General features: G+C 36.9%; 50 protein-coding genes (1 of these 50 running past the window's edge). 34 read left to right on the top strand and 16 right to left on the bottom strand.

From position 1 onward, the window contains the following. The 4 genes from J2Z40_RS14495 to J2Z40_RS14480 form a co-directional block, all read left to right on the top strand. Positions 1–66, top strand: partial view of a flagellar hook-basal body protein gene (locus J2Z40_RS14495; RefSeq protein WP_066398183.1) — the end only. 777 nt of this gene lie to the left of the window's left edge; the window shows 66 of its 843 coding nt (coding positions 778–843); its start codon lies beyond the left edge, outside the window; the stop codon is at positions 64–66. A 77-nt stretch (positions 67–143) separates the two neighbouring features. Beyond that, positions 144–416, top strand: coding sequence for a DNA-directed RNA polymerase subunit beta (locus J2Z40_RS14490; RefSeq protein ID WP_066398182.1), 273 nt, complete (start codon positions 144–146; stop codon positions 414–416). Between the two features lie 407 nt (positions 417–823). Further along, a complete protein-coding gene (gene fabZ / locus J2Z40_RS14485) occupies positions 824–1,246 on the top strand; it encodes a 3-hydroxyacyl-ACP dehydratase FabZ (protein ID WP_066398180.1) in 423 nt (140 codons plus the stop codon). A 153-nt stretch (positions 1,247–1,399) separates the two neighbouring features. Continuing rightward, positions 1,400–1,705 carry a hypothetical protein gene (locus J2Z40_RS14480; RefSeq protein WP_066398175.1) on the top strand — a complete coding sequence of 102 codons (306 nt, stop codon included), beginning with the start codon at positions 1,400–1,402 and terminating at the stop codon, positions 1,703–1,705. A gap of 45 nt (positions 1,706–1,750) precedes the next feature. Here the strand turns inward: J2Z40_RS14480 and J2Z40_RS14475 are convergent, their stop codons facing one another. Together J2Z40_RS14475 and J2Z40_RS14470 are read right to left on the bottom strand one after the other, a co-directional pair. After that, positions 1,751–2,170 (bottom strand): hypothetical protein, encoded by a 420-nt coding sequence (locus J2Z40_RS14475; RefSeq protein WP_066398174.1) that lies wholly within the window; start codon positions 2,168–2,170, stop codon positions 1,751–1,753. 49 nt (positions 2,171–2,219) lie between these two features. Continuing rightward, entirely contained in the window at positions 2,220–2,651 is a 432-nt protein-coding gene (locus J2Z40_RS14470; protein ID WP_066398173.1) for a YwpF family protein, read from the bottom strand. A gap of 270 nt (positions 2,652–2,921) precedes the next feature. Here J2Z40_RS14470 and J2Z40_RS14465 point away from each other — a divergent pair, with 270 nt between their 5' ends. After that, positions 2,922–3,275, top strand: coding sequence for a single-stranded DNA-binding protein (locus J2Z40_RS14465; RefSeq protein ID WP_066398165.1), 354 nt, complete (start codon positions 2,922–2,924; stop codon positions 3,273–3,275). Positions 3,276–3,281: 6 nt separating this feature from the next. Further along, positions 3,282–3,467, top strand: a complete 186-nt coding sequence (locus J2Z40_RS14460; RefSeq protein WP_066398157.1) for a hypothetical protein — start codon at positions 3,282–3,284, stop codon at positions 3,465–3,467. A gap of 498 nt (positions 3,468–3,965) precedes the next feature. Here J2Z40_RS14460 and J2Z40_RS14455 read toward each other — a convergent pair whose 3' ends face one another. Together J2Z40_RS14455 and J2Z40_RS14450 are read right to left on the bottom strand one after the other, a co-directional pair. Beyond that, positions 3,966–6,785, bottom strand: a complete 2,820-nt coding sequence (locus J2Z40_RS14455; RefSeq protein WP_066398154.1) for a DEAD/DEAH box helicase — start codon at positions 6,783–6,785, stop codon at positions 3,966–3,968. Continuing rightward, entirely contained in the window at positions 6,778–8,391 is a 1,614-nt protein-coding gene (locus J2Z40_RS14450) for an SWIM zinc finger family protein (RefSeq protein WP_066398152.1), read from the bottom strand. The genes J2Z40_RS14455 and J2Z40_RS14450 overlap by 8 nt, the downstream gene beginning before the upstream one ends. Before the next feature lie 1,435 nt (positions 8,392–9,826). On the opposite strand from J2Z40_RS14450, the gene J2Z40_RS14445 reads away from it, so the two are divergent. From J2Z40_RS14445 to J2Z40_RS14435, 3 genes are all read left to right on the top strand, one after another. Beyond that, a complete protein-coding gene (locus J2Z40_RS14445) occupies positions 9,827–10,582 on the top strand; it encodes an NUDIX hydrolase (RefSeq protein WP_066398149.1) in 756 nt (251 codons plus the stop codon). Between the two features lie 132 nt (positions 10,583–10,714). Beyond that, positions 10,715–12,091 carry a S41 family peptidase gene (locus J2Z40_RS14440; RefSeq protein ID WP_083953973.1) on the top strand — a complete coding sequence of 459 codons (1,377 nt, stop codon included), beginning with the start codon at positions 10,715–10,717 and terminating at the stop codon, positions 12,089–12,091. A 381-nt stretch (positions 12,092–12,472) separates the two neighbouring features. Then, complete coding sequence (locus J2Z40_RS14435; RefSeq protein ID WP_066398147.1) at positions 12,473–14,488, top strand: hypothetical protein; 2,016 nt, start codon at positions 12,473–12,475, stop codon at positions 14,486–14,488. A 203-nt stretch (positions 14,489–14,691) separates the two neighbouring features. Here J2Z40_RS14435 and J2Z40_RS14430 read toward each other — a convergent pair whose 3' ends face one another. Genes J2Z40_RS14430 through J2Z40_RS14420 form a run of 3 tightly spaced genes read right to left on the bottom strand, consistent with a single transcriptional unit; the run spans position 14,692 to position 16,686 of the window. Continuing rightward, positions 14,692–14,961: a hypothetical protein gene (locus J2Z40_RS14430; protein ID WP_066398145.1), complete on the bottom strand. Its 270-nt coding sequence runs from the start codon at positions 14,959–14,961 to the stop codon at positions 14,692–14,694. Then, positions 14,961–15,701, bottom strand: a complete 741-nt coding sequence (locus tag J2Z40_RS14425; RefSeq protein ID WP_066398141.1) for an Ig-like domain-containing domain — start codon at positions 15,699–15,701, stop codon at positions 14,961–14,963. The genes J2Z40_RS14430 and J2Z40_RS14425 overlap by 1 nt, the downstream gene beginning before the upstream one ends. Before the next feature lies 1 nt (position 15,702). Then, complete coding sequence (locus J2Z40_RS14420) at positions 15,703–16,686, bottom strand: Ig-like domain-containing domain (RefSeq protein ID WP_066398138.1); 984 nt, start codon at positions 16,684–16,686, stop codon at positions 15,703–15,705. Between the two features lie 584 nt (positions 16,687–17,270). Here J2Z40_RS14420 and J2Z40_RS14415 point away from each other — a divergent pair. From J2Z40_RS14415 to J2Z40_RS14410, 3 genes are all read left to right on the top strand, one after another. Then, entirely contained in the window at positions 17,271–19,559 is a 2,289-nt protein-coding gene (locus tag J2Z40_RS14415) for a hypothetical protein (protein WP_066398136.1), read from the top strand. Positions 19,560–20,098: 539 nt separating this feature from the next. Next, positions 20,099–20,230 carry a hypothetical protein gene (locus J2Z40_RS20040; protein WP_281064489.1) on the top strand — a complete coding sequence of 44 codons (132 nt, stop codon included), beginning with the start codon at positions 20,099–20,101 and terminating at the stop codon, positions 20,228–20,230. 32 nt (positions 20,231–20,262) lie between these two features. Then, on the top strand, positions 20,263–20,649 hold the full coding sequence (locus tag J2Z40_RS14410) for an IS3 family transposase (RefSeq protein WP_066398131.1): 387 nt from the start codon (positions 20,263–20,265) through the stop codon (positions 20,647–20,649). A gap of 92 nt (positions 20,650–20,741) precedes the next feature. Here the strand turns inward: J2Z40_RS14410 and J2Z40_RS14405 are convergent, their stop codons facing one another. The 5 genes from J2Z40_RS14405 to J2Z40_RS14385 form a co-directional block, all read right to left on the bottom strand. Continuing rightward, a complete protein-coding gene (locus tag J2Z40_RS14405; RefSeq protein WP_066398124.1) occupies positions 20,742–21,023 on the bottom strand; it encodes a hypothetical protein in 282 nt (93 codons plus the stop codon). 191 nt (positions 21,024–21,214) lie between these two features. After that, on the bottom strand, positions 21,215–21,568 hold the full coding sequence (locus J2Z40_RS14400; protein ID WP_066398122.1) for a hypothetical protein: 354 nt from the start codon (positions 21,566–21,568) through the stop codon (positions 21,215–21,217). A gap of 151 nt (positions 21,569–21,719) precedes the next feature. Further along, a complete protein-coding gene (locus J2Z40_RS14395; protein WP_066398120.1) occupies positions 21,720–23,258 on the bottom strand; it encodes a YifB family Mg chelatase-like AAA ATPase in 1,539 nt (512 codons plus the stop codon). Positions 23,259–23,273: 15 nt separating this feature from the next. Beyond that, the gene (locus J2Z40_RS14390; RefSeq protein WP_066398119.1) at positions 23,274–24,047 is read right to left on the bottom strand and encodes an REP-associated tyrosine transposase; all 774 of its coding nucleotides are present in this window, start codon (positions 24,045–24,047) and stop codon (positions 23,274–23,276) included. Between the two features lie 150 nt (positions 24,048–24,197). After that, positions 24,198–25,418, bottom strand: a complete 1,221-nt coding sequence (locus J2Z40_RS14385; RefSeq protein WP_066398117.1) for a CNNM domain-containing protein — start codon at positions 25,416–25,418, stop codon at positions 24,198–24,200. Between the two features lie 304 nt (positions 25,419–25,722). On the opposite strand from J2Z40_RS14385, the gene J2Z40_RS14380 reads away from it, so the two are divergent. The 3 genes from J2Z40_RS14380 to J2Z40_RS14370 all read left to right on the top strand — a co-directional run bounded on the left by J2Z40_RS14380 (position 25,723) and on the right by J2Z40_RS14370 (position 27,009). Then, positions 25,723–26,328 (top strand): hypothetical protein, encoded by a 606-nt coding sequence (locus J2Z40_RS14380; RefSeq protein WP_066398115.1) that lies wholly within the window; start codon positions 25,723–25,725, stop codon positions 26,326–26,328. Positions 26,329–26,469: 141 nt separating this feature from the next. Next, on the top strand, positions 26,470–26,700 hold the full coding sequence (locus J2Z40_RS14375) for a hypothetical protein (protein WP_066398113.1): 231 nt from the start codon (positions 26,470–26,472) through the stop codon (positions 26,698–26,700). Positions 26,701–26,703: 3 nt separating this feature from the next. Then, entirely contained in the window at positions 26,704–27,009 is a 306-nt protein-coding gene (locus J2Z40_RS14370; RefSeq protein ID WP_066398111.1) for a hypothetical protein, read from the top strand. 186 nt (positions 27,010–27,195) lie between these two features. Here the strand turns inward: J2Z40_RS14370 and J2Z40_RS14365 are convergent, their stop codons facing one another. The 3 genes from J2Z40_RS14365 to J2Z40_RS14355 all read right to left on the bottom strand — a co-directional run bounded on the left by J2Z40_RS14365 (position 27,196) and on the right by J2Z40_RS14355 (position 30,785). Next, positions 27,196–27,723 (bottom strand): hypothetical protein, encoded by a 528-nt coding sequence (locus tag J2Z40_RS14365; RefSeq protein ID WP_066398109.1) that lies wholly within the window; start codon positions 27,721–27,723, stop codon positions 27,196–27,198. Positions 27,724–27,811: 88 nt separating this feature from the next. Next, positions 27,812–28,510: a hypothetical protein gene (locus J2Z40_RS14360; RefSeq protein WP_066398106.1), complete on the bottom strand. Its 699-nt coding sequence runs from the start codon at positions 28,508–28,510 to the stop codon at positions 27,812–27,814. Between the two features lie 583 nt (positions 28,511–29,093). Continuing rightward, the gene (locus J2Z40_RS14355; RefSeq protein WP_066398104.1) at positions 29,094–30,785 is read right to left on the bottom strand and encodes a methyl-accepting chemotaxis protein; all 1,692 of its coding nucleotides are present in this window, start codon (positions 30,783–30,785) and stop codon (positions 29,094–29,096) included. Positions 30,786–31,400: 615 nt separating this feature from the next. Here J2Z40_RS14355 and J2Z40_RS14350 point away from each other — a divergent pair. Both J2Z40_RS14350 and J2Z40_RS14345 read left to right on the top strand, forming a co-directional pair. Then, positions 31,401–31,982 (top strand): competence protein ComK, encoded by a 582-nt coding sequence (locus J2Z40_RS14350; RefSeq protein WP_066398102.1) that lies wholly within the window; start codon positions 31,401–31,403, stop codon positions 31,980–31,982. Positions 31,983–32,060: 78 nt separating this feature from the next. After that, positions 32,061–32,777, top strand: a complete 717-nt coding sequence (locus J2Z40_RS14345) for an N-acetylmuramoyl-L-alanine amidase (RefSeq protein WP_066398100.1) — start codon at positions 32,061–32,063, stop codon at positions 32,775–32,777. A 158-nt stretch (positions 32,778–32,935) separates the two neighbouring features. Here the strand turns inward: J2Z40_RS14345 and J2Z40_RS14340 are convergent, their stop codons facing one another. After that, the gene (locus J2Z40_RS14340) at positions 32,936–35,491 is read right to left on the bottom strand and encodes an Ig-like domain-containing protein (protein WP_066398098.1); all 2,556 of its coding nucleotides are present in this window, start codon (positions 35,489–35,491) and stop codon (positions 32,936–32,938) included. Between the two features lie 195 nt (positions 35,492–35,686). Between J2Z40_RS14340 and J2Z40_RS14335 the strand changes: the two genes are divergently transcribed. The 17 genes from J2Z40_RS14335 (at position 35,687) to J2Z40_RS14255 (ending at position 57,227) form a co-directional block, all read left to right on the top strand. After that, on the top strand, positions 35,687–37,783 hold the full coding sequence (locus J2Z40_RS14335; protein WP_066398097.1) for a ligand-binding sensor domain-containing protein: 2,097 nt from the start codon (positions 35,687–35,689) through the stop codon (positions 37,781–37,783). Positions 37,784–38,028: 245 nt separating this feature from the next. After that, entirely contained in the window at positions 38,029–40,668 is a 2,640-nt protein-coding gene (locus tag J2Z40_RS14330; protein ID WP_162840504.1) for an Ig-like domain-containing protein, read from the top strand. Positions 40,669–40,905: 237 nt separating this feature from the next. Then, entirely contained in the window at positions 40,906–41,385 is a 480-nt protein-coding gene (locus J2Z40_RS14325) for a tetratricopeptide repeat protein (protein WP_066398095.1), read from the top strand. Between the two features lie 10 nt (positions 41,386–41,395). Then, positions 41,396–42,970 (top strand): O-antigen ligase family protein, encoded by a 1,575-nt coding sequence (locus tag J2Z40_RS14320; RefSeq protein WP_066398093.1) that lies wholly within the window; start codon positions 41,396–41,398, stop codon positions 42,968–42,970. 90 nt (positions 42,971–43,060) lie between these two features. Then, positions 43,061–43,933, top strand: coding sequence for a glucose-1-phosphate thymidylyltransferase RfbA (gene rfbA / locus J2Z40_RS14315; protein ID WP_066398088.1), 873 nt, complete (start codon positions 43,061–43,063; stop codon positions 43,931–43,933). Positions 43,934–43,953: 20 nt separating this feature from the next. Then, the gene (gene rfbC / locus J2Z40_RS14310; RefSeq protein ID WP_066398085.1) at positions 43,954–44,505 is read left to right on the top strand and encodes a dTDP-4-dehydrorhamnose 3,5-epimerase; all 552 of its coding nucleotides are present in this window, start codon (positions 43,954–43,956) and stop codon (positions 44,503–44,505) included. A gap of 22 nt (positions 44,506–44,527) precedes the next feature. Further along, entirely contained in the window at positions 44,528–45,589 is a 1,062-nt protein-coding gene (rfbB, locus tag J2Z40_RS14305; protein ID WP_066398083.1) for a dTDP-glucose 4,6-dehydratase, read from the top strand. Between the two features lie 27 nt (positions 45,590–45,616). Beyond that, the gene (gene rfbD, locus J2Z40_RS14300; RefSeq protein WP_066398081.1) at positions 45,617–46,468 is read left to right on the top strand and encodes a dTDP-4-dehydrorhamnose reductase; all 852 of its coding nucleotides are present in this window, start codon (positions 45,617–45,619) and stop codon (positions 46,466–46,468) included. 18 nt (positions 46,469–46,486) lie between these two features. Next, the gene (locus J2Z40_RS14295) at positions 46,487–47,260 is read left to right on the top strand and encodes an ABC transporter permease (protein ID WP_066398079.1); all 774 of its coding nucleotides are present in this window, start codon (positions 46,487–46,489) and stop codon (positions 47,258–47,260) included. A gap of 29 nt (positions 47,261–47,289) precedes the next feature. Further along, positions 47,290–48,021: an ABC transporter ATP-binding protein gene (locus J2Z40_RS14290; protein ID WP_066398078.1), complete on the top strand. Its 732-nt coding sequence runs from the start codon at positions 47,290–47,292 to the stop codon at positions 48,019–48,021. A gap of 39 nt (positions 48,022–48,060) precedes the next feature. Beyond that, positions 48,061–48,927 (top strand): NAD-dependent epimerase/dehydratase family protein, encoded by an 867-nt coding sequence (locus J2Z40_RS14285; RefSeq protein WP_066398077.1) that lies wholly within the window; start codon positions 48,061–48,063, stop codon positions 48,925–48,927. 27 nt (positions 48,928–48,954) lie between these two features. Continuing rightward, complete coding sequence (locus tag J2Z40_RS14280) at positions 48,955–50,847, top strand: rhamnan synthesis F family protein (protein WP_066398070.1); 1,893 nt, start codon at positions 48,955–48,957, stop codon at positions 50,845–50,847. Positions 50,848–50,886: 39 nt separating this feature from the next. After that, on the top strand, positions 50,887–52,308 hold the full coding sequence (locus tag J2Z40_RS14275) for an MBOAT family O-acyltransferase (protein WP_066398069.1): 1,422 nt from the start codon (positions 50,887–50,889) through the stop codon (positions 52,306–52,308). Positions 52,309–52,318: 10 nt separating this feature from the next. Further along, on the top strand, positions 52,319–53,857 hold the full coding sequence (locus J2Z40_RS14270; protein WP_066398068.1) for an alginate O-acetyltransferase AlgX-related protein: 1,539 nt from the start codon (positions 52,319–52,321) through the stop codon (positions 53,855–53,857). Between the two features lie 107 nt (positions 53,858–53,964). Next, positions 53,965–54,942, top strand: a complete 978-nt coding sequence (locus J2Z40_RS14265) for a glycosyltransferase family 2 protein (RefSeq protein ID WP_245350111.1) — start codon at positions 53,965–53,967, stop codon at positions 54,940–54,942. 14 nt (positions 54,943–54,956) lie between these two features. Continuing rightward, entirely contained in the window at positions 54,957–55,817 is an 861-nt protein-coding gene (locus J2Z40_RS14260; protein WP_066399592.1) for a glycosyltransferase family 2 protein, read from the top strand. A gap of 18 nt (positions 55,818–55,835) precedes the next feature. Further along, positions 55,836–57,227 carry an undecaprenyl-phosphate glucose phosphotransferase gene (locus J2Z40_RS14255; RefSeq protein WP_066398061.1) on the top strand — a complete coding sequence of 464 codons (1,392 nt, stop codon included), beginning with the start codon at positions 55,836–55,838 and terminating at the stop codon, positions 57,225–57,227. Positions 57,228–57,671: the final 444 nt, after the last annotated feature.

Here is a 57,671-nt window from a genome sequence, read left to right as displayed (position 1 = left end):
CAATTCCAGTCCAGATCGATTTCAATTGCCGATCAAATGATGGGATTAGTGAACGGAATCCGATAAATCAAACAACTGGCTAAGCATCAGGTTAGATAAGTGATTTATGACTTGTTAATCTGTGATAAAAGGGGAACAGATAGATGTCTATAAACAACAATAATCAAGAAGCAGCGAAATCGCGTGAGCAATTAAAAAAAGAAAACGCAAGCAAGCCAGCTAAGGCGAGACGACGTCGAGTGCGTGTGCGCATGATTCCGATTTGGCTGCGGATTATCATTGTTGCGATGTTAATTGTAATCAGTCTTTCTGCTGGAGCGGCGGTTGGATACGGTATAATCGGCGGCGGCAATGCGAAAGATGTATTTAAGAAAGAAACATGGACGCATATTGTTGATTTAATTGAAAAAGAATAAAGCGGGCAAACTAGCAAGGGGTTAAACCCTTGCTAGTTTGCTTTTTATTGAAGTATGCAAATCCTTTTTCAAATAAGCGGAGAATTTCCGCCTATTGTAAAAATAGAAGCTTAAAAAGAAGAAATAAGCGGAAATATTCCGGTTAACTGCTTTAAATCAGCTAAAAACCATCGATTTTGATCAAATAAGCGGAAAAAATCCGCTTATTTTTATGGAAATAGACGTATTTCCCAATATAGCCGGAGTTTTTCCGCTTATTTTTTATTCTCCAAAAATGGCCCATACAATTTTAATGCTTGCGACTCGTCTTTTTCTTGTTTCCACCTTTTGTGTTATTCAACAATATACATTCACCGGTTTTTTTAGTAAAATAAAGTACAACCTATTATTAGGAGGAGGTACTAAAAATGTTAAATATTAATGAAATCAAAGAAATTATTCCTCATCGCTACCCATTCTTGTTAATTGATAAAATTCTTGAAGTGGAGGAAGGACAAAAAGCAGTTGGAATTAAAAATGTAACCGCCAATGAAGAATTTTTTAACGGCCATTTTCCTGAATACCCAGTTATGCCAGGGGTGCTCATTGTCGAAGCATTAGCACAGGTTGGTGCGGTTGCTCTCCTGAAAAAGGAAGAAAATCGCGGACGTTTAGCCTTTTTCGGTGGCATTGACAAATGCCGATTTAAAAGACAGGTTGTCCCTGGTGACCAGCTTCATCTTACCGTAGAAATTACTCGCGTAAAGGGCCCAATCGGCAAAGGAAAAGGCATCGCGACCGTTGACGGCGAACTCGTTTGTGAAACAGAAATTACGTTTGCATTGAAATAAATCCACTCAGTAGATGAGCCAAATAAAAAATAAAGTCAGCACACAATGTGTTGGCTTTATTTTTTTTGCAAGTTTGTTGTGTATTTTGGGAACATTAACAAAAGACCACTATATAGGGGTCACCCAATACACATTTAGGAAAGGAGTTTTTTTATGAATAAAAAGCTATTATCCATTATTGGAGGTACTTTTCTTACGGCCATGCTGCTAACAGGTTGTGCGGCAAACAACGATCAAGATCCACCGCCAGAAGACAACAATATTGAAGATCCTGGTATAAACGAAAACAATGGCACAGATCAAAATAATAATGGATTAAACGGCACAGATACAAATCTAGATAACAATGACGTGAATCTAGATAACGATGGGGACATGATGGAAGATCACAATGACCCTGGTGAAGATCTAATCGAAGACGATCTTGACCGAAACGATAAAGATAACAACGATCGATAGGAAATGAGGAGGGACAGGTGAATGCCTGTTCCTTTTAAGATTTTTCTAAGGTCTTTCTGCAATCTCAATTCCGTTTTTTACAAATAATGAAAGTAAATCTGGATGATCTTCTACATGACAAACTGTGAAATCCGCTACAGTCAAAAGTAGTTCGCCCTCTTTAAATAACTGAAAATGCCATAAATCAGGCTTGTCGCCAATGAATGACGATTTCACTGATTCATAAATTAAATCCTTACTAATTTTAGTTATATTTCCACGTATACAAACACTGTTATCCATGCCATCCCACGGACTTTTCGAGATGTTCTCTAATTTTTCGAAATCCAATTTCCTCGTCATTAACGGATTCTCTTCATCAAAATCGCCATTAGGGTAAAAAACCTCAAATTGATCACAATGGTTTAGGGCAGCTATGAATATGTTTTTCCACATAGGGAAGGAAGAGATATGATGAATGATCATGTATGATCCCCTTATATAAAAACTTCCGCCTAGATGAGCGGAAGTTTTTTCATTCTTTAGCAGCTGTCATTTGCGGTTTGCTTTTCATCGTTTGATAAAATTCCTTTAATAAATCGTCTCCAGATAAGCCTTGTTCGATGAGTTTCTTTAAAACAACCTCTGCGTAGTCATGATTGGTCTTCTTTAGTTGCCCTTTGAGAAGGATGCTAATGCGTTGATTAATCGGTTTGATTGTGACAATTCTAGTTTGAAAAGCCGCGGGGCTGTTGCCCTTTTTAGTAATTACGACTTGAACGAACAAATCCTTTTCTTGTTCCGCAAGCTTTTGGAAATATGCTTGATAGGAGATATTCACGAAAGCTTCAATCAGCCACGTGCTTTGATCATTTTCCTGACTAATAATTAAGCCGTCATCCAGTTCAATATCGACCAATTGATCTTCTTCAACAACCTGAAGTGAAACGAGTTTAAATGTCTTCAACTTTTCCCCTCCTTGACTGGCAATCTTTATTACCCAAATTATAACATAGGCCAAGTTAGAAGGAAAAAAAGGATCAGTTTGTCGAAAAATATATGCCGATATACCTAAAAGAATACACTATTAGGCATTTTTTGGTGTTTAATCAGGAGTTTTGTATGAAAGTAGTGCTTTTTAGCTATTTTTTCCCCATAAAAACTCTCTTTTCGTTTTTTTACGATGGACATATTCTTGATTATGATTGGGGTGTAAATGGGAAAGGAGTAGAAGAATATGATTAATCAAGTTACACTTGTCGGAAGATTAACGAAGGATCCAGAGTTGAAACGGACATCGGAGGGCACACCCGTTACAAACGTCACCGTGGCGGTCAATCGCCATTATCGCAACCAGCGTGGAGAAATTGATGCTGATTTTGTGCAATGCACGATTTGGAACAAAGTCGCCGAAAATACATCACGCTACTGCCAAAAAGGTTCACTAGTCGGGATCACTGGAAGAATTCAAACAAGATATTATGATAATCAAGTCGGTAAACGCATTTATGTAACTGAAGTATGGGCGGATGATGTGCGATTTCTCGACCAAAGAAAGCCTGACCCTGTGTTCTCAGGAAGGGAGGCATAATGCCCCTTGGAAAGAGAGAAGGAATTAGAATATTTAGTAGAAGCATTAATCAAAATGCTCGGAAAATCAAACGAAAGAGTCAATGACCTAAACAAACGTGTCGTACAACTAGAAGAAATTATCCGTGAATCAGTTTTACAGGAATACAAATCAATGCAGCCAGGGCATGAGATTCCCGTATTCTCGAACTAAGCTTCTCAATGATTTCCTCCGCACATTTCCACTCATAGAAAAATTCAATCAACTCCTCATTTCTCCTCACATTGCCGGCGCTTAATTGTGCCGGATTTTTTGTTGTTGGGAAAATGGGTAGCCAAGGAAGCTTCATGGAGCTCGTAAAAGGGAAAAAGAAGAAAATCCGTAGCCAAGGAGTCTTCATGGAGCCCGCAAAGAAGGAAAAAGGAGAAAATCGGTAGCCATGGAAGCTTCATGGAGCCCGCAAAGAAGGAGAAAGGAGAAAAACGGTAGCCATGGAAGCTTCATGGAGCCCGCAAAGAAGGAGAAAGGAGAAAAACGGTAGCCATGGAAGCTCCATGGCGCCCGCAAAGAAGGGGAAAGGAGAAAATCGGTAGCCAATGATCCCCCCATAGCGCCCCTAAAAATCAAGAACGCCAAAAAACCGCTAGCGACCTTCCGCCACCCCCAATTCAAAAAAAGCAGCCACCCAAATCAGTGGCTACTCTCCCATCCTCAAGTTAAGGAAACAAGGTCCTTCAAATCACTAGTAGATAACTCAGTGATCCAGCTTTCGCTTTGGATGATTTGGTCATTGAGTGATTGCTTTTTCTCGAGCATGGTGTCGATTTTTTCTTCGAGTGTGCCTGTGCAGATCATTTTATGCACGTGGACGAAGCGCTCTTGGCCGATGCGGTAGGCACGGTCGGTTGCTTGGTTTTCGACAGCGGGATTCCACCAGCGATCATAGTGAATGACGTGGTTAGCGGCTGTTAAATTCAATCCGGTTCCGCCTGCCTTCAAGGATAGAAGAAAGACGGGGAACTCGTGCGCCTGGAATTGTTCAATCATGCGGTCGCGTTCGTTTTTCGGGACGCTTCCGTTTAAAAAGGGCACAGTGATTCCGAACTTTTTCTTAATGACCTGTTGGATCATGTGCCCCATTTCAATATATTGGGTAAAAATAAGGCAGCTTTCTCCTTGATCGAGTACGGATTCAACGAGCTCACTTAATTTTTCAAGCTTGGTCGAGCGTTCGATCATATGGACTGGCTTCGCTTCTTTTAAATAAAGCGCAGGATGGTTGCATAGCTGCTTCAAGCGGCTTAGCATTTGCAAAATTAACCCTTTGCGCTCAAAGGCCGATAGCTGTTCGATTTGATCAAACGTATCCTTTAAGAGCTGTTCGTATAAGGATGCTTGTTCCGCGGTTAATGGACAATATTCCTTTTGCTCCAGCTTATCAGGTAAATTCAGTGCGACGTCTTCGTCCTTTTTCGTGCGGCGTAATAAGAAGGGGCGAATATAGGCCTGCAGCTGTTTCACCTTTTCCTCATTGTCTTCCTTTTCAATCGGGAGAACGAAACGCTTCTGGAATTGGCCCATGCTGCCGAGATAGCCGTGATTCGTAAAATCAAAAATTGACCAAAGCTCAGATAGCCGGTTTTCCATTGGCGTGCCTGTCAAAGCAATATGATGCTTGCCTCTCAATTTCCGTACAGCTCTAGATTGCTTCGTCCCGGCATTTTTAATATTCTGTGCTTCATCAATGCTAATCGAGCTCCATTCAATTTGCCCAAAATCCTCTACATCAAGATGGGTTAGGCCATATGAAGTCAGCACGACATCGGCAGCAGAGGCGATCTCGGAAAATGCCTCCCCTTTCGGACGATTTCCGCCATAATGCAAATAGGTGTTCAAATGGGGTGCAAAGCGCTCAATTTCCTTTTGCCAATTGCCTAAGACGGAAGTCGGGCAAATGATCAATGCAGGGCCATCGGTTGTTTCCGCTTCTTTTACTTTTAGAAGATAGCTAATTAATTGAATCGTCTTCCCCAAGCCCATATCATCCGCCAAACAAGCCCCAAATCCATATTTGCGCAAAAACAACAGCCAGCTCATGCCAAGCTGCTGATAGGGACGTAATTCCCCTTGGAATTGTGCGGATGGCTCTTCAAGCGGGATGTCCTTCATATCGCGTAGCTGTTTCACCATTTGCTTCCATTGGCGATTTAATTCGATTTGGATGCGTGCGAATGCTTGTGGATTTTCAAGTTCATCCTCATTGGCATCGTCCCCACCGAGGAGCTCCTGCTCAATTAAATCCCGAACATGCAAGCCTTCCTTTTCTGCTTTTTTCATTAAATCTTGAATTTGACGGACGAAATTCGGGTCCAGCTTAATCCAGCGGCCGCGCACATAGACGAGTCGGCGTTTTTCCTCCACCATGCTGTTGAATTCTTCCTCAGACAGATCGACTCCGTTCATGGAGATCCGCCAATCATAATCAAGCATCGCTTGCAGTCCTACGAAGGATGGCCTGTGGTTGGATTGCCCTTTGACCCGTGCTTTCACTTTCATGCTTGCGTTCTTCATCGCCTGCCACCAAGAAGGCAATAAGATTTCCACACCAAGGGAGAGCAAGGTTTCACTCGCTTCTGTTAAAAAGGTCCATGCTTCATCCTCTGTTAAGCTGCTCGCAAGCTTCTTCTCCCCACCTAGCCACGGGAAAACATTCATCCATCGCTGCTGTTCCTTTTCGATTGCTTCCTCATGCTTTTTCCACCCGCGGGGATAATTCCCGACATCCTCCCGATCGACTAGCAAATCCGGTTGATTTTTTCCGCGTAGAAAAATGCTCAGCTCCCATAAGCCGTCCATATCGGCGGGCTCCTCCAGCTTCAACCCAATTGTAAAAGGCACGTCACTCTCTTTTAAGCCGATCCATTCCTGCCAGCTTTCCTCGTCAAAATAAGCAGCCAAATCACGAGGGGAAAGATGGTCATTTTGCAATGTCTTCCATTTTTCACGGAAGGCTTCCTTCATGACTCCCTTTCGATCCAAATACGTATTTAAGGCATGATGATGCCAATTTTGGATGAATGTTTGGACAGAAGTGTCGTCGACGATTTGCTCCCAAAAGCTCGGATCAAATTCACTCACGACCCGCTCAGGCAATGCCCAGCGAAATGCACCATTCTCCCAAGAGGAGAAATCGGGAATCCACTCTTTTTCCGTTACGGATTCATAAATTGGCAGAGCAGAGGCTAAGCAAATCTGTGCCATCTCATCCCAATCCCATTCAATAAAAGTGTTAAACTGCTCGCGGGCAAATAAGGTAACAAGCTGCCAGCCGTTGATTGGAACTTCGATTCGATTGAGAAATTGCTTTTCATCGAATACCGTTCCGTAAAAGCTTTCCTCATGGCGATGAAAAAGGAGAGGAATCCAGTCGTTTGGCTCAAGTGGAAATCCCTTTTCATCCTCGGCGGAAATATAATAAAGGTCCGTATTTATGTTTCGTACGAGTATTTTTATTAAGTGAGTATTAATCATCAATCAGCTTCCCCCGTTTACATTCTTCCTGAAAGGCACGGAGCCGTTTTGTTTTTTCAAGTATCGCCTCTAAATACAGCTCCCAATCGCTCTGCCGCTTTAGCTTTTTATAAAGGCTGCGCAGCTTCTTCATCTTCCGGACAGCTTGGCGGTAATGATCTCTCCCTTTTTGGCGAATATGACCTTGAACGGATTGATGGTATAGAGGCAGAAGCAGTACAGGGTGATGCTTTTCAAGTGATTTCAAACGTTCTTTTGAAATCATCTCGATGTCATGATCCATATACGCTTGTAAATCGATCCATTTTTCAAAAGCTTGATTGTCAAAAAGCGTGTATTCATATTCGTTATAGCTGAATGGCAATGTTTCGCTCAATGCTTTCTCTAATAAATCCTGGCGGTCAGTGACAGAGCAGTAGGGCTTAATTGCTCGAATAGCAACCCTCGTATAACTCGCCTTTTCATAGTAATCAGTAGATAAGGATAGATAGCCTTTTAATTTTTTAATATAAATTTCAACATAAGGGCCGACCCGCTTCCATTCCCTTTGGGAGGAGAGAAGCTCGATCCAGTAGAGGATATACGGTGTAACGAAATCGTCTCTGCGTGCAATTTCTTCTAGTGCCGCCTCATCCTCTTTTTGAAGAAGATGGAGGTGAATGATCCCGATCGAGACTGGCTCATTTTGGACTTCAAGCGCAAGTAATTTCTGAAGCTCTGCCGCCACCCATTCCTTCTTCTTGAAAAATTTCGTCCAGAGTAATCGGTATAAATGGGTTCGTTCATATTCAAGGGCGAAGGGGATCGTCAATAGCTCTGAAGTATCCTCCTTCAGCTTTTCAATGAATTCATCAAAGGCAAAGGGAAGGGAGCGGACAGACAGCCGATTCACCACTTCATACACATCATCAAGCATTTCGTAAAAAAGCTGGACATAATAACGCTGGATCATCTCTTTTGAATGCCCGTGCTCCATGCTTAATATTCCGAGCCTTTTGAAGGTGAAAACATAGCCGACAAGATGATAGAGCAGCTTCCATTCTTCCTGATAGGGCGCATTTGCCTTCCAGCGTCTCATATACACCTTGTAAAGCTCAGTTACTACGTATGGTTTCGGTGAACCGCTCTCCATAATCGCATGGAAGCTTTCATTGAAGGCGTCCATCCAGCGCTCATAATTAGGTTTCTGCCGTCCTGCGACCTGCAATAAATCCTTCGCCTTCTGAATGCCCAATTGTTTCGCTTGTTTTTTCTCCTGTAGTGGAAGACGCCACTCATCGATCCAGGCACTCACACTTCTTGTCTGTGAGAGAAGCTGAAAAAAGACCGCTAGCTGATGCCGGCAATAGCCTTCTGCTGGGCAGGAGCATTCGCTTAAATGAATGAAATCCAAATTTAGTTGAACTTTCGCAGGCGTCACATCTTGAACAGTTGCATGAAGCATATCATTTATAAATTTCAGCTTATAAACAAGTCCTTGCCGAAACAGCATCAGCCCTATCTGCACAACTTTTGCATCGTCTTCATTCTCTGCCTTCAATTGCTCTAACAAATCTTTCGCAACAAACTGAAGCGGCTCTTGGAAGCGCTCAGGGATTGTCGTCATGGAAAAAAACACCTCACTTTTCGTGTCGCACATCTAGAACATATCCTTTCATTATAGCATTTAATGGAAGGGTTGACAGCTTGGAGGTGTGGAGGGAATGAAGGTTGTGTAAAGATAGGCATGCCAATCTTCAGAGGTAGAAAAGTAAAGAGAACGGGTATTACAGCAAGCGAATGAGCATCCGAGCAAAAAACTTCCGCTTATTTCGTAAATATTCATAAAAAAAGCGGAGAACCCGGAGTTGGCGAAAAAAGTAGCAAAGAGTTTTCAATAGGGGTTATTGAACCCCGAACAAGCGAAAAAAAGCAACAAAGAGTCTTCAATAGAGGCTATAGAAACCTCGAACAAGCGAAAAAAAGTAGCAAAGAGTCTTCAATGAGGGTCATTGAACCCTGAGCGAGCGAAAAAAAGCGTCAAAGAGTCTTCAATAGAGGCCATAGAACCCCGAACAAGCGAAAAAAAGCAACAAAGAGTCTTCAATGAGGGTCATTGAACCCCGAACAAGCGGAAAAAAGCAACAAAGAGTCTTCAATGAGGGTCATTGAACCCCGAACAAGCGAAAAAAAGCAGCAAAGAGTCTTCAATAGAGGCTATTGAACCCCGAACAAGCGAAAAAAAGCAACAAAGAGTCTTCAATAGAGGTTATAGAACCCCGAGCAAGCGAAAAAAAGTAGCAAAGGTTCTTCAATAGAGGTCATAGAACCCCAAGCAAGCAAAAAAAAGCGTCAAAGAGTCTTCAATGGAGGCTATTGAACCCCGAACAAGGGAAAAAAAGCGTCAAAGAGTCTTCAATAGAGGCTATTGAACCCCGATCAAGCGAAAAAAAGCAACAAAGAGTCTTCAATGAGGGTTATTGAACCCTAAACAAACGAAAAAACGCATCAAAGAGTCCTCAATAGGGGCTATTGAACCCCGAACAAGCGAAAAAAAGCAACAAAGAGTCTTCAATAGAGGCTATAGAACCCCGAACAAGCGTAAAAAAGTAGCAAAGAGTCTTCAATGAGGGTCATTGAACCCTGAGCGAGCGAAAAAAAGCGTCAAAGAGTCTTCAATAGAGGCTATAGAACCCCGGACAAGCGAAAAAAAGTAGCAAAGAGTCTTCAATGAGGGTCATTGAACCCTGAGCGAGCGAAAAAAAGCGTCAAAGAGTCTTCAATAGAGGCCATAGAACCCCGAACAAGCGAAAAAAAGCAACAAAGAGTCTTCAATGAGGGTCATTGACTCAAGCAAGCGAAAAAAAGCGTCAAAGAGTCTTCAATGGGAGCCATAGAACCCCGAAAAACTCCGCCTATTCACTCAAAAAACTCAAATATAACTATTTTTCCATCTCCAACCACTCGTTCGCCCACTTCATATTTTACCCAAAATCTAGCAGGGATCATTCCACAATAACAAGAATTCCTACACATACGAATCTAAAAGGAGGAATCACCCCGTGCAGCCAGTCCTCATCGAAAAGGCGCCAGCAAGCATCATGATCAAATTAAGCGCAAATCCATTCCAGCTGCCCAAAGAAATCCGCAATCACCACGATCATTTTTGGAATGAACAAATTAACAACAATCCTACCTTAAGAAACGGAGAGGTCTTCACAATTACGGAAAGTAAACAAACGCCCGAGAAACTAGAAATAACGGTTGCAAGAACCGACTACAAACATTATTTATACACAATGCAGCATCCAGCTTGTGATCATCCTTGTAAAGTCATATATTCCTGTGCATCCATCCTAACAAAGGACAACTATATGGCTTTTGGCAGAATGAGTCAAACGACATCTACCCCGGGGCGTCTACAATTTGCTGGGGGCGGGCTGGAAGAAAGAGATGTAAGAGATTCAATATTTGAGATGGAAGAAAACATGAAGAGAGAATTGCAAGAGGAGATGGGGGTGCTCGTTCATTCACCATCCACCCGTTCTTTCCTTCCGAAATTTATTAAGCGTAAAGGCTCACACGACTTTTGGGCAGTCATCTATGAATTAACAATGGACTATACAGCGAATGAGCTACATGATCATTTCTTACACCATAACCAATCTATACGAGAGAGTGGGAAGCAGCCTGAGTTTGACCAGCTCCTACTTGTCCCACTAGAAAAAGAAGCAGTACAATCCTTTATTCAAAAGGAACAAGCATCGATGGTCGATTATCTCACGCCAATTCTCAAAAAATATACAGAAGGGAACTAAGCGTAGTCTTCTCGTTTAAAAATTCGACAAGAATTCCTTGCTTCTATGAATCTAGCAAAAAGTAGTTTAGAATATAGCTAATGGTGCTTGTCACCACATGGTTTGACTATCTATGGGAGGTGCCTATTAGCTGTGTTAAAAAGGTATTTTAGTATTTTAATCGTATTCTTGCTTTTAACAAATGTGTCAGCTGTTTCTGCAGCGGAGCCGCTTGATGAGATACGTGCATTAATTAAGGAATATTACATAGAGGATGTACCTGCATCTGTGCTGACAAAATCGACAGCAAAGGAAATAACGAAGCATCTGGATCCTTACTCTACTTTTATGACCGCTGAGGAGTTTGCTGCTTTCTCTAATGGAATTGAGCAGCAGCTTGTTGGTGTCGGAATTGTTTTAGAAGAGGATATGAAAGGAATTAAGGTACTATCTGTAATTGCGGGTGGACCTGCGGATCGAGCAGGCATTCAAGCAGGGGATATTATTGTTAGCGCCAATGGCATTAGCCTTGCTGGCAAGTCTGTCCAAAACGCGATTTCACTCATTAGCGGAAAAGAACATACGACCGTCACATTAAATTATATTTCTGTTGAAACGAACACGCTTGTCTCAAAAACAGTAACGAGAGAACTAATTAAGCTGCCAAATGTCGAATATCAAATGCTTGGCGGTGAAATTGGGTATGTTCGTTTGAACAGCTTTGCCCAAGAATCGACGAAGGAAATCATTCAAGCGATTGAAAAACTAGGCGGAGCAAAAGGCTGGATTTTCGATATTCGAAACAATGGCGGGGGCTATGTATCGGCTGCCCAAGAAATTGCTGGCCTCTTTCCAAATGTGAAGCATGCTTTCCAGCTTCGAGATAAAACAGGAAAACCAGAAATCTATGCGGTCATTCCTCAAAAGACAAAGTTTACAGAACCTACTCATATTCTAATCAATGAATATAGTGCAAGTGCATCCGAAATGGTTGCTGTCTCTGTTAAAGAGCAAAAGGGTGCAGCATTATATGGACAAACTTCCTTTGGGAAGGGATCGATGCAGTCGTTGTTCCCACTCAGTGATAACAGCCTGTTGAAGCTGACAACCGCACGCTTCTATTCACCAGCTGGCACACCCGTACATGAAGTAGGGGTGACGCCGACGATCGAAACAGCTGTAGGAGAAGAATTAACAGCGTCTCATAGAGATCAATTACTTACCGCATACAAAGGCTATGAAAAACTACCTGCGCTCAAAGGCGTTCCAGTCACGAAAACCTTCACAGTCGAAATGAATATGAAAATGAACTGGTCAGCACTCAAGCCAGAGGATGTTCAGCTCATTGAACTAGGAGGGAAAGAAGTCCCTGTTGATGTGAAAGTAGCCGATGAGTACAAAATGACGATTACACCAAAAGCAAAGCTACAGGCAAAAGGACAATACATCCTTCTCATCCATCCGAAATGGACGAGCCATCATGCGAAGCAAATGGAAAAGGGCATTTATCTTGAGGTGACAGTGAAGTAAAGAGCACAATTTGTGCTCTTTTTTTATGGTTTGGCGAATAAAATCGATGTGATGGCGAATATAATTCATTCTTGTCCAATATATTGAGAAGAACGGCGAATAAAAGCTCTGTTTTGTCTAATATAAGAGCAACAACGGCGAATAGCTCATTTGGACCCCGTACACTCTCCCATTTATAGGAGTATGAATAAGAGCATGATCAAGAACCATATGTCTATTATCACAAAAAAGTTCTCTATTAAGAAAAAAATCCAATTAAACTATTTCAAATTTCATATGATTCATGTATAATTGGGTATATAATTAAAATATATCTCTTTTTCTATGTATTTTTTTACTGAAAACGTTCTATATAAAGAACTGATAAAGGAGGTCGATATAGTGGGTTCTAAGTCTTTGGAATATAAAAGAAAGCGCTGGAGGCAAAGAAAAAGATTTTTGAAGACATTTACATCAAGTGTGGCGATTTCCTCTCTTTTGTTAGGCGGTGCACGAATCACCGGCCCGACTTATGGGGCATTTACCTCGATACAGGATCAAGGAATAGGCGTTGAGGCTTGTTTCATTTTTCCGAAAGAAGTGGAAAAGCGGCGGGATCTTACATATGAGTGGAAGGAAGAAGCGATCCAACGAATGCAGCAAGTGTTGGACAAAGTAACGGCAGTGGATGTTGCGGGCTTGACTGAGAAAGTAGACCTACTAATCACACCTGAAGATGAGGAGGCAAGTACGGAAGCGCCGCCAGAAGTTTCATTCGATGTAACAACGATTGAGGGGCTGCAGGCACAGCAGGAAAGTTTGCGAGCAGAAATCGCTGCAATACAAGAGACGATTAAAGCCAATGAACAAAAGGGCAAAGAATTTGAAGCAGTAATTGCTGAAATAGTCGAGATGCAAAAAGTGCTACAAGAAATTCTCACGACTGACTTCCCCGAAGCAGAGGAGCTGGCTCTAGAGAAGCTAAAGAAAATTGAAGAAACGCTTGAATTTATTGAAAGCATCGTGGAGCTTGCCATTAAAGAATGCAAGTATGACCCACTATTCTTCGAAGAAATTATTGAGGATATTGAACTTTACAAGAAAGAGCTAACCGATTTTCTTGAATTAGATTTTGCTGAAATGAAAGAAAAAACAGTAGAACAAATCGAACAGTTTACATTGAAAATAGAAGAAGTGAATGCCGCCATGGAAACCCTCCTTACACAAAATGAAGAATTACTCGCTAAAATAGCAAAGCTTGAAGGCATGATTACGGCAATTGATGAACAAATTAGCGTCTTTGAGGAAATTCTGAAGAAAAAGGATGGCTTAATGGAAGTAGCGGCTTTGCTCGCTCAAAAGCTAAATGACTCCGAGAACTTAACAGCAGAACAAATCCAATACTTAATGGATAAATTAGCAGAAATTCATGCAGCCCTTGAAAATCCAGATTTAACAGCAGACATTAGTGGATTAGATCAAGCAATTGCAGATATTGAAGAAGAAATGAGTAAACTTGAAGAAATCCAAGTACAAAAGAACGGCTTGAAGGAAGGCACAAGTCTATTAAGCCAAAAAATACTCGAATCAACGACATTAACAGAGGAACAAAAACAAGCACTTCTAGAAAAATTAGCAGAGCTGAATGCCGCGATAGATGGTGGAGATTTCGCTGAAGGAACGGCTGAGTTCGAAAAGGCGCTTGCTGACATGGAAGAAGAAATTAAGCAAAGGGAAGAAGAAGCAAAGAAAGAACAAGAAAAGCTAGAGGAAGAACAAGAGCTTGAAGATGAAGAAGATGAAGATCCGCAAAATCCAGCGCCAAAACGGGGCATTGATGAACTCATCCAACAAATTACTGATTCGACAACACTGACAGATGAGCAAAAGCAGGAATTGCTTGATAAATTGGCTGAACTTGGAGAAAGCCCGACAGATGGTGATGCTGATTATGAAAAGGCACTTTCTGACATTGAAGAAGAAATGAAGAAAAAGGAAGAGGAAGCAAAGCAAGAGCAGGAAGAGAAAGAGAAAGAAGAGACGGAAGAGGAGGAGCAAGAAGGAGCGGATGAAGAGAAAGAGGACAGCGAAACGCCAGCAGAAGGCGATGAAACAGATCCGCCAAATCCCGGCGAAGAAAAGCCAGTAAATGAAGATGAAAACAATGAAGAGGAAGGTCTAAAAGAAAAGGATAAAGAACAAACGCCGACTCCTCAGCCGAAAGAAGAGCAACCAGCAGAGAAAAGGGACAGCGAGAGCAGCCAATTAAGCTCCTTGCTTATGGGTGACAATATCCAACCACGCATCAATCAGCCTAAAACACCAAACAAAAATCTATCGGTTGAGAATACAAGACTAGATATGAGAACAGAAGAATCGTCAATCATTGATACAATAGGAAGCAAATTAGTAGAGTAAATGAACAACGAAAAATGCCAGCCACCTTCAAATTAAGAAGGTAGCTGGCGTTTTTATATTCATCAAAAAAAGCCAGCACCCAAATCAATGAGTACTGGCAAAATCATTCGGCAGCATTTGCTGCCCAGTTAGGTAAGCACCAGCCATTGGAAAAAATCCATTACTAGTGTCCACCTATTAGACGTTTGTAGGAGAAAAAAGTTTCACTCAATTTGAAGAATTTTAAAGGATGCATCTGAAGAGTCTATATTTTCAGCAGAATCTTCCGTTTTTTCGTCATTAGATGCATCCTTACTGTTTTCAATTGCTTCATCCTCTGATTTTGTTGTGGATTGCCCTGAAGAGTCTTTATTGTCCACACTTGCCTCTTTAGGAGAATCCCCGAAGAAATCAGAAAAAAGGGACGGCCACATAATTAAATTGATGATAATAAGGGTAAAGATGATCGTATTCCGGATGGCCTTCTTTAACATTATGGAATCACGACCTCCTTCGTTTCGAGCACCTTGCCAGACATGCTATATCCTTTAACAGTAACCTTTTCACCGGACTTTAAACCAGGCTGATAAAGCACAAATACATTATTGCCCTTATATTCAAACTCATGACTGCCAGCCTTCACCTTTGTGACATAATCACTTACCTGTACAGTAATCTCATCAAAATGTGAATGCTTTTTCGTTTGAACTTTTACGAGATTCTTTCCAGCTGCTTTTGATGGGGAGCTAGATTCAGAATTGGTGTCTGAGCTTGACTTGTTTTCTGATGGAGAGGTGGGTTTCTTATCGCCACTTCCGGCAGATCCATTCGCATCTTTGCTTCCTTTAGAAGCCTCCCCGATTTTAAATGGCAAGATCGTATGCTCAGTCAAAAACTCATTTTGATCAGACTTCACATTTCCTTTAACAGATAAGTAATACGTAACCCCTTTTTTGTAAGGGGACTCTGGTGTAATCGTTACTTTTCTTTCATCATTCGATAGGCTAAGTGCCGCTTTCACCTGCCGCTTGTTTTCATCTTTAATAAAGAAGTTTTGCTTCTTCAGCGTGCCTTTATTGATTGGCTGTGTAAAAGTTACCGTCCAGCTTTTCAGTGGATCCTGGATTTTACGTTCATCGAGGACAATCTCATCGATTGACGCTTGTCCTTGTAGAATGCCAGGGAACACAATCAAAAATCCAACCATCATGAAGAGAATAATGATTCTTTTCATCTTACCTGTCCTCAACCTGAACCTTAATATCTTGCATCAAGCTTTCAGAAAGCAAGCTAGCGAAGAGGCTTTCCTTTGAAAGCAGCTCGTGGAATGTATAGCCATTTCCTGCTGTTTTGTATTTATATGATTCTTTAAAGGAAGAAATCGCTTTGCCCTCTTCTGCAGCGAATTTAATGATCTTCGAATCGATCGTTTGCTGGGCGCTGTTTAGGACAGTCACCTTCACGTCATAAAAGTCGGGAATCTTTGAGAAGCCAATATCAAACGTAAATTGGTTTTTCGAAGCTTTTGCCCCCGTTACTTTACTTGCATAACCCTTTTGAAGAACTTTGTCATTTTTCATAATATCGACATGCACATTAGCAACATCTTCACTCTTCGTATTGATGTCAATATTCGTGAATCCGTTAAAGGATGTTTGTTCTCCTGTTAAAGCACCTGTTTTCTTGTGGATCACAGAAATGTCATTAATATAGCGTTTCGGTGCGAATGCTTTAATTTGTCTTGGGGCATATTGGGTGAGCATGTTCACAAGTCTGCCTTCATTCACAACCATCAATTCATAGAAATCGATATAGTTTGTTTGGAATGTATAGCTCAAATGTTGATTATATGTCCCATTATGAAGCTCAACTGCTGGGCCATTAACCCTCACCATATACTCCTTATTGAATTCCATCGATCGCTCAGGAAGAATGTGAATCGCTTTTCCATCTTTTTTGATCGTCTTGATCGGGAAGTCATAGTATGTTCCGTTTGTTTTTACAAATAGCTGAATATATTGAGGAGAAATGCTGCGTACCTCGCTGTTGAAATAGATGCGGATATCTGTGTCAATCGGAACATTCTGATCATAGGCTGCTGGATTCAGCTGATCAATACTTGGATCAGAAGCCGCCGAGACCGTTTGATCCAAAGCAGGTATTAATAAGGAAAGGAGTAGAATGAGTGCCACGCCAATCCCTTTCAGTTTGTTCATCATATATAACCACCTTCATCATTATCATTCTTTAATCCTACTATACAACGAAATTCGACATTTCTCTATACCAAAAAAGGAAAAAGCCGCCAATATTGGCGGCTTTTCCTGAACGCTGGAGCGAAGGTTAGTACGATTGTACTATACAAGTTAAAGAAAGCATCTGCTAGGGAGAAAACCTTCTTAATGATAGTGTACCAAATAATAGAGAAAAGTACATGAAAAATTTTCTAATATAGCCAAATTTTTATTGAATAGGCATATTGGCAAAATAATTGAATAGACTGATAAAGTGTGCATCTTTCTAGAAAACAGTAAATATATTACAGAATTAATAAAAATATGATAAAAATTGTAGAAATTTAGCTAGCTTTATATTATCATTAGAAATATAAACCAAAGTTGGGATATCCCTCTCCGTTTACCGTTAAAAATATATATTGGTAACTATTGCATTAAATTTGATAGTTTGGTATACTTTTTAACTAGTTAGGTAAGCGGTGGATATAGAGGAAAATACAACCATTGGTTTATTCATTGCTAACAAAAAAAACGCACTACATAGTACGAAGGGAGAATACAAGTTTATGAAAAAGAAAGCTATTAAAATCGCAGCTTCAACTGCAGTTGCAGCTTCAGCATTCGTTGCTGCAGCACCAGTTAATAAAGCTGATGCAGCTGTGAACGTAGATCAAATCGTGCAAGACGCACAAAATGCAGGTACAGTTCTTAAGTGGGCTATCTCAGTTGAGGGTTCTGCAGATTATGTAACACGTCCTTATGACGCTTATAATGCAGCTAAGAAAGCAATCGACGCTGCTGAAAAAGCTCTTAAAGGCGCAAGCTTCTCTGATCAACTTAAATACGAAGCTCGTTTAACAGATCCAAAGATCCAAGTAAAACGCGCACAAGCATACATTGATGCAATCACTTCAAGTGAGAAAATCAAAGATTTAACTGCTGGCCTAGTTGCAGCTGAAAAAACTGGCGATCTAGATAAAGTTGAAGCAGCATACCACAAAGCTACTGCTGAGTACCGTAAGCAAGCTTCATTACTAGACAAAGTATATGGTCAATCTACTCGTGACGGTATCCGTAACGCAGTTAAGCCAGCTCTTGAAAAAGCTGTTGATGGATTGAAGAACGAAGTAACAGTTCATATGCTTGCTAGAGAAGCTTCTGAATTAGCAAAAGCTGATAAATTAGAAGATGCTGCTAAGAAATTAACTGATGCACAAGCTATTCTTGATGCTAATGTTCTTAAATGGGAAAAAGATTTACAAAAGTCTGTTGATGATGTAGCGGATGCTATGCCATTAAAAGTATTAGCAGTTTCAAGTGATAATAAAAATACTGTAACTGTTAAGTTTTCTAAGAAGATCCAACCTGGTTATGCAGTTCTTCCAGCTGGACAATTTACATTTACTAATGGTTTAATTGTTCAATCTGCAACTGTAGCAGCAGATGGAAAAACAGTTACATTAGTAACAACTGATCAAAAAGCAAATACTGAATATGTATTATCTTATCAAGGTACTGCAACTGGTAAAGCATTTAAGACTCCTGCTAATGCAGTTGATAGCACTTTAACAGTTGTAGAAACTGAAGATGTTAACTTAGATGCTACTGGAGAGCGTTCATATACTGTAAATGTAACTAAAGCAGATGGAACAGCTTATACTGGTAAAGTAGCAATTCAATTATTTGAATCTGATAAAAAGACAGCAGTTCCTGTTGCGAACGTTGCAGTTAAAACTATTAACGGTAGTGTAGTAACTCCTGTTGGTAATGTTTATGAAGTAACTGCTGTAAACGGTAAAGTGACATTTGTAGTTAAAGATAATAATACAGATAATGTTACTACAACAGTAGTTCCAAAAGTTACTCGTCTTGAAGATGATGTGTATAAATTTGCACCTTCTACAAAATTCTGGGTAAATGCTACTGGTGGAGTTGCAACTGCAACAACTGTTGATAGTGTGGTTGTAGATACAACTAATGGTTTCCTATATGTTGGGTTAAATCCAAGTGGTACTGTTAATGAAGTGAAATATACGTTTGATAGTAACGATAAATTCTACTTTAAGAATGTTGAAGTTTCACAAGCTGATTTCTTTAAGGCTCTATCAGTTCAAGATAAAGTTAGAATAAATTATGTAGCACCATATGCAAAATCAAATGTTTCAGAATTTATTCTTGATGTGGATGTTACTGCAGATGCACCATTAAAGGTAACTAATCCAAATGGAGTATTAACTGCAGATACAAATGCAACTCGTTTAGAAGGAACTGGTCAACCTGGACATATCATCGAAGTTTATAAAGGTTCTGTTGCAACTGGAAATGCTGTAGATTCTACAGTAGTAAATTCAAATGGTTCATGGGTAATTAATTCATTGAATTTAGTTGCAGGTCAGCAGAATGACTTTGTTGTTACTTCACGTCCAGTTGGAAGTTCAGTACCAGCTGCTACTGTTAATAATATTCATATTTACCAAGCATACTATGCTACAATTGCAAGTACTGGATTAACAATGACTGAAAAGACTGGTAACACTCTTTTAGATATTGGTGATGAAATTAACTTTACGTTTAGTCATGCTACACTAGCTACAACAAACAACGCATTGAAAGTAGCTGATGGAGCAACTATTAAGTTAAAAGATGGTTTAGGATATACACGTACTTATAAAGTTGCTAAAGTGGACCATGATACTGTAAAGATTACTGACATCATTCAACCAACAGTGGCTGATGGTTATAACAACGCTTATGGTGCAACAACACTTACGTTGATGGAAGTTACTGGAATCACAAACCAAGATAACCTTGTATTTAATGTATCTGAGTCTAAAGACCTTATTGTAAATCCTTAATAAGTGACATTAGACGAAAGAAGCACAGGGACGGTTCTCGTGCTTCCTCAAGGAAGGAAAGTCTTGTAGAGAGTAAAATCTCTATGAGGCTTTTCTTTTTGTATTTTCAGAAAAGGGTTAAGGAGAAGCAAGGGGACGGTTCCCTTGCTTCCTCAACTTTTATTTAATAGAATTGCTGAAAGAGAGAAATTGAGTGAAGCACGGGGACGGTTCTCGTGCTTCCTCAAGGAAGGAAAGTCTTGTAGAGAGTAAAATCTCTATGAGGCTTTCTTTTTTGTATTTTCAGGAAGAAGCACGGGGACGGTTCCCCTGCTTCCTCAAAAAGGAAAGAGGCAGGGACAAAAACTAGCCTCGGGAAACATGGGGACGGTTCTCCTGCTTCCTCAAAGAAGGAAAGTCTTGTAGAGAGTAAAATCCCTATGAGGCTTTCTTTTTTTGTATTTTCAGAAAATTGATATGATAGAATAGAAGTGCAACTGAATATTGTGAGGGTGGTTGGTTGTCGCTCTTCTTTCTTTTTTGGAAAGGAGGTGATAATCATGGAAACATTTCTTGAAATTGTTCGTGAAATTTTGAAGGGTATCGTGCGAGAAGTAGCTGCATTTACCTTTCGAAAAAACGTACTAGATCAAAAGAAAACCACCATCGCTGAACTGCACCCCAATTGTTAGACACAATCTATCAATTGGAGGTGCAGTTTTTTGTGACCAAATTTACTTCTGAAGAGAAAATCCAAGCAATTATTCGTTATGAAATGGGGGCTGAAAGTGTTAAAGCTATTGCGAAATCCATAGGAGTACATCATTCCATTTTATTAAATTGGATTAAGCAGTATGAATACCATGGTGAAAACGCCTTTAATAAACTCTATACATCCTATACAACACAGATTAAACTAGACGTACTGAATTATATAAAAGAGACAGGGACGTCTATAAGGGAAGCTGCTGCTATATTTAACATTGCAACACATAGTACCATACAAAAATGGCAAAAGAGTTTCGAATTACAAGGAATAGACGCCCTAGAGGAAGCGTGGGGACGGTTCCCCTGCTTCCTCAAAAAGGAAAGAGGCAGGGACAAAAACTAGCCTCTATAAATAAAAAAAGTGAAATCACCCTGTCGATTTCACTTTTTTTATTTTACTTTTGGTTGAGAAGCACGGGCGGTTCTGGTGCTTCCCTATTGGTTTTTTAGTATACGTTTAAAGTCTTTTATTTCGCTTTCATGCTTCACAGACCTAGCTGCTAAAGTATCAATAACCCTTTGTTGCTCATCTAATGTATCTTTAAGTTCATCTGTCTTTACATCTATATGTTTCTCGACGCTTTCAAAGTATGGTCCAAGACCATTAATAAGATTATCTTTAATACTCGTAACTTCTTTCTTTATTTCTTGCTGTCCCTCTTTAAGTTCTTTTAATTCATTGAGAATTAATTTTAAAGCTTCTTCCACTGAAATCACTTCGACTTCCTTTTTTATATTATATTATGATTGATTTAGCATGAGGAAGGGTGACTGTCATCACCCGTAGAGAGAGTCGTTGAGATTTTTTTGAGGAAAGGTGTCTGTTTTATCTATGCAATTGAATAAAGTACTTAATTTCAATTATTCACAGATCTTTTGATTGAATCCATTGAAGATTCCTTTTAGAGTTAAAGCTGAAGGTGGATTTTTAGCTTTGCAAGCTCTCTTTCATTCTTTGCTGCCTTCTCCCAAATATGGTCTTGATCTGCTTGCATATCTGCAAGCTTTGTTAGAATTTCATTACGCATGGCGTTTTGGTCATTTTGTAATTTGTCTATTTTTACGTCCATCGTGTCTAATCTTTTATCCATCGCATCAAACCTCTTATCCATCGAGTCTAATCTTGCATCCATTGCATCAAATCTCTTATCCATTGTGTCTAATCTTGCATCCGTTTTGCTTTGTTGCTCATTTAAGTTGCCAACCATAGAAATTAGTGTGGAAAGCATTTCTTCTATTTTATCCAAACGGCTATTATCCATCTTTATCACCTCCTTATTGAAACTAGTATACCTTATTTATCCCTTTTAAGGAAAGATACATTCATTTCCAAATGAAGCACGGGTTGGTTCTTATGCTTCCCAAGTAGACTTGAGAGATACTGAAGAAAGCAGAAGAACCGCTCTGCTATTTTCACCTCTCTTTTATCCCAAAATTCCTCCTCTCCTTACGGTAATGCTCATTCGATCGAATCAAAGACATTGCCTCCCATAAGGATGATTCTGAAATCTGTGCTTCCCCATTTAGATCTGCAGTCGTTCTTGCTAGACGAAAAAGCTTCACTTGCACTCGATTGCTCCACTGCTTTTTGATGGCCATTTGCTGCATGAGCTGCTTCACTTTTTCTGAGGGAGGAGAAGTTTTCATTAAAATGTCATAAGAAACTCTTCCATTACACATGTCCTTTCCATAGCGTTTGGATTGTCGATTACGTGCCTCCCATACTCTTTCTCGGATTATTGCTGATGTATCATTGGATTCGTTTTTCGTTTTTTCCATATTTACAGAGTTTAGAAAAAGAGTGATATCAAATCTGTCTCGAATCGGTCCTGACAGCCGATTTTGATAGGATTGGATTTGCTTCGGTGTACATGTACAGTAGTGGGTATTTGACCCTAAATAGCCACATGGGCAAGGGTTCATCGCACCGACCAATAAAAATGCGGCAGGATAAGTGACAATGGAGCGCGCACGACTTATCGTTACCTTTCCTGTCTCAATCGGTTGGCGCAGCATATCAAGTGTTTTCTTTGAAAACTCAGCCATCTCATCTAGGAATAACACGCCTCTATGGGCTAATGAGATTTCCCCTGGTTTAGGATTTTGCCCTCCACCAATAATTGACACACTTGATGCAGAGTGATGTGGACTTCGAAAGGGCGGCTGATGCGTTAAGCCAAATTCCATGCCTACTAATTGGTATAGGCTCACCTTTTCAAGCTGGGATTCATTTGATAGTGGGGGCAAGATCGTTGGGAAGGTTTCGGCCAATAAACTTTTTCCACAGCCTGGTGGACCAGTCATGAATACATGATGTTCACCTGCAGCAGCAATTTCAAGCGCTCTTTTAGCAAACGGATGACCAATGATATCAGCGAAATCTTTATCAAAGCTTTGCTCACTATCGTTAGAAGCTTTTGGCGTATGAAGAGGGAAAGTGGCTTGTCCAGATAGATGTTGAATAACTTCTTGCAATGAGGAGACGTAGACGATTTCTAGTCCATCCATTTTTAACTCAGGAAGGCTAGCATCATATGGCATATATAGAAGAGAAAATCCAAGTTTCTTTGCAGCAAGTGCGGCTGCTAGTATTCCTTCAAAAGGGAGAATGGTTCCATCTAAGGAAATGGCTCCGATAAAACAGGTTGTTGCAGGAATTGGGGTCTTGATCACTCCGATGCTCTTTAAAAGTGCAATCGCGATTGGAAGGTCAAAAATTGGCCCATTCTTTTTTTGTTCAGCTGGTGATAAGTTGATAATCGTTTTTCGATCACTTATTCGATGACCAAGTGTATGGAGAGCAGAAGTGACACGTTCTCTCGATTCCTTCACAGAGGCATCAGGTAATCCAACAATTAGAAAGGATTCAACCGCAATTAATGTTTGAACTTCTACTTGAACGCGGTAGCCTTCCACTCCTTTTAAACCGATACTCAATATTTTTGAAATCATTGCTAAGCTCCTTTTCTATGCTTTAAAAATAAGGTTAGCAGATACACCTAGAATTCTTGCTGCTTGTCTTTGCGAAACCCCTTCGATTCCTTTTACCTTTTGTAAGAGGCTATTTCGTTCGATTCTCGGTAGACTTTTTACATGGGTAATTTCAATGCCACATAGTAATTTCTTAATCGCTAATCTTGCTTCATCATCTGATAACCTAATTCGATACACATCATCATCTAAACATTGATCATTATTTTGTTGTTCATTAAAATCTCTAAATTTTTCTATAGCGACGGCCATATTTGTTGAATACATTTTTAAGATCATCTCTTTATCTAAGAAATTGGTGGAAGATTGTTGTTCATAATATGCTTGGCAGCTACTCCATCTCCATTGCTCAACTGATTGGACAATACGTGCTTTCACTGGATTTTGATGAATATATCTGACGACCGTTCGCAAATATTGCTCCGTTTCTACATTTTCACTTTTGAATCGATCCTGATAAAGATGTCCCGTTGTTCGATACTTCCAGTTATAATACCTAACATAGCTTACAGCCACTCGTTTCATGGCTGTTGATAACTCTTCATCCTCTTCCTTCAATAGGAGATGTACATGATTGCTCATTAAACACCAAGCATACACCTTCAATTGTGATTTTTTCTTCACCCTTTCTAAAATATCAATATACCTTATCCGATCTTCATCATCGTGAAAGATCTCTTGTCTGTTCGCTCCTCTCCACATAATATGATAAATCCCGCTTTTGCTTTTCTCCCTAGCCCTGCGAGGCATGTGATCACCTCAAATTCGTGATTTTTACTTTGAAGAGAAGCACGGGGACGGTTCTTGTGCTTCCTCCGAAAAGTATTTAAAAGAGGGAGGGAACCATCCCACTGCTCCCCGATTAATTCTTCTAGGAAGCAGGAGAACCGTCCCCCTGCTTCACTTTATAATCTGAACCTTCCTAATCGTTCTGTCTTCCATTGCTACTATTTTAAACGTTAAATTATTTCTCTCGATTACTTGGCCCTCTTTCGGGAAGTCGATCAGTTCCTTCAATAGATAACCCGCAAGAACATCCTCTTCTTCGGGAATTTCGGTATAGAAAATAGTATTTAAACGATGAAGGGGTATTTTGCCATCACAGATGATTTCTGTTTCTGTTAATTTTTCAACAAGTGCTTCGCCTTTGCGATCCGTTTCATCTTCAATTTCGAAACCAAGCATTGCCTCTATGACATCTTCATGCGTTAGAATTCCTTCTGTTCCACCGTACTCTTCTAACACGATGGCCATATGCTTTTTTTCCTTAGTCATTTTATTTAATACCCATTCAATCGAATGAAATTCATAGACGATTAATGGATTCGTATCACTAAATGCTACCAACGGTTTCTCTGGTTCTGTTGACCAAGAGATTAATTGTTTTGAATGAAAGACAGCAATAATATCATCAATATTCTCATTATAAACGGGATATCTTGTATACGGACTTTGCATTACGATATCCCTTACTTCTTCAAAAGTAGCCGTACTTGGAAAAGCAAGAATATTTACTCTTGGTGTTTTCAATGCATCTTTTACATTTAAGCTATAGAAGTCCAAAACTCCTTTAATCCGATGAGATTCCGCCTGATTAAACGTTCCTTCCGAATCGGCAATATCGACCATCGTACGTAGCTCTTCTTTCGATATGGATGCATCATTGGACTGTCCCTTGGATAATGCTCTTGTAATGAATCCAGTCAGCGAATTAAGTACGATTGTTATCGGTTTAAAAATAATAACAAAGAATCGAATGATGGGATAAACAAGAAATGCAATCCGATCGGGAAATGCAGCTGCTACTGATTTGGGAAGTACTTCAGAAAAGATGATAATGATAACCGTTAAAATCGCAGAAGCGAGCCCCACATTAAATCCATACTGAATTGCAAGTGTTGTCACAAGTGTTGGAAGCAATATATTAGCAATATTGTTTCCGATTAAAATCGTCGTAATAAATTCACTAGGCTTCGAAACTAAATTTAGCAGGTTTTCTGCCTTTTTATCATGGTTACTAGCCTTCGTTTGTAGCCTCATCTTATTGGTAGCTGTCAATGCCGTTTCACTTCCTGAAAAGAAAAATGAAACAAATAACAAAAAAATGATCGCAATGATCACTAAAAATTCCTCCCTAAACGATGTAAAAGTTACTTATTAGTATGTATTAATTATAATGGATTATCAACTTTGGAAGCATGGGGACGGTTCTAGTGCTTCCACAAGTATATGAATGGCTTTAAAAGAGTGAGAGAATCATCCACTGCTCCCCGATTAGTTCTTCTAGATTTACTCTGTATCCATATGCTATATTTGCTGAAGAAGGTATGCTCGCATACGTTAATTGCTAAGTCAGAGCCATAGTGCAGCATGCTAGGAAACCTTCATTATAGACAACATAAGATAGAACAATGAGGTGTTTGTTATGGCGAAAAAGGGAATGCTGATCTTCATTTTACTTTCCCTCCTCCCTATTTGCTTTGGTGTGTATTATATGCTTTTTAATGAAGTCCAAAAAAATGAGACAAATTCTATTGAAGAAGAAAGCAAGGAACCTTCAGATAAGGAAGAACATAAAAATAGAGTAGAAGAGGAAAACAAACAAGATATGGTTGAAGCTTCGAATGATCATTTAAAAACAGATAATGGAGAGGAATCCATTGATTCTTTTCTACCGATGGATGACATTGATGATGAGGCCATACGAAAAGAAGAAGAATTAAATGGAATGGATACAGAGGTTCATCTAGCTGAAGAGCCATATGATCTACCAGAGGGAGCAAATATTATTGAACATGGATCAAATCGGCATCTGGAAATACTTGCTGAACAATTTGTAATGATGCACTTTGATCTGACTGATAAACTCTTAAGCTATCATGGAGAATTTATAAGTAGAGACAATCAATATGCAAAGGTAACCGTATTAAAAACGGATTTTCGGAGTCTTGAGAAGGAAAAATTCAATGTCATTCTATCACTACAAGGGCAAATACAAGCTATTTCTTTACAGGTTATTGATAATTACTAGGAAGCGTAGGGGGGGCTTTTTGTTTCCACAAGTTTATGAATGACTTGAGGGAAGTAAGAGAGCCGTCCTTATTTTCTGGGGTTTTAGTTTTTCCGCTTTATGCTTTATAATGGTCTTAAATAAATTTAAGTGGGTGATCTAATGGAACCGATCATAATTGAACAAGATGATATTAAAAATGCAATACAATCTGGTCATTCATATATCCAAGTTGGTAATAAGAAATTCTTACTGTTGGAAGTGGAAGAAATAAATAATTATGGGTACTATGAGGTTACTGATCCTGAAGAAGAAAAACAATTATCTGCAGCCATAAATGAAAATAACCCAATTTTATCTGAAGAAGAAATTGAAAAGATGATAGGAAATTAATTTATGAAAGTATTGTGGAGAAAGTCAGCAATTGAGTCGTTAATAGAGTTAGATTTGTGGAGAAAAGGTATTGAGCTGTCATCAATTGCAGTATACTTAAAAGACACAATACAAGCCTATTTCGAACGTCAAGACTTTTCTATTTATATTCCTGGACGTCAGGTTCTCATCCAATATATGCCTGTTGATCTTCGCGTGGTACTCATATCTGTTGGTAAATCAGATCCTTACAAGGTTTTTTACCGAATTACTTCTAACCAAATTGAAATATTCCTGATTCGCCACCCGCATCAAAGTCCAATAGGTTAGAAAATTAATTGGCCTCTCATCCCCTTGATTTTCATTGAACGACGAGGAAAGCTAGGGGGAGGTTTTTGTGATTTCTAATATGACACGAAAGACAATGAAGGAAGCCGGAGAACTGTCCCCCCTGCTTCTATGAGGGGAGCAGGAGAACTGATTCCCTGCTATTGATAGATTGTATTAAATAGCGCATTAATTATCCCCGTATGGATCGGTCTCACCGGTATATTGTGTAAATCCATTATATCCATCATAGGTATAGAATAAATTTCCTTCATCATCAACTTTAGTAATATCCACTAATACGACAACTTTTCTAGGGCTTTTAATATCCAAGTAAACAAGGCTATCTTTAATGATAGTCTTGCTATCTGCTAATTGATATTGTAAATACATACTTAAATCTGCATTAGTACGTTGAATACTTTTACTTGTTAATTTAAGAGTCTGTCCTGGTTTAATTTGTTTAATTTCACCTAACTCTTGAAAATGAATATTTTCTAAATAGCCAAATGAGAATGTAAGGTTTGTGATATTCTCTTCGCTTGAATTTTTAACCTCGATTGTTACTCCTTTATCGTATTTCTTAAATTTACCCTGATCTCCACCTAATATGAAGTAGATGATTTCATTTAATATGATTAAAAAGAGGAAACCTAACAATGCGATGCCCATTAAAAATATTATTATTTTTTTTATTCTAGTTATTTTAGTTGTCATAAGTACGCACCCTCTATAAACGTCGTTCTACCCATATATATGTCAACACAGCAGGGAGGAGAGTTCTCAAGGTCCTCCCCTTAGAATTTTATTGATTGTATTCTGTGCTTTTATCATCGAGGGTTTCTTTGTGATCTTCCTCTTTATCTACTTCATCTACCTGTTCTCCCAGTTTTTCTTGCACTTGCCCTTGTACAGTTTCAATTTTATCCTCTAATTCATTCAGCAACTCTTGTTTTCTTTCGCTGAATATCCCTCTACTTTTGTCTTGTTTTATTTCACTTTCAAGTGTATTTTTTTTACGTTCTAATTGGTTGGATACTTGATCCAATGTTTTTGCTTGGTCAAAAGTGGTTGCTTGTGTGATTAACTTCTCCTCATCTGATTTAGGTTCAGATGAAGCTTTTTCTTCTTTGCCTTGACCTAATGCTTTATTGCGTTCCTCTAATTGTTGCTTAGCAATTTGTGCGTCTATATCTGCAATTTGTTTGTTAAACTCCTTTAATTGTTCTTCAATGGTTGATAACTCTTTCCCTGAATCAATGGTACGTTCTGTTAAATTATTTTTCATTTCCATTATGGATTCACGTTGCTTCATTAGACTATCAATCATTGAATTTGCCTTGTTGTTCTTCCCCCCATTGAATAATTGATGAGCTTGTACACTAATACTGATATTATCCTTATTATTTGTGTTATTCTGCACTGCATCGGTAGCTATCATTTTTGTTGGAGCAGAGGCTGCCCACTGTCTATGTATGGATTCATTGTTAAATGAGATTTTCACAGCAAATCTCTCCCTTCATTATGTTTATCGGTTGAATATGGGATATTTAAACAGTTGTCGTTGAGGAAGCCGAGTGTGGTGAGGTGGTTTTTACGCTTCCTACACGAAAGGGAGCAGCCGAGCTGATAAATAGACGGAAAAACTCCGCTTATATCATGATTTTTAATAAAAAAAGAGTAAATAAGCGGAAAAACTCCGTCTATTTACTCGAAAAAGTCAAAATTAAGGGATTTTTCATTGAATAAGCGGAAGAATTCCGCTTATTTCTCCTAAAACAAGCTTCTTTCAGCAATTAAGCGGAAAAACTCCGGTTATTTTGCTAGATGCAAAATCACTGTATGTTCCCGTGTAACGTTATCGTCTATAAGCATGTGATTTAGCTTGATATTGATCTTATAGTTTCGGCTTTTCTATTTCAAAACCGAACTATTTCGTTCGTAGTACTTCTCTTTTTTTTATACATAAATAAACCCTCTATATTAGGGGATTTAGTAATGTAAGGGGACATTTCCTGTGCTTCCGAGTACAAAAAATACTGGAAGGAAGCATGAGAACCGTCCCCCTGCTTTCCTTCTGCTTTCCCTTAAATCTTAAACCGTCCAACTAGCTTCTGCAATTCCTCCGCCATATTAGACAAGGCGTCAGCAGAAGATGTAATTTCCTCCATCGATGCTAATTGTTCCTCAATAGAAGCGGATACGCCTTGTGTACCAGATGAAGTAGCTGCGGATACGTCTGTAATGGTCTGCATCGAATGTGACATTTGCTCAGAACCAGCCGCCATTTGCTGCACGGCGGATGATACTTCTTGGATTTGAGTCGTTACTTCAATAATCGTACGCTCGATATGTTTGAAGGATTCCCCAGCGGTGTTCACGATGCCTATACCAGATACAACTTCATTTGTCGTCTCTTCAATGGAATCAACGGCTTTATTCGTTTCTTCTTGAATCGAAGAAATTAACTGAGAAATTTGCTGTGCAGAGTGTGCAGATTGTTCAGCTAGCTTTCGCACTTCATCCGCCACAACAGCAAATCCTCGGCCATTCTCCCCAGCTCTTGCTGCTTCGATAGCTGCATTTAACGCTAATAGATTTGTTTGTGCCGCAATTCCTGTAATAACCTCAATAATTTGATCGATTTCTTTTGAACGTTCGCCTAACCCTTTGATCACGATCGATAGTCCATTAACTGTTTCGTTGATAGAATTCATCTGACCAGTCGCCTTTTCTAATATTTGGCCACCTTCAGAAGCTCTCTCAGTCGCATCAATAGCAGTCGAAGAAACATTTTGCGCATTTTGGGCAATTTGTTGGATGCCAATCGCCATTTCATTAATTGTTTGCGATGTTTCCTCCACACTATGAACTTGTTTATTCACCCCATCCGCAACATCTTGCATCGTCTCGGTGATCTGTTCCGTTGCGTGCGTCGTTTGCTCTGCACTTGCTGTCAATTGTTCAGATGAAGCGGCTACTTGCTCCGCATTTAAGCCTACTTGATGGATGAGTTCACGGAGATTATGAGACATTTGATTAAAGGAATGGGCTAACTCCCCAATTTCATCTTTATTCTTCACCTTCACCTCATCAACAGTAAGATCTCCTTCAGAAATTCTCTTTGCCATTCCTGAAATGTTGACGACTGGCTTGGAAATGATTCGTCCTAAAAAGATCGAAATCATTACACCAATTACTAGTGAAAGGATTCCTAACGTGAGGATGAGGGTCTTAATGCTTTCAACTTTTGCTGTCGCACCTTGATCACCCTCCGCTAGGGCTGTACTTTGATAAGCGGCAAGTTTTTCTATTTTGTCATCAAATTGACCGACAAGTTTGCGACCGTCTTTATCGATTAACCTTGTATACTCATCTATTTTGTTTTGTTGTTTTAATAAAATAGCTTTTTGCGCGAATTGAAAATATTCATTTTCGATCGCATCTACTTCTTTAAGAAGGTCTTTGTTTGTTTGATTCGTTAAACTTTTGAATAGCTCATCACTGCGTTTACGGTACTGTTCACGTGCGTTCGAAAAAGTATCTAAGGCAGTAGCATCTCCAACGATTAAGTACCCTCGTAGACCAACCTGTTCCTGCTTAATTACTACATCCAATTCTCTGATCTCAAGCATCTTTGCCACCCGATCATCGATTAAGTTTGTATACGTATCATCAACATTGGAAATTTGATAATAAGCTACTCCTACGATTACAGCTAATATAGCTAGTACCGCAAAAAATCCCCCGAATAATTTTTTACCAATTGTCATTTTCATAGCTAGATCCCCTCTTTTGCTGTTTTGGTAAATATTCATCCTGTATCTTACATTTGTGAAGACATACTTATTTCTTTATCACCAACAATCTATATATATTAAAAGAAAGCAGTCGAAAAGTGATTTAAAATAAATAGAATCATACATCCCTCGGCTGCTAAAAAGAGAATAGGAAAATCTAATTATAAGATAAAAGAACTAGATGAATTAAGAAAATGCCCAATTGCATAATTTTACCTGTCATACTTTTGAAACCTTTGTTACATAATTTTATGGGGAAGCGAGGGGACGGTTCTGGTGCCTCCATATAGAACACGAAAGAAGCTAATTAAGAGAAACATCTTTTTGTTTTCGAAATATACACAAAATTGTAACACTTATGGACTAGTAGAATTGGTATGGTTAAAATGAGCTATTTTGTCTATAGCTCTTGTACGAGAAATGAATGGTTTGGAGGGGGGAAATGTCAATGAGAAGTACATATAAAAAGCCAAGAGCATAATGATCCTGGAAGACGATGCTCTTGGCTTGGGTGTTGGATATACCAACTATGTTAGTATATCCCTTTTTGGAAAATTTTCAATAGAAAAATTTTTACAAAGGAGAATGCTAGTCATGACAATTTTTAATCATTATATTATTTATCACAAAACAATTTTATTTTTAGGTGAGTATCATACATTTGGAAACCTGTATACAAGAGTTGTTGAAAGCAATCGGACATTTCTTGTAACAATGACACCTTTGCAATTATTGGATTATTCGATTAAACACACAGGGTCTGATTTAAAGGGAGCGATCAATTCGGCACGTTTTCTCCTTGGAAAAAAGTGCATGTACCCAATTATTGTGAATTCACAACAGGGAGTTTGCGTGTTTCCGACTATTTCTACAAAGAGAGCTGAGTGTATCTATTTTAATCCTAAGCACATTTTTGGAATAAAAGACAATAAAGGGAACACAGATGTGAAGTTAAGTAACGAACACACGATTACCGTTGAGAAAGGGTCTCTCTCCTTTTCCAATAAAGTTGACCGAGCTAGAAGATTCCTCGATATGATTAAAAAAAATGGTGAAAAAACAATGGAAATAAGGTTAGAACCTAAAATGGAAAAGCCAATTATTAAAGAGGAAAACGGAAAATACAATTTCAATTGTTTGAATGATGAATGTCCTCAAAAAAGAAATAATGAATAAGTACAAACATAAAAGATGATTTTTTCATAGAATAAGAAGAGATATTCTTAAAAATCCAATTAGACAGGAGGGACAATCTTGGCTAAATTCTTTATTGACCCAGGGCATGGGGGGACAGATGTTGGTGCTGTCGCGAATGGATTACAGGAGAAAAATCTAACATTGGCCATCGCGAAAAAAATACGCGATTTTCTTTTGCAATATGAAAATACAGAAGTGAGATTAAGCCGCGATACAGACAAAACATTATCACTCAAACAGCGTACAGATATGGCTAATGCTTGGGGGGCAGATTATCTCATTTCCGTCCATATTAATGCAGGTGGAGGAACTGGATTTGAAAGCTATATTCATACGAATGCCAGCAAAGCCTCTGTTAATTTCCAGAATATCATCCATCCAGAAATTGTGAAGCAATTGGATTTCACAGATCGTGGGAAAAAGCGGGCGAATTTCCATATGGTAAGGGAATCCAACATGCCAGCGATCCTCACAGAAAATGGGTTTATTGACACTCAAGCAGATGCAAATAAGCTAAAGCAGGATGCTTATATAACTAGAATAGCTCAAGGTCATGTGAACGGTGTAGTTGAAGCATTTCGATTAAAGAAAAAAGGAGGCTCCACTGTGGCAGAACAAAAATTAACAGCAGCACAGGAAAAGGTTAGACAGGAAGCCATTCGTTTAGGCATTACAGATGGAAAGAATCCTTTTCGTGAAGCCAATCAGTTCTATGTATGGGCATGTCTCGTGCCTTTAGCACAGAGGATTGAGGAGTTGGAAAAGAAATTGTAAAAGGTGGAATGAAGAAAGCCCTTCCTATTTGGGAGGGCTTTCTTCATTTTGAAGCTTATGGAAGCTTGGTGGAAGCTTGGGGGCGGTTCTTGTGCTTCCTAGTGAGATGTTGAAGGAAGCAGGAGAACCGTCCCCGTGCTTCTTCCTTTTCAGTTTTATTATTTTATTTCCTTTATAGTTCCCGCTTTTAACGTATTTTTGGATGCATCACTAATTGTAGCTGAAGTAGTTGTTTTAATGATAATTCCAGTTGTTGAGAATGCATCGGAAGTGATAAATAGTTCATTTTGTCTTGGACTAGTTTCAACATCATAAAGATCAATATTCAATGGGGTTCCACCTATTGTGATTGTAAAGTTTTCCTTTTCGTTACTAGGTATAGGTATATAAATACTTTCAGAGAATGTTAGTTGGATCTTATTGCTTGCAACAAGGACAGCATTTGTTAATTCAGGCTTTGTATTGTCTATTAGTGGAACTTTAATAGAATAAGGATTCATCACATTATTTGAAAGATCCATTATTCCTCGAGCTGTTAGTGTGTAATCTTTAGTTGATTTAATTGTACCTTCAGGCAATGTGATTGTGACTAGTTTTTTATCATCGCTCATAGAGAATGTTGTACCCGCAGGTAAGGTTTGACCATCATACGTATAGCTAGCAAGTGAAGTGGCTGTTTGTTCGGTTACAGGCTCACTGAATAGCGCCTTGAATTGCCCGTTCATATTAGAATAAGCAAATGTAACTTGCGGTTTAACCACATCTGATTTTTTCGTAACGGAAGTCGTAAACGCGCGATTATCATTTTGTGAAAGGGTGTTATCCTTCACTGCACCCTCTGCTACAGAAATAAGATAGACGTCATCTGGTAAATTTCTTGCGTCGATAATTAGCTTATTGTTTACGTTTGATTTCACTGTAGGCTTAATTAATTTGTCGTTAGAATCATAAATCGTGATTTGATTAACGACAGGAGATCCAGCTTTCAATGGTTTATTAAAGGTGAACTGGATTTCGTTTTTCTGAATATCAAAGCTTGAGCTGACAAATTGCGGCGGATTCAAATCTTTCGCAAGGCTGACAGAGCGATCAATCGTAGATCCCGTATTATTATCAAGATCTTTGTATGCTTTTACCTGCACATTTAACCAAACGGCATTTTCATTCGTTCCATAAAGGCTAGTAGGAAGCTCAATATCAAACTTGGTTTTCTGCCCATTTGAGACATCTTTTACAGCGGATGGTCTGATCGTTGTGTTGCCTTTCGTAATCACAAGATTAGCTGCAGTAAATGCATCTAATGTTTCAGTGAACTCGATCGTCAATGTTTTTTCATCTTTGACTTGTAAAGATCTCATTCCTGGTGCAGCGGTATCGGCTGCTGGATTATACATAAAGTTGCTGCGATAAGTGTCCATCGTGTTTGGTGTATAAACAACTACATCCTTCGCACCAGATACAACAATGGAATAGGATTTTCCCTTTCGGAGGCTAATTCGATCGAGCTCAGATTTAGGGATAATGACTGTATCTGTATCACTAGTCACTGTGTTCGTTTTTACTGCCTTTCCATCCATTGTGATCGTTAAAGATGAATCCGCATCAATAATCTCAGAGAATTTGATTTCCACATTGCCGTTTATTAGTGTGGAAACTGTAAAAACTGTTGGCTTTTGCTTATCTGAAAAAGTGAATGAAGAAGCATAATCAGCTGTGCCTAGTGACTCATAGTTGGCCGATTGAATATTCTTCTTTAACGTGACTGTGTAGGACGAATTTGTATAGAGCGAATCATATAGTTCAATGATGGCTGTTTTTTTGTCATTTGTCAGCGTCACATTTTTGATCGATCTTCCTGAGACAGAATAGTTAGCTGTGTTTTCTGCTCCATTTGTGCCATAGCCAGATAGCATGGCTTTATTAAATGCCACTCGTATTCGCTTCGGTTCTGCTGCACTTATATTTTCTACTTTAGGAACAAAAGATGTTTCGATTGTATTTAAACGATCGGTTAGAAACTTTTTGATGCTGGCATTATCGATATATTTCAAATAGCTTTGTGCCTCTTGAAGATGCTTATTTGCTTTGACTGTGTCTTTATCAGCTAATGCCTTCTGTGCTAAGTCGATTTCCATCTTCACTGTAACAGGATATTTGGAAACATCCCGAACCTTTTCAGCGGATTGCTTGTAATGGGAACGGATGAGGTCACGCGTTGTTTTCCCATATACTCGGTCTAACAGAATAGCCTGCTTACGGATTTCATTTGAAAGCTCGTGGTAGGCCTTTTCTGTCGTATCATTGATCAGGTTCAGATCCTGTTGGTAGGCTAATGCTTGTTGCTTTTCTTTGATTTTCTCTCCTGCTGTGATCGCATCAATATAATACATTGTACGTGTGATGTGCAGTTTTACTTCTTGGTCAAGCTCTGCTAAAAATTTGTTCTTCTGTGCAGCAGGTAATGTGTTGACAGCTTTGAAAGCTAAGTCGTATGCAGTTTTAGCTGCATTATAAGCTGCCCAAGGCCGAGTCTTTCCATCTGCTGAACCTTCAATTGATATGGCCCATTTTAATACTGTACCAGCATCTATTGCTGTTTTTACAAGTTTTTCTGCTTGGCTGACAGAAGCTGCATCAATCGGTGAAGCAGCAGCGAAGGTTGAGGCCGCAATGGCAGTAGCGCTTAAAATCTTTAAAGCTCTTTTTTTACTCATACTAGTATCCCCTAACATGAAATTTGTGGTAATAAAACTAACATATTCCTATTGTAAGAGATAATAGAGTAGGATGTCATCTTCTAAATGAATTGATCGATTGACATCATGACAATATACCTAGCTTCATAGCAAGGGAAAACCTACCTTTGCACACATATTTTGCTATAATAAGAGCAGAAGGGAGAAGATTGGATGAAGAGAAAGATACTTATGCTAGTAATAATCTTCCCGCTATTCTTATCGCTTGGGCAGCCAGGTGTTTTTGCGGAAGGGGACAATCAAGCAAGTCTAGAACCAGAGGATCTTGAGTTTATTGAGGATCAAGAATCACCAGAAACGATTGTAAATGAAGATGAAGTAGAAATAATTGAAGAAGTGAACGAGAATATTAGCTTAGTTGGACCACAGGTGTATCAGACATCAGCATTAACGGCTGCTGCTGGATCGGACGAGGATGGAAATCCATACATGTACTTTGTTATGCATGGGACACCATCTGCATTGGCCATTGTGGATTTGAATACGAATGAATTAATACATACGTATACATTGTCCCATTCAACGAGTGCTTGGGGCTTAGATGTAGATGAGGATGGAACAGTTTGGGTTGGCGGCACGACGGATGGTCATGTGTATAGCTATAATCCAAATACAGATGTGTTTCTTGACCATGGGAATATGCTGACTCTTCCTAAGGATACAGCGATTCAAGATTTAGATGCTGTTAATGGCATGGTATTTGGTTCTACTGCATATGGCGGCTCTGTGTTCTTGTATGATTCATTTGCAGAAGAATTGGAGAATTTCGGTCAAGTCTTATACAAAAAGGAATTCGCTAAATCTCTTGCCTATGATGAAGAAACAAATGCCTTATTTGTTGGAGTGGGCTCAAAGGCTGATTTAGTTAAATTTGATTTAAATACGAAGAAGAAAACTGCGTTTCTTCCAAATGAATACAAAGATGATAAGTATGTACGTGATATTAAATTTATCGATAATCAAATCTTTGCTCGAATGGAACCATCCAATCGTTTAGTTGTTTTCGATAAAGAAACGTTAGAAATGACCGATGAGATTGAATTAAATTCTCGGACGGTATCACTCATTTCGCCTACAGAAGATGCGATCTATTATTCAAAAGAAAATAGTCTTTATAAGTATGACCTTTTGACGAAAGAACATACTAATTTATATATTCCTTTACTAAAAGGAACAGAATTGCTTAATCTTGAGTTTGTTGAATTAAATGACCCGAACTATCCTGGCTATACGTTAGTTGGTTTAATCGATAATGCGGGGAATGTGTTGAAGTATAATTTAGAAACAGGCTATTACGAAATAACATTAATGGAATTGCCGCCACAACCAGTCACTCTGTATACGATGATTCATGATGAGAAGCGAGAAAATATTTTTGTGAATGGTTATATGTCTGGCGGGTTGGCCATTTACAACCCAAAAACAAATCAATCAATTCTGCACCAGAATATTAGTCAAATTGAATCCATGACAATCATGGGCGATAAGCTTTATATCGGTGCTTATCCAAATGCGAGAGTATTAGAGCTTGATTTAACGAAGCCATGGGGACTGATGAATCCAAGGGAAATTATGAGACTTGGGGAATTCGGCCAATCCCGTTCAACAGCAATCACAGCTGTTCCAAAGCTTGACAAGGTGTTTGTTGGCACCTATCCAGAAACAAGCGTTGGCGGGGGCGCATTAGCGATTTATGATTTAAAAGAAAACAAACAAGAGATCTATGAAAATTATATTTACAATCAAAGTCTTGTATCATTCTTGCACCATAAGGAATTTATTTATGGCGGTACATCCATCCATGCAAACTATCAAGTCAATGAACGTGGAGCAAGATTCTTCCGCTTCAGACCTGATTGGCCAGAAGAGAAGGAATACATTCATTTACCGATTGAAGCAAGTATGATTACGAGCATCATTGCTGATAAGAATGGCACCATTTGGGCGATGGCAGATGGCACGCTCGTTTCTTATCATCCTGAAACGAAGGAAATTAAAACGAAGCAAATCTTAGAATTAATTTCTGGCCGTTTCCGTAACGCGAAAATTATTGAAGGAATCGATGGAAACATTTACGGAACTGTAGAAGGAAGATTGTTTAAAGCTGATCCGAAGACTTTAGATGTAGAGATTCTTGTAAAAGAAGGTGCAAATGACATTGCACAGGATTCGGAAGGAAATCTTTATTATCGTAATGAAGCAGATTTGTGGAAGTATACATTCCCAGTAGAAGAAGAGGAAAAGAAGTAAAAAGTCGAAATCAACCTATTCCATTAGGTTGATTTTTTTGCCTATATTAATAGAAGAAACTAAAAATCTACTTGAATACTTTTCCTGTATAGCCATTTTTGCTAGATTGCAGGAAATAATTTGGCATTTAACTGGAATGAAATATGATTTATGATTATAAACGTTGAGGCGGTAAGGAAATGACAATTGCCTAACATTCTTTGAAAATAGCAATCATATAAAACATTCTCTAGGGGGATTTTACATTGGATAAAAAGAAAGCAATTAAAGTATTAGGTGCAACAGCAATCGCTGCATCAGCATTCGTAGCAACATCACCTGCAGGTGCAGACGCTGCTGCAAACGACGTACAATCTTTAGTAAAAAAAGCTAAAGATGCTGGTACAGTATTAAAATGGGCGATCTCAACTGAAGGTTCTGCTGACGGAACAACTCGTCCATGGGCACAATACAATGCTGCGAAAGATACTCGTGACGCTGCAGTAGCTGCAATCAACAAATTATCAGCTGCAGAAAAAGCTGGATACCTTGCTGACATCGAGCAAAACGTAACTCTTCACATCAACCGTGCAATGTCTTACATCGATGCAATCACTGCTGGTGAAAAAATCAATGTTAAGAAAGAGGCTCTTGAAGCACAAATCGAAAAAAATCTTATCGATGACAACACAGAAGCTGCATACCATGCACTTTCAACTGAAATCCGTAAGCAAGCAATCCTTTTAGACCGCGTATACGGACAATCTACACGTGACGAAATCCGCGACAACTACAAGAAGTCTGCTGAAACAGTACGTGATAGCGTAAAATACGAAGTATCTGCAAAAATCGAATTAGACCTAGCTGCAAAAGCAATTGCTGCTGACGATACTGCAACAGCTGACAAGCACTTAACAGAAGCTGCTAAGTATATGAAAGATGTTAAGAATGAAACTATGAAGGCTGCTTTAGTTAAGACTGTGACTGAGTTAGAAGCTCAAATGACTCCAGAAGTGAAGTCTGTAAGCTCTATTAATGCGACACAAGTAGAAATTAAATTTAACAAAGTAGTGGATCCAGCATCTTTATTTACAAATGGAAAAGATGGTGCATTCAAAGCTAACACAGTATCTTTAACTTCATTAGACATAATTGCTCCGGGAGCTTTATCTGGAACACTTAGCGAAGATGGAAAAACACTTATAGTAACTGCTGAAAATCCACTTTCAAAACGTTATGATGTAGTTGTTGATAATGTATTAACAAAAGAAGGTAAAACATTCCCTAAATATGCAAAAATGTCTACTTTTGAAGCAGATGCAACGGCACCTTCAATTATCTCTACAACTAGAGTATCTGCTAATTCTGTAAAAGTTATCTTCTCTGAGCCAATTAAATCATTAGGTACAGTAAGCTACAAGTTAGCTGATGGTACAACTGTTGCAACATCAAACGTAACAAACGACTTTACTCCAGGTTCTAAAGAAGTTACATTTACTCTAGGTGCTGGAATTGCTGTAAATAAAGAAGTAATTGCAACATTTATTGGTGCACAAGACCAAGCTGGAAACTTAATGTCTCCAAACCCAGCAACAGTTTCGTTAGTTAAAGGTGATAAAGATGGAGTTGCTCCAACTGTATCAACTATCACACAAACTGGTGCAAAAACATTTGCACTTAAATTTTCTGAGCAATTATTTGCTAAACCAGTTGTGAAAATCAATGGTTCTACAGTTACTACTTCTGATGTTGTGCAAGATACAACTGATCCAACAGTTTACAATGTAACTTCATCTTCAGTTCTTGATGGAGCTACTACAATAGCTGTAGAAAGTTTTACAGACTTAAGTGGTGAAGTAGGTACAAACTTAAGCAAAGTTATTACTTTTGTTAAAGAGACAGCAGCACCCAAAATGGTTACTAGTGCTGTAGTTACAGATGCAACTGATAAAAAAGAATATCTTGAAATTACATTTGATAAAGATGTTGTATTATCAACACCAACTGTAGACGCAACTAGCGGCTCTTATGTAAAAGATTTTGTTACTACATCTCTAGTTGATGGAGATATTGCTCCAAAAACAGTTGCTTATAAATCAGCAACGGATAAAAAAATAGTTCGTGTTGATCTTGCTACTTTCTTAGGTGCAAACGATGTTAAGGGTGCAAACTATAAATTAAATCTTTCTTTCACAGGTATTACAAGTGCAGCTAATGTGACTGCTAATAATGTACAGGTAACATTTACACGCGGAGAAGATGGAATTGCAGCAAATACTGATATTGTAGCTGTTACAAATGTAGCTCAAGGCTCTGACAATAATAAAGTTGCAATTACATTCGATAAAGCTGTTGATGGTGGATCAGCAATTAACCCTGAAAATTACAAAATTGATGGTGCAATCGTTGAATCTGTAACATTAAATGCAGCAGTAACTTCTGGAAGTTCAACAACACAAGTAGCAATCTTAAACCTAAAAGAAGGTTCAAATGGTTTTACTGGAACTAGAAACATTAACATTACAAATGTAAAAGCTTTAGGTTCAACGAAAACTATGAACCCATATTTCATTAATACAATTACCCTTAACGAAAATGTAGCACCTGTTGTAACATCTGCTGAGTTAACTGCAACAAATAAAATCACGTTAACATTCTCTGAAGCTGTTACAGATAGTTCTGCAAATGATTTTGAAGTCCTAATCGGTGGAAAGTCTCAAGGTATCATTGAAGAAGTATCAGCTGGTATTGGCTCTGCTAATACAACAGTAGTAGTGACTATTACTGGCATTGATGCGACTGAATTGGCTCAAGGTATTTCGCTAAAAGGATTATCAACGCTTGATATTGTAGACGCAGCTGGAAATAAGCTTTCTGTACCTGCTAATATTACTGTTTCACATTAATAGAAAAAATATTATTTAGGTAATAAAAAATGCCCTAGAAAGACGATATATAAGTCTTATAGGGCTTTTTTATTTGGAATGATTGAAAACAAGTTAATACGATAGATGGGCAAATTTTTATCTTTTTGGAAAAATGTTAAAATGCCTAATGTAGCTTCTACTATTGCTAATGTAATAGATTTACCATAAAATTAGAAAGGGACATTAAATGTAGAACTTTGACAAAAGGAGTCAAATATGAAAGAAATTTATCGAAAGCTTATACTATTAGGCTTAGTTATATTTATTGGAGTTGGAACCATTTACACCTATAATGCTGGAAATAAGCAGGATGAGGGCTATGTGAAGGATTATCAAAGCTATCAGATGGCTTTAGCGCAGGTGCAGAAGAACGAGTTCGAACAGCCTAAAAAAGAGCTAATGGAACTACATCACACTTATCCAGATCAAGCTAATATTACATGGAATCTTGGTCTTGCATACGCAATAGAAGGGGATATGGAGAAGGCTGCTCTTTATTATCAGAAGGCAGTTGATCAGAGGCCGTTTATTGTTCAAGAGCCGATGTTTTCATTGCAGTTTGCACAAATTCTCTTTGGTGTAGATGATTTTGAAACAGCAAAAAAATATTTGGAACATTGTAAGACACTTGCAATACCAGAAGAGTTTGTAAGTAGTGTAGATGAATTATTATCACATATAGAAACCATTAAGTAAAGGTGAGAAGATGTCGAAATTTGATGAATTATTTGGAGAAAGAATAGAAAAAAATGCTCAAAATTCTAGCAATATAGTTAAAGTAGAAACAGAAAGTGAAACAGAAATAAGAAAGATAGATAGGATTTTAACAATTGGCTTATTATTAATTATCCTTATTGTGCCACTTGTGGTTCGTGTCCACTTTTCGGAATTTATAAGTCCACAGATAACAGGAACAGATATGGATTCAGGACCCAAATCCGATATTTTCACTTTTTATAAGTTTGTAATTCTATTGATTGGTACCTTGATATTATCATTAATTTTTCTATATAAAGTGTTTTTTGCTGGATATACTATTCCAAAGTCTAAGCTAAATATTGTTACTGGATTATTTGCAGTGATGATATTGTTGTCGGCAATATTTGCTCCAAATAAAACACTTGCCTTGTTTGGTATGTTCAATCGGCATGAAGGAACATTAACATACCTGTGCTATATTGCGTTATTTTTCATTGCATCTAATATAAAATTTACAAATAAACAACTGAGATGGTTTATTTATATTTTATATCCCTTTGTAATTATTAATGCCCTATTGGGGTTACTAAGCTTTTTTGGTTTTGATATTTTAAAATATGAATTTGGGAAAGCAATCCTTTATTCGGGGCTTCCTGAAGGTTCGAGTTTACAAGAAGGCTCGAAGTTTATTGCTACTATTAATCATGGGAACTATGTAAGCGGGATAGCGGCAGTCCTTATTGTGCTGTTTTTAACTAGCGCTCTCTTAGATGAAAAATTGTTACGTACTCAGATAAATCTTCTATTTGCATTGATTACGTTTGCATTGATGTTATCATCTTTATCAAGTAGTGGATTTGTTACATTATTATCTATCATACCATTTATTGTTTTGTTAATTATAAAAGCCAGCAATAAAAAGAAGTTTGTATTAACTGGACTAACCTTTCTAATATTAAGCACTGGAATATTTACAATAATGAGTTCTCATAATTCGAAAGTTTGGGATGAGACATTTGGGATAATCTTATCAAATAACCCATTTAATCAAGAAGATAATAAAGAAATGGGAAGTAACTTTTCTTTAGCTCATAACGTATTTGCGGCAGAAGAGCTAGAATATAATTTTCCTAAATTGCCTGAGTCGGGTGTAGGAGCTGGATCTGGACGTTTATATATATGGGGAGAAACATGGGAGTTGATAAAAGAACGTCCATTATTAGGATATGGACTAGATACATTACCTTATCATTTTCCACAAAATGATCCAGGGAAACATAGTAATATAGAAACTTACAATGTGGTTGTAGATAAACCTCATAATATGTATGTTGGTGTTGTTTATGGTTCCGGGATAATTGCTATTTTAGTGATGCTTATTCTAATTTTTAATATTTTTATAAAAACAGTAATTAATTTATGGAAGAAACAAAATAAGATCCTAGCTGCATTATTTATAAGTACTGTTGCATACGTATTGCAGGCATTATTTAATGACTCATTAATAGGAGTTACTGTAATATTTTGGATTTCCCTTGGTGTATTATTATCCGTTGATAATAATACATTAGAAATAGATTAATGAATATTTATACTAAATGCAAGGTATATACTATCTACTTAACTAATAAAAGATTGAAATTAAATAATTACAACATGAGGTGACTAGTTAATGAAAGGTATTATATTGGCTGGAGGCTCTGGTACTAGATTATATCCAATTACAAAGGCGCTTTCTAAACAGATGGTTCCAGTTTACGATAAACCAATGATATATTATCCGCTGTCAGTTTTGATGCTAGCAGGTATACAAGATGTTTTAATTATATCTACACCAAGAGATATTAAATTCTATGAAGAGTTATTCGGAAATGGTTCAACACTAGGATTAAATATTTCCTATGCGATTCAAGAATCTCCAAAGGGGCTAGCAGAAGCTTTTATTATTGGTGAGCATTTTATAGGAAATGATTCTGTTTCATTAATTTTAGGAGATAATATTTTTTATGGTCAGAGTTTTGGCCAAATCTTAAAAGAAGCGTCGCAATTGAATGATGGTGCTACAATATTTGGGTATTTTGTAAAGGATCCTCAAGCCTACGGAGTAATTGAATATGATGAAAATGAAAGGGTTTTGTCTATTGAAGAAAAACCTTTAAAACCAAAGTCTAATTATGCGGTTCCGGGACTTTACTTTTATGATAATCAAGTTGTTGAAATTGCAAAGAGTATTAAACCGTCAGCACGTGGAGAATTAGAAATCACTGAAATAAATAATGAGTATTTATTAAAGGGAATGTTAAATGTTAAATTGCTTGGTAGAGGAATGGCATGGATGGACACTGGAACTCATGATACCATGCTAGAGGCAAGTAATTTTGTTGAAGCAGTGCAAAAACGTCAAGGGCTATATATTGCCTGTATTGAGGAGATTGCATATAAAAAGAAGTATATAACAAAGGACCAGTTAATTGCCTTAGCTCAACCATTACTAAAAACTGACTATGGTAGGTATCTGTTACGTGTTGCAGATGACTTTATTTAAATTTGAAGGAGTTAATTGAATTGGGCCAATTTCAAGTGATAAAAACGCATATAGATGGTTTGTTAATTATTGAACCGAAAGTATTTGGTGATGATAGAGGTTACTTTATGGAGACTTATAATTTTAATGATTTTAAGTCAATAGGAATTAATGAACAATTTGTTCAAGATAATCAATCAAAATCTAAAAGAGGTGTCCTTAGAGGGCTGCACTTTCAAACAAAATTTCCTCAAGGAAAGCTTGTTCGTGTTATTTCAGGTAAAGTATACGATGTGGCTGTTGATTTAAGAAAGGATTCTTCAACCTATAAAAGCTGGTACGGATTGACGCTCTCTAGTGAAAATAAAAGGATGTTTTATGTACCGGAAGGCTTTGCACATGGATTTGTTGTTTTATCTGATGAGGCAGAATTTGTGTATAAGTGCACAAATTTTTACTATCCTGAATACGAAAGTGGGATTATTTGGAATGACCCTCAAATAGGTATTGATTGGCCAATTCAGGAACTAGAAGAGATAATTCTATCAGAAAAAGATAAGAAATTGAAATCTTTGTCCGAGTTAGAATTGTAAAAAGTAAAGGGGAAGAAAACTAATGATATCAAATCAAGATAATATTTATCAAGGCTCACCAGAAACATTATTAATTACTGGTGGAGCAGGTTTTATCGGAAGTAACTTTATCCATTATATATTAAAAAAATACCCAAACTATAAAGTAATTAATTTAGATTCCCTAACCTACGCTGGTAATATTGAGAACCTAAAGGAAGTAGAGGCTAATAACTATCAGTTTATAAAAGGAGATATTTGTGATAGTAACTTAATAGAAAATGTTTTTAGTAGTTTCGAACCTACTTATGTCATTAATTTTGCTGCTGAGTCCCATGTTGACCGTAGTATTAAAGACCCGCAGATTTTCCTCAAAACCAATATTAGTGGTACACAAATATTGTTAGATGCTTGTAAACGGCATTGGGGAAGTGGTAGTCATGAGAAGAAGTTTCTTCAAGTATCTACTGATGAGGTATATGGTTCTCTAGGTGCAACAGGATATTTCACTGAAGAAACACCGCTAGCACCTAATAGCCCATACTCAGCAAGTAAAGCATCAGCAGATCTGTATGTAAGGGCATATCATGAGACATTTGGATTAAATGTAAATATTACACGTTGTTCAAATAATTATGGTCCGTATCAGTTTCCAGAAAAGTTGATTCCATTGATGATTTCTAATGCATTAGAAGATAAGGACCTTCCGATATACGGGGATGGTATGAACATTAGAGATTGGTTGTATGTTGAAGATCATTGTAGTGCAATTGATTTAGTTCTTCATCAAGGTACCTCAGGTGAAATATATAATGTTGGTGGTTATAATGAGAAAGCAAACATTGAAATTGTGAAAATAATCCTAAAGGAAATGGGAAAACCTACTTCCTTAATTAAGTTTGTAAAGGATAGGCTTGGCCATGACAAGAGATATGCGATAGATGCTAGTAAGATAAAAGATGAATTAGGTTGGGAACCAACTATAATGTTTGAAGAAGGTATACGTAAGACAATTGGCTGGTATCTTCAAAATCAAAAATGGTTGGATAGAGTAAAGAGTGGGGAGTATGCAGAATACTATCATAATATGTACATTGAAAAGTAAAAAGTTAATTGCATAGGAGAAATGAATATGAAAGTAGTCGTCACCGGCACAAAAGGACAATTAGGTCACGATCTTGTTCAACAGTTAGAAGAACAGGGTGTGGAATGTTACGGAGTGAACCGTGAGAAATTTGATTTAGCCGATACTGACTATACTGATTCCTATATAAACAAAATTCTTCCAGATGTTATCATTCATTGTGCCGCATATACCAATGTAGAAATGGCCGAAGTGGAACAGAAAAAATGTTGGATTCAAAATGTTGAAATTACCTCTAATTTAGCAAGTATTAGTGAAAAAATAGGGGCAAAGTTTGTGTATCTGAGTACAGATTATGTTTTTTCTGGTGAGCAACATCAGCCTTATGAAACTGATGCTGAAACAAACCCCCTTTCTGTATACGGACGAACTAAACTTTATGGAGAACAAGAGGTTTTAAAGAGGGTAAAAAAACACTTTATTATTCGAACGTCTTGGGCATTTGGAGTAAATGGAAGAAACTTTGTTAAAACTATGTTATCACTTGGTAAGGATAGTGCAATGGTGAATGTTGTATCTGATCAGTATGGTTCTCCTACCTATACTGAGGATCTTGCAGTCCTAATTTCGGAAATGATAAACACTGAAAAATATGGTATTTTCCATATAACAAATGAGGGATATTGTAACTGGGCTGAATTTGCTGCAGAGATATTTAGATTAGCTGGCTATACAACAAAAGTTAACTCGATAGAATCCGAACATTACAACGGCAAAGTGAAAAGGCCAAAAAATTCAAGATTATCTAAATTGAGCCTTGATTTTGCTGACTTTAATAGGTTGCCATCATGGGAAAATGCTCTTGAGAGATACTTAATGAAATTAGGAGTTATAAAATAATAATAAGGATAGATTATTATGAGGTTTTTTAAGAATTTTTGGAAATATAAAGGTTTATTAACACAATTTATAATTAGAGATATAAAGATTAAGTATCGTCGTTCGGTTCTGGGATATTTATGGAGTCTATTAAATCCATTATTAATGATGATAGTTTTAACTGCTGTTTTTTCCAGTATGTTTAAATTTGATATTCCTAATTTTCCTGTTTACTTATTGTCTGGACAAGTTATTTTCAACTTTTTTGCAGAAGCTACAACATTGTCAATGAACTCTATAATCGGTGGAGGGGCTCTACTTAGGAAGGTATATATACCAAAGTATATTTTTCCTGTTTCAAAGGTGTTATCATCCTTTATTACATTATTATTTTCCCTTTTAGCTTTATTAATTGTAATTATTGTTACAAAAGGAAATATTAGTTTTGTAATCTTGCTATTTCCATTACCACTTATATATATTCTTTTGTTCTCAATAGGGGTAGGGTTAATTTTGTCAGTCCTTGCTGTATATTTTAGAGATACGTTACATCTATACACTGTTTTACTTTCAGCATGGATGTATCTAACTCCACTATTCTATCCAGTAAGTGCCGTACCCGATTATGTAAAATCAATTATTTATTCTAATCCCATGTATTATTTTGTAGAAGTGTTTCGAGACATTGTCCTTTATAATCAGGTGCCTGATTTCCATACGAACCTATTATGTATTATTTTTTCAGCAGGGTCTATTGTTTTGGGGCTATTTGTGTTCTATAAAAACCAGAATAATTTTGTACTGCATGTTTAATAAATATTATTAGTATGGGAGGGTTATAGATGACAAAAAATGCTGTAGAAGTATCTGGGGTATCGATGCGGTTTAATCTTGCTAGAGAAAGAGTAGATAGCTTAAAGGAATATATGATAAGAGCTCTAAAGAAGAATATGAATTACGATGAATTTTACGCACTTAAAGATGTTTCGTTTAAGATACAAAAAGGTGATTCATTTGCCATTATTGGTTCTAACGGTTCAGGTAAAAGTACGTTGTTGAAAATTATCTCAGGGATTTTCAAACCAACAACTGGAAAGGTTGAAGTCAATGGGAGCATTGCACCATTAATTGAATTGGGTGCTGGTTTTGATATGGAGCTTACTGCTAGAGAAAATATATTTCTAAATGGTGCAGTACTTGGATACTCAAAAAAATTCATTTTAGAAAAGTACGATGAAATTATTAGCTTTTCGGAATTACACAATTTTGTTGATGTACCATTGAAGAACTTTTCATCAGGAATGGTTGCACGGCTAGGGTTTTCTATTGCAACAATGGTTCAGCCTGATATATTAATAGTTGATGAAATATTGTCAGTCGGTGACTATTCTTTTCAGGAAAAGTGTGAAAAACGAATGAAAGAAATGACGGATAATGGAACAACTTTAATACTCGTCTCTCATTCAATTGAACAAGTTAAAAAGGTATGCAATAATGCTGTTCTGATTAGGGAGGGCGAACTTGTAACAATAGGCCCTATAGAGGATGTAAGTAATCTATATTTAAATGGTTAAAATTAATCCGGGTCTAATATATTTGTGGAGATGATTTTTTTGAAGAAGAGAGTAGCAGTTACTGGAGCAGGCGGATACATTGGAAGATTTGTGGTGAATCGCTTACTAGATTATGGGATTGATGTAACAGCCGTAGTTAATAGCAATAAACAGCTTAATACAAGAGCACGTATTATTGAAATAGATATACTATCTGATTATGAAAATATTTACGAAAGACTTGGAAGTCCTGATGTATGTTTGCATTTAGCTTGGAAGGATGGGTTTATTCATAATTCAGAATCCCATGTTGAAAATCTATATTCACATTACAGATTTATAAAAAATATGGTTAACGGAGGACTTAGACATGTTGCAGTAATGGGCACTATGCATGAAGTCGGTTATTATGAAGGGGAAATAGACGAATTTACTCCAACAAACCCTTATTCATTATATGGAATTGCCAAAAATAGTTTAAGACAATCTCTAGAAGTTTTATTAAAAGACCAAAATGTAGTATTCCAGTGGCTTCGGGCATTTTATATAGTTGGTGATGATTTAAAAAACCAATCAATATTCACAAAACTTATTCATGCAGAACATGATGGGAAGGAATTGTTCCCGTTTACTAATGGAAAGAATATGTATGATTTTATATCTGTAGAGGAATTAGCTGATCAAATTGCTTTATGTGTTCTTCAAAATAAGGTTCAAGGAGTAATAAATTGCTGTACGGGGAAACCTATTTCGTTAAGAGAAAAAGTTGAAGAATTTTTGTTTAAAAATAACTTTAAAATAAAACTTGATTATGGTGTTTTTCCTAATCGCCCCTATGATTCACCAGCTATATGGGGAAGTAATAAAAAAGTAAAAGAAGTATTAGCATATAGTGAGAAAAAGAGTCTACAAACCATTACTAGATGATATTAGTATGAAAAGAAGGTGGAAACTATGAAAATTGATAATATAAAACCTCCAAAAAGGTTAGGTATTTTCTTCTTTTATGATGAAGATGGAATTGTAGACGATTATGTGATATTTTTTCTAGAAAATATAAAAAAATATATTTCAGATCTCCTTGTAGTTTGTAATGGGAAATTGACTCCTAAAGGTAAAGAAAAACTACTAGAATCCTCAACAAATATAATAGTACGAGAAAATTATGGCTTTGATGTGTGGGCATATAAAGAAGGCATGAATTTTATTGGGTCTGAAAAAATGGCCCAATTTGATGAGATCATTCTATTTAATTCTACAATTTTTGGCCCAATTCATTCCTTCGACGATATGTTTAAAGAAATGGATAAGCGTGATTTAGACTTTTGGGGAATTACAAAGTATCACAAAATGCCGTTTGATCCGTTCGGAACAATAAAATACGGTTATACTCCTGAGCATATCCAGTCCCATTTTATTGCAGTTCGCAAAAATATGGTTAATAGTTATGAATTTAAAAAATACTGGAAAGACATGAAGATGGTTAATTCATATGAAGAGGCAATAGGCTTTCATGAGGCAATATTTACGAAGGAGTTTAGTGATAAAGGGTACACATGGGATGTATATGTAGACACAGATGATTTAAAAGAACATGTATATCATCCAATTCTAATGATGCCGCTAGAACTAGTAAAAGATAGGAAGTGCCCCATTTTTAAACGAAGAAGTTTTTTTCATAATATGGGTGATTTCCTTAATAATACTACTAACCAGCAGTCTCTAGAATTCTATGAATATATTAAAAATAAAACTAGTTACAATGTTAATCTAATCTGGGATAATGTGCTACGAACAAATAATATGGCCGATATAAAAAATGCGTTAAATCTTAACTATGTTTTACCTACTTCAATCAATAAAACAATAGAACTTCCACCATCTAAAAAAATTGCTCTTATTCTGCACATATACTTCGAGGACTTGATAGAATATTGCTTAAACTATGCAAAGTCTATGCCTGTTGAATCAGATATTTTTATCACAACTGATACAGAAGAAAAAAAGAAGAGTATCAAGAAGGCTTTTGAAGAAATCAAATGTGCAAATTTCAAAATAATTCTTATAAAAAACCGTGGAAGAGACATTAGTGCATTGTTAGTGGGGTGTAAAGATTTTCTATTTGATTATGAATACGTATGTTTTGCTCATGATAAAAAAACAAAACAACTTGAACCTTTTATTAAAGGGGAATCTTTTTCCTATAGATGCTTTGAAAATGTTTTGGGTAGTCGAGAGTTTGTAGAAAATATTATAAACACATTTGAAGAAAATCCAAAACTTGGCCTGTTGTCTCCACCACCTCCTAATCATGCAGACTTTTATATCACTATAGGGTTAGAATGGACTAATAACTTTGAAATTACTAAAAAATTGGCTGATAAATTAAATTTAAATGTTGATATGAATAATGTCAAGGAACCTGTTGCACCACTAGGTACAATGTTTTGGTTTAGGCCTAATGCTTTAAAGGCTTTAATACAATATGACTGGGAATATGAAGATTTTCCAAAAGAACCTAATAATAATGATGGGACTATCCTTCATGCTATAGAGAGAATATATCCATTTGTTGCTCAACATGAGGGCTATTATTCTGGATGGTTATTGTCAGATAAATCAGCGAGAATAGAAATAACAAATCTTTATTATATGCTTCGTCAAATTAATTTAGCTTATGTAAGTAAGTGTGGTCCAACGAACCATTATACTTTAGTATCGAATTTACAATACAATTCAACTAAAATATATTCACCGTTTAGATCTAGATCTAAACAATTTTTAAAGAAGTATTTGCCTAACCCAATATTAAATGTTCTTATAAGACTTAAGAAATATATAAAGTGAAAGGTAGTTCATTAAGTTAGATGGAAAGAGGTTTCATAGATGGTTTTCAGTTCCTCACTTTTTCTTTTTTTATTTTTACCTATTGTATTACTTATTTACTATCTACTAAAGCTTGAGTATCGAAATATATTTTTACTTGTAGTAAGCTTACTTTTTTATGCTTGGGGAGAGCCTAAGTTTGTCATCGTAATAATAGCCTCTATTATAATTAATTATGTATTCGGAATAATCGTGCATTTGTGTTCGGAAAATAAAGTAAGTTGTTTAATTAGGAGAACTATACTAATTGTTGGTATTATTTCTAATTGTGGCTTACTTTTCTATTTTAAGTATTATGACTTTTTTCTTTCAAGCATAAACAGCATAACTGGACTAAATCTTACACTTGCAAATGTTATTCTGCCTATTGGAATTTCCTTTTTTACATTTCAGGGACTTTCTTATGTAATAGATGTTTATCAGGGGAAAATTAAAGTGCAGAAGAATTTATATAAACTGGCATTATACATGGCATTCTTCCCACAGTTAATTGCAGGTCCGATTGTTAGATATGTTGATATTCATACTCAGATTGATGAGAGAGTTAGCACTATAGATGGATTTGCTAGTGGAATAAGACGTTTTGTGATTGGTCTTGGTAAAAAGGTAATTATAGCAAATACACTTGGAGCTGTAGCTGATAGTATCTTTGGTCTCCCGGCCGAACAAAATTCAATGGCAATTGCTTGGGTAGGTGCAATTTGCTATACATTTCAAATTTACTTTGATTTCTCTGGGTATTCAGATATGGCCATTGGATTAGCTAGAATGTTTGGATTTAATTTTAAAGAAAACTTTGATTATCCATATATATCAAAAACAGTTACAGAATTTTGGCGTAGATGGCATATATCTCTCTCTAGATGGTTCCGAGACTATTTATATATTCCTCTTGGAGGAAATAGAAGAGGTAACGTGTATGTAAATCTATTAATAGTTTTTATAGTAACAGGACTATGGCACGGTGCAGCATGGAACTTTATAATATGGGGTCTATGGCATGGTCTATTTTTGATACTAGAACGAGTCTTAAAGTTAAAGAAAGTAAGAATAAGAGTGCCTAAAATAATTATTTGGTCATACACTAGCTTAGTTGTAATAATTGGGTGGGTATTATTTAGATCCCCTGATTTAACTTATGCTAGGGACTATATAGGAATTATGTTTGGTCTTAACGATCCATACAATGTTGGTTTCACAGTATGGTATTACTTGAATCCAATGATTGTGACCATGCTTGTAATTGCGTGTATTTGCTCCATCCCTATTATAAAATATATTAAGGGAAATGTTGGTTCTTATGAAGAACATAGCGGCTTTAGTTTGTTTCTTCAGAACGCCTATGTATTAATAATATTAATTATAAGTATTATGTTTATGGCAACGTCAACGTATAACCCATTTATTTACTTCCGATTTTAAGGAGAATTAAATGAAAATATTCAAAGTATATAATCTAATAACAATAATAATTTTTTTAGGTGTAATATTTATCCCGTTATTTACTGTAAATACTACTTCAGGTAGAATTTCTACTACAGAAAATAGAGCTTTAGCAAGCTTTCCTTCTTTTAAGATGGGTGATAACCGATTTAATGCTAAGTTTATTCAAGAGTTTGAAAAATGGTTTAATGATAATATGGGTTTAAGAGATCAGCTTGTAAAATTCAATACAATAATGCAGTATAAATTATTCGGTCAGCTTACAAAGAAGGATGTAATTATAGGTAAAGATAATTGGGTATTTTATGTAACTGATGATATTATTAAAGACTTTCAGAATTTAAATACACCATCCGATCAACAACTTTTATCATGGGGAAATTCTCTTGAAAGAGTTGATAATTATCTTAAGGAAAGAAAAATTCCATTCATTATGATGTTAAATCCTGATAAAAAAACAATTTATCCAGAAAAGTATCCTGCTACAATAATTAAAAATGATAGAGTCTCTAAAACCGATATACTTACTAATTATCTAAATAAAAACACTGATATAGATTTCTTTACACCTATTGATGCTCTGTTACAAGCGAAGGATAAAGCAACTGTTTACTCACCTAGATTTGATAATGCACATTGGAATAGCTATGGTGCTTTAATAGGATATCAAGAGCTAATGAATAAGGTGAAAGGGTATTTCCCTAATATTAAAATGCTATCTTGGGATGACTTTCAGATTGATAAATATAAGAGAACAGAAAAAGTTTATAATGCAGTGAGCTTTGCCGAAACTGATTATGGGTTTGTTTTAAAAAATAGAAGAAGTGCTATTAACATGGACGGATATTTTCAAAATCTTAATTTAGTTAATAATAATGTATCCTATAGATATGAAAATGAAGACAAAACCTTACCAAAGGCATTAGTGTTTGGAGATAGTTATTTTTATGGCTTTTTAATACCGGATCTTGCAGAGTCATTCTCAGAATTTACATTTATCCATTCAGATAATATTGATAAGATTGAAAATTTTGTTGGTATATATAATCCTGATATTGTAATCTTTGAGAATGTTGAACGTATGTTGGATCATAGTATGGAAATCTTGGGTAATTCAAAAGAATCCTTTGTTGATTATAAGAACTATGTAAACCTACCTACTATTAATAATCCTACGATGTGGGTTGATTATAGTGATAATATCCTAGTTCAACATCAAGGGACAATAAAGATTAATAACACTAGTAAAGTAGTTAATATTAATGGATGGGCGATCGATTCAGAAGGTAATAATATAGCGGGAGATATATACTTGAAAGTCGGTAACAAATATTACTCAGGCTCATATGGATTACCACGAATAAGTGTTGCTGAGGTATTAAAAAATCCATCGCTTACTAACTCGGGGTTTTCATTTAATATAAGTACTTCGGAATTAAAAAAGGAGAGGAAAGTTTCTTTTATTATTATTGCGAATGATAAGACTTATCAATATGCTCCAATCGAATATAAGGTAGAAGTTAATTAGAGTATTTAAAAATATTGCATAACAACGTTATACTTTAGAAAGTAAAAAGTAATAGCTTTACTAAAATAAACAATCATTGAAGGATTGTTTATTTTAGTGGATTTAAATTGAATGGTGGTAAATTGATGTCAACCATTAGTGCACATATTGTTACCTATAACAGTGAAGAAGATATACAAGGTTGTATCCAATCCTTATTGGATCAAAGTTATCCTATTGAGAGAATTATTGTGATTGATAATTCCTCTAATGATAAAACAGTAAGAATTGTTAAATGTCTTAAAGGTGTTGAATTAATAGAAAATAAAGTAAATAATGGATTTGCAGGTGGACATAATCAGGCAATAGAAAGCTCAACTTCAGATTATATTCTTGTATTAAATCCTGATGTACGATTACAAAAAGAATATATTGCTTTATTAATCGAGGAAATGGAGTCCGATGATTCTATTGGTTCAGCAACTGGTAAATTATATAGGGATATACAAAAGGGGACATTGGATAGTACAGGGCTGATTATAAAGAAAAATCGTAGGGCTTTTGATAGGGGTTCTGGATTAAATGATACTGGTCAGTTTGATAGTGAACAGTATATATTCGGGGTATCAGGTGCAGCGGCAGTGTACCGTAAAAAAATGATTGAGGATTTATGTGTAGATGGTCAATTTTTTGACGAGTGTTTTTTCGCATATAAAGAGGATATTGATGTAAGTTGGAGAGCTCAACTACTTGGCTGGAATAGTATTTTTGTTTCAGAAGCAATTGCAGAACACGGTAGAGGCTGGGGGGAAGACCGAAAGCGAAAAGATATTCCAATAAAAATAAGAAGACATTCGTATATCAACCGATATTTTTATATATTAAAAAATGATTCCTTTGTTTATTTAATTAAGCAACTACCATGTATCATATTTTATGAGATTTTGGGCATTAGCTATGCTCTACTTAAAGAACCCAGTCTTTTAAAAGCTTGGATAACCTTTTTTACTAAAATTCCTCTTATGTGTAAAAAGAGACAAGAGATACAAACAAGAAAAAGAAAGTCAACAGTTGAAGTCTATAAATACTTCAAGGGCTGGTGGTAAAAGAGGTGGGAATCTTGGATGTTAGTATTATTATTGTAAACTATAATACAAAAAAGCTCACATTAGACTGCATAAGGTCTATTTATGATAGCTATTCGTATTCTTCTATTGAGATTTTCCTTGTTGATAATAACTCAACAGACGGTTCTCTCGCTGCGATTAAGGATAAATATAAGGATATTATTATAATTGCAAATTCAGAAAATGTTGGTTTCTCTAAAGCAAATAATCAAGCAATAAACTTGTCGAAAGGACGCTACATTTTGCTTTTGAATTCTGATACAATAGTAAAAAATGGGACTATTGATGTAATTAGTAGATTTATGGATGAGAATAAAGAGGTAGGTGCAACAGGCTGTAAAGTGCTTCTCCCGGATGGACACTTAGATCAAGCGTGTCATCGTGGGTTCCCAACTCCAGCATCATCATTTTACTATTTAGTCGGTCTTGATAAGCGGTTTCCCAATAAGCCTAGATATAATGGTTATCATCTAAGTCACTTAAATCTGGATGAAGTTCATGAGGTTGATTGTCTTGTAGGTGCATTTATGATGGTGCGAAGAGAGACAATTGAACAAGTTGGATTATTGGATGAGATGTATTTTATGTATGGAGAAGATATTGACTGGTGCTATCGGATTAAGCAGGCTGGGTGGAAGATTTATTATAATCCAAAGACTGAAATCATTCATTATAAAGGTGCAAGTAGTCGTAAAAAACCTTACAAAATTGTTTATGAGTTTCATAGGGCGATGTATTTATTTCATAAAAGGCATTTTGCAAAAAAATATCCCTTTTTTGTTAATTTAGCAGTATATGCAGGGATTACATTGAAATTAAGTTTTGCAAGTTTTATTAATCTAGTAAAAAAATAATGGTTTAATGGTGATGAGATGATTCGTGGAAAAGAAAAAATAATGACACAAATTTATGCAGGGGTTGACTTTGTCTGTATACAAGCAGCATTTCTTCTAGCATGGATTTTGCGCTTTGATAAGGTTCATTCAATATCCCATCTCCCTTTCTCCAACTATTTGTTTTGGGGAATTATTTACGGTCTATCCTTTATGTTAATTGCGTACATGAGTACTTTATATATACCCAAAAGGAAAACAAAATTTGCCACTGAAATAGCAAAGCTTCTACAAGCCCATTTGGTAAGCATTTTTATTTTACTTAGTGTTTTATATACAATTAAATCAGTAGATATTTCACGCTTATTTCTATTCATATTCTTCTTATTAGCAGTTTTATTTACCTCGATATATCGGTATCTTGTGAAACAATCACTAAGACATATTCGAAGAAGAGGGTTTAATAAGCAATTTGTTCTTATAGCTGGTGCTGGTAAAGTGGGGAAGAGGTATTATCAAACTATTCAAAGACATCCTGAATTTGGACTAGCGGTTATTGGCTTTTTAGATGATTATTGTACTGAATTAGAAGATGGATATAAACCGATTCTTGGGAAAATTAATGAACTTGAAAAAGTACTATCCTCGAAACTAGTTGATGAAGTGATTATTGCGTTACCTCTCATTGTATATCCAAAATATAAAGAGATTATTTTAAAGTGTGAGAAAGCTGGAGTACGAGTTTCTATTATTCCGGATTTTTATGATATTCTGCCTGCGACACCTTATTTTCAAAGTCTTGGAGATCTTCCGATAATTGGAATTAGAGATGTTCCACTGGATGAAGCAACGAATAGAGTTTTTAAGAGAGTCTTTGATGTATTATTTGCTAGTATTGCGATTGTATTGACATCACCAATTATGCTCGCAATTATAATTGTTTTGAAATTAACTTCACCAGGTCCTATTGTTTTTAAACAAGAGCGTGTAGGGTTAAACAGACGGACATTTTCTATGTACAAGTTCCGATCAATGAAACATATGTCTAAGACACAGTCTGATACACAATGGACAACAGAAAATGATCCTAGACGGACGAGATTTGGCAGTTTTTTAAGAAAGACAAGCTTGGATGAACTACCGCAATTCTTTAATGTTTTAAAAGGCGAAATGAGTGTGGTTGGCCCAAGGCCGGAAAGACCTTATTTTGTTGATCAATTTAAAGAAGAGGTTCCTAAATATATGATTAAGCATCATGTCCGCCCAGGTATAACGGGATGGGCACAAGTATCAGGGCTTAGAGGAGATACGTCTATTGCTGATCGGATTGAGCATGATTTGTTTTATATAGAGCATTGGACGATACTGTTTGATATAAAGATTATTTATAAAACGGTTATTAATGGGTTTGTTAATAGAAATGCGTATTAGAGGGCTGCCTTATATAAGGCAGCCTAAATTTATAAGGTGAATATAAATTTCATGTTGTTGGTGGAGCAGTTTATTTAGGTAGTTATTTGATTAATGAGTTAATTGGTAAAGAGGAGATTGTAATTTTAGATGATCTCTCTTCTGGACATGTTACATAACAATGTTCCAAGTGAAAGATAGAGCTAAAGAAAAATAGTTTTAGGACAGCCCCGCGATAAAATGACTCTTTACTGGTATTTTCCATTTTTTTTGAGGAGTAAAGATTCTTGTACCTATAGGAGGAGATCAAGAAGCATTAGAACCGTCCAAATTAGTACATTTATTAAGGTTTACTTTTTGAACTACTGTTAAATGATTACGGTCACTAGATTTTACCACCAATGACATGTTATTTACCACGAATTGACAAGGATTTTACCACTTAACGCCAATAAGTTTACCAGC

Source organism: Cytobacillus eiseniae (assembly GCF_017874625.1).
Taxonomy (GTDB): Bacteria; Bacillota; Bacilli; order Bacillales; family Cytobacillaceae; genus Cytobacillus; species Cytobacillus eiseniae.
The sequence above is the reverse complement of the archived record's forward strand: the minus strand, read 5'-3'. Positions and strand labels throughout refer to the sequence as shown.

What these genes read in the sequence shown, in the direction of transcription:
- J2Z40_RS14365 (WP_066398109.1), bottom strand. Translation starts at nt 27,723, where the DNA reads ATGACAACTAAAATAACTAGAATAAAAAAAATAATAATATTTTTAATG.
- rfbB (WP_066398083.1), top strand. Translation starts at nt 44,528, where the DNA reads ATGATATCAAATCAAGATAATATTTATCAAGGCTCACCAGAAACATTA.
- J2Z40_RS14290 (WP_066398078.1), top strand. Translation starts at nt 47,290, where the DNA reads ATGACAAAAAATGCTGTAGAAGTATCTGGGGTATCGATGCGGTTTAAT.
- J2Z40_RS14270 (WP_066398068.1), top strand. Translation starts at nt 52,319, where the DNA reads ATGAAAATATTCAAAGTATATAATCTAATAACAATAATAATTTTTTTA.
- rfbA (WP_066398088.1), top strand. Translation starts at nt 43,061, where the DNA reads ATGAAAGGTATTATATTGGCTGGAGGCTCTGGTACTAGATTATATCCA.
- J2Z40_RS14375 (WP_066398113.1), top strand. Translation starts at nt 26,470, where the DNA reads ATGGAACCGATCATAATTGAACAAGATGATATTAAAAATGCAATACAA.
- J2Z40_RS14490 (WP_066398182.1), top strand. Translation starts at nt 144, where the DNA reads ATGTCTATAAACAACAATAATCAAGAAGCAGCGAAATCGCGTGAGCAA.
- fabZ (WP_066398180.1), top strand. Translation starts at nt 824, where the DNA reads ATGTTAAATATTAATGAAATCAAAGAAATTATTCCTCATCGCTACCCA.
- J2Z40_RS14475 (WP_066398174.1), bottom strand. Translation starts at nt 2,170, where the DNA reads ATGATCATTCATCATATCTCTTCCTTCCCTATGTGGAAAAACATATTC.
- J2Z40_RS14395 (WP_066398120.1), bottom strand. Translation starts at nt 23,258, where the DNA reads ATGATTTCAAAAATATTGAGTATCGGTTTAAAAGGAGTGGAAGGCTAC.
- J2Z40_RS14420 (WP_066398138.1), bottom strand. Translation starts at nt 16,686, where the DNA reads ATGATGAACAAACTGAAAGGGATTGGCGTGGCACTCATTCTACTCCTT.
- J2Z40_RS14480 (WP_066398175.1), top strand. Translation starts at nt 1,400, where the DNA reads ATGAATAAAAAGCTATTATCCATTATTGGAGGTACTTTTCTTACGGCC.
- J2Z40_RS14455 (WP_066398154.1), bottom strand. Translation starts at nt 6,785, where the DNA reads ATGATTAATACTCACTTAATAAAAATACTCGTACGAAACATAAATACG.
- J2Z40_RS14340 (WP_066398098.1), bottom strand. Translation starts at nt 35,491, where the DNA reads ATGAGTAAAAAAAGAGCTTTAAAGATTTTAAGCGCTACTGCCATTGCG.
- J2Z40_RS14335 (WP_066398097.1), top strand. Translation starts at nt 35,687, where the DNA reads ATGAAGAGAAAGATACTTATGCTAGTAATAATCTTCCCGCTATTCTTA.
- J2Z40_RS14355 (WP_066398104.1), bottom strand. Translation starts at nt 30,785, where the DNA reads ATGAAAATGACAATTGGTAAAAAATTATTCGGGGGATTTTTTGCGGTA.
- J2Z40_RS14400 (WP_066398122.1), bottom strand. Translation starts at nt 21,568, where the DNA reads ATGGATAATAGCCGTTTGGATAAAATAGAAGAAATGCTTTCCACACTA.
- J2Z40_RS14255 (WP_066398061.1), top strand. Translation starts at nt 55,836, where the DNA reads ATGATTCGTGGAAAAGAAAAAATAATGACACAAATTTATGCAGGGGTT.
- J2Z40_RS14295 (WP_066398079.1), top strand. Translation starts at nt 46,487, where the DNA reads ATGAGGTTTTTTAAGAATTTTTGGAAATATAAAGGTTTATTAACACAA.
- J2Z40_RS14370 (WP_066398111.1), top strand. Translation starts at nt 26,704, where the DNA reads ATGAAAGTATTGTGGAGAAAGTCAGCAATTGAGTCGTTAATAGAGTTA.
- J2Z40_RS14275 (WP_066398069.1), top strand. Translation starts at nt 50,887, where the DNA reads ATGGTTTTCAGTTCCTCACTTTTTCTTTTTTTATTTTTACCTATTGTA.
- rfbD (WP_066398081.1), top strand. Translation starts at nt 45,617, where the DNA reads ATGAAAGTAGTCGTCACCGGCACAAAAGGACAATTAGGTCACGATCTT.
- J2Z40_RS14415 (WP_066398136.1), top strand. Translation starts at nt 17,271, where the DNA reads ATGAAAAAGAAAGCTATTAAAATCGCAGCTTCAACTGCAGTTGCAGCT.
- J2Z40_RS14320 (WP_066398093.1), top strand. Translation starts at nt 41,396, where the DNA reads ATGTCGAAATTTGATGAATTATTTGGAGAAAGAATAGAAAAAAATGCT.
- J2Z40_RS14380 (WP_066398115.1), top strand. Translation starts at nt 25,723, where the DNA reads ATGGCGAAAAAGGGAATGCTGATCTTCATTTTACTTTCCCTCCTCCCT.
- J2Z40_RS14325 (WP_066398095.1), top strand. Translation starts at nt 40,906, where the DNA reads ATGAAAGAAATTTATCGAAAGCTTATACTATTAGGCTTAGTTATATTT.
- J2Z40_RS20040 (WP_281064489.1), top strand. Translation starts at nt 20,099, where the DNA reads ATGGAAACATTTCTTGAAATTGTTCGTGAAATTTTGAAGGGTATCGTG.
- J2Z40_RS14465 (WP_066398165.1), top strand. Translation starts at nt 2,922, where the DNA reads ATGATTAATCAAGTTACACTTGTCGGAAGATTAACGAAGGATCCAGAG.
- J2Z40_RS14425 (WP_066398141.1), bottom strand. Translation starts at nt 15,701, where the DNA reads ATGAAAAGAATCATTATTCTCTTCATGATGGTTGGATTTTTGATTGTG.
- J2Z40_RS14450 (WP_066398152.1), bottom strand. Translation starts at nt 8,391, where the DNA reads ATGACGACAATCCCTGAGCGCTTCCAAGAGCCGCTTCAGTTTGTTGCG.
- J2Z40_RS14350 (WP_066398102.1), top strand. Translation starts at nt 31,401, where the DNA reads ATGACAATTTTTAATCATTATATTATTTATCACAAAACAATTTTATTT.
- J2Z40_RS14430 (WP_066398145.1), bottom strand. Translation starts at nt 14,961, where the DNA reads ATGTTAAAGAAGGCCATCCGGAATACGATCATCTTTACCCTTATTATC.
- J2Z40_RS14280 (WP_066398070.1), top strand. Translation starts at nt 48,955, where the DNA reads ATGAAAATTGATAATATAAAACCTCCAAAAAGGTTAGGTATTTTCTTC.
- J2Z40_RS14390 (WP_066398119.1), bottom strand. Translation starts at nt 24,047, where the DNA reads ATGCCTCGCAGGGCTAGGGAGAAAAGCAAAAGCGGGATTTATCATATT.